48 protein-coding genes and 1 tRNA gene are annotated in these 47,321 nt (G+C 51.2%); 34 read left to right on the top strand and 15 right to left on the bottom strand.

Going from position 1 to position 47,321, the window contains the following annotated elements; genetic code table 11:
* Nucleotides 1-210 precede the first annotated feature (210 nt).
* The 9 genes from AUP42_RS14500 to AUP42_RS14465 are packed head-to-tail and all read left to right on the top strand — an operon-like array spanning nt 211 to nt 6,010.
* On the top strand, nt 211-576 hold the full coding sequence (locus AUP42_RS14500; RefSeq protein WP_062952326.1) for a TraK family protein: 366 nt from the start codon (nt 211-213) through the stop codon (nt 574-576).
* Nucleotides 573-809, top strand: coding sequence for a helix-turn-helix transcriptional regulator (locus AUP42_RS14495; protein ID WP_062952325.1), 237 nt, complete (start codon nt 573-575; stop codon nt 807-809). Before AUP42_RS14500 ends, AUP42_RS14495 begins: the two co-directional genes overlap by 4 nt.
* Nucleotides 796-1,539 carry a conjugal transfer protein TraL gene (locus AUP42_RS14490; protein WP_062952324.1) on the top strand — a complete coding sequence of 248 codons (744 nt, stop codon included), beginning with the start codon at nt 796-798 and terminating at the stop codon, nt 1,537-1,539. Before AUP42_RS14495 ends, AUP42_RS14490 begins: the two co-directional genes overlap by 14 nt.
* Nucleotides 1,539-1,979: a hypothetical protein gene (locus AUP42_RS14485; protein ID WP_062952323.1), complete on the top strand. Its 441-nt coding sequence runs from the start codon at nt 1,539-1,541 to the stop codon at nt 1,977-1,979. The genes AUP42_RS14490 and AUP42_RS14485 overlap by 1 nt, the downstream gene beginning before the upstream one ends.
* 18 nt (nt 1,980-1,997) lie before the next feature.
* Nucleotides 1,998-2,312, top strand: coding sequence for a TrbC/VirB2 family protein (locus tag AUP42_RS14480; RefSeq protein WP_062952322.1), 315 nt, complete (start codon nt 1,998-2,000; stop codon nt 2,310-2,312).
* Nucleotides 2,309-2,608: a hypothetical protein gene (locus AUP42_RS14475; RefSeq protein WP_062952321.1), complete on the top strand. Its 300-nt coding sequence runs from the start codon at nt 2,309-2,311 to the stop codon at nt 2,606-2,608. Before AUP42_RS14480 ends, AUP42_RS14475 begins: the two co-directional genes overlap by 4 nt.
* The gene (locus AUP42_RS14470) at nt 2,605-4,995 is read left to right on the top strand and encodes a VirB4 family type IV secretion system protein (protein WP_062952320.1); all 2,391 of its coding nucleotides are present in this window, start codon (nt 2,605-2,607) and stop codon (nt 4,993-4,995) included. The genes AUP42_RS14475 and AUP42_RS14470 overlap by 4 nt, the downstream gene beginning before the upstream one ends.
* Nucleotides 4,977-5,162 (top strand): hypothetical protein, encoded by a 186-nt coding sequence (locus tag AUP42_RS21410; RefSeq protein ID WP_156484631.1) that lies wholly within the window; start codon nt 4,977-4,979, stop codon nt 5,160-5,162. The genes AUP42_RS14470 and AUP42_RS21410 overlap by 19 nt, the downstream gene beginning before the upstream one ends.
* A complete protein-coding gene (locus tag AUP42_RS14465; RefSeq protein ID WP_062952319.1) occupies nt 5,159-6,010 on the top strand; it encodes a hypothetical protein in 852 nt (283 codons plus the stop codon). Before AUP42_RS21410 ends, AUP42_RS14465 begins: the two co-directional genes overlap by 4 nt.
* Before the next feature lie 5 nt (nt 6,011-6,015).
* Here AUP42_RS14465 and AUP42_RS14460 read toward each other — a convergent pair whose 3' ends face one another.
* Complete coding sequence (locus tag AUP42_RS14460; protein ID WP_156484630.1) at nt 6,016-6,390, bottom strand: hypothetical protein; 375 nt, start codon at nt 6,388-6,390, stop codon at nt 6,016-6,018.
* Nucleotides 6,391-6,472: 82 nt separating this feature from the next.
* On the opposite strand from AUP42_RS14460, the gene AUP42_RS14455 reads away from it, so the two are divergent.
* From AUP42_RS14455 to traI, 15 genes are all read left to right on the top strand, one after another.
* Nucleotides 6,473-7,606 carry a hypothetical protein gene (locus AUP42_RS14455; protein WP_062952317.1) on the top strand — a complete coding sequence of 378 codons (1,134 nt, stop codon included), beginning with the start codon at nt 6,473-6,475 and terminating at the stop codon, nt 7,604-7,606.
* Nucleotides 7,603-7,896: a hypothetical protein gene (locus AUP42_RS14450; RefSeq protein ID WP_062952316.1), complete on the top strand. Its 294-nt coding sequence runs from the start codon at nt 7,603-7,605 to the stop codon at nt 7,894-7,896. The genes AUP42_RS14455 and AUP42_RS14450 overlap by 4 nt, the downstream gene beginning before the upstream one ends.
* A gap of 163 nt (nt 7,897-8,059) precedes the next feature.
* Entirely contained in the window at nt 8,060-8,788 is a 729-nt protein-coding gene (locus AUP42_RS14440) for a type IV secretion system protein (protein ID WP_062952314.1), read from the top strand.
* Complete coding sequence (locus AUP42_RS14435; protein ID WP_062952313.1) at nt 8,785-9,867, top strand: TrbG/VirB9 family P-type conjugative transfer protein; 1,083 nt, start codon at nt 8,785-8,787, stop codon at nt 9,865-9,867. Before AUP42_RS14440 ends, AUP42_RS14435 begins: the two co-directional genes overlap by 4 nt.
* Entirely contained in the window at nt 9,864-10,955 is a 1,092-nt protein-coding gene (locus tag AUP42_RS14430; RefSeq protein ID WP_062952312.1) for a TrbI/VirB10 family protein, read from the top strand. Before AUP42_RS14435 ends, AUP42_RS14430 begins: the two co-directional genes overlap by 4 nt.
* A 4-nt stretch (nt 10,956-10,959) precedes the next feature.
* Nucleotides 10,960-13,167, top strand: coding sequence for a hypothetical protein (locus tag AUP42_RS14425; protein WP_062952311.1), 2,208 nt, complete (start codon nt 10,960-10,962; stop codon nt 13,165-13,167).
* A complete protein-coding gene (locus AUP42_RS14420) occupies nt 13,164-14,117 on the top strand; it encodes an ATPase, T2SS/T4P/T4SS family (protein ID WP_062952310.1) in 954 nt (317 codons plus the stop codon). The genes AUP42_RS14425 and AUP42_RS14420 overlap by 4 nt, the downstream gene beginning before the upstream one ends.
* On the top strand, nt 14,117-14,722 hold the full coding sequence (locus AUP42_RS14415) for a hypothetical protein (protein ID WP_062952309.1): 606 nt from the start codon (nt 14,117-14,119) through the stop codon (nt 14,720-14,722). The genes AUP42_RS14420 and AUP42_RS14415 overlap by 1 nt, the downstream gene beginning before the upstream one ends.
* Nucleotides 14,723-14,763: 41 nt before the next feature.
* Nucleotides 14,764-16,512 carry a type IV secretory system conjugative DNA transfer family protein gene (locus tag AUP42_RS14410; protein ID WP_231858301.1) on the top strand — a complete coding sequence of 583 codons (1,749 nt, stop codon included), beginning with the start codon at nt 14,764-14,766 and terminating at the stop codon, nt 16,510-16,512.
* On the top strand, nt 16,509-16,757 hold the full coding sequence (locus tag AUP42_RS14405) for a hypothetical protein (RefSeq protein ID WP_062952307.1): 249 nt from the start codon (nt 16,509-16,511) through the stop codon (nt 16,755-16,757). Before AUP42_RS14410 ends, AUP42_RS14405 begins: the two co-directional genes overlap by 4 nt.
* Nucleotides 16,750-18,909: a zincin-like metallopeptidase domain-containing protein gene (locus AUP42_RS14400; RefSeq protein ID WP_062952306.1), complete on the top strand. Its 2,160-nt coding sequence runs from the start codon at nt 16,750-16,752 to the stop codon at nt 18,907-18,909. The genes AUP42_RS14405 and AUP42_RS14400 overlap by 8 nt, the downstream gene beginning before the upstream one ends.
* Before the next feature lie 72 nt (nt 18,910-18,981).
* Nucleotides 18,982-19,272 (top strand): hypothetical protein, encoded by a 291-nt coding sequence (locus tag AUP42_RS14395; protein ID WP_062952305.1) that lies wholly within the window; start codon nt 18,982-18,984, stop codon nt 19,270-19,272.
* Complete coding sequence (locus AUP42_RS14390) at nt 19,259-20,248, top strand: hypothetical protein (RefSeq protein ID WP_062952304.1); 990 nt, start codon at nt 19,259-19,261, stop codon at nt 20,246-20,248. Before AUP42_RS14395 ends, AUP42_RS14390 begins: the two co-directional genes overlap by 14 nt.
* An 11-nt stretch (nt 20,249-20,259) precedes the next feature.
* Entirely contained in the window at nt 20,260-20,634 is a 375-nt protein-coding gene (locus AUP42_RS14385) for a plasmid mobilization protein (protein ID WP_062952303.1), read from the top strand.
* Nucleotides 20,631-21,746, top strand: a complete 1,116-nt coding sequence (gene traI / locus AUP42_RS14380; protein WP_062952302.1) for a TraI/MobA(P) family conjugative relaxase — start codon at nt 20,631-20,633, stop codon at nt 21,744-21,746. Before AUP42_RS14385 ends, traI begins: the two co-directional genes overlap by 4 nt.
* Nucleotides 21,747-22,087: 341 nt before the next feature.
* Here traI and AUP42_RS14375 read toward each other — a convergent pair whose 3' ends face one another.
* Nucleotides 22,088-23,455 (bottom strand): lipase family protein, encoded by a 1,368-nt coding sequence (locus AUP42_RS14375; protein ID WP_062952301.1) that lies wholly within the window; start codon nt 23,453-23,455, stop codon nt 22,088-22,090.
* Between the two features lie 141 nt (nt 23,456-23,596).
* Here AUP42_RS14375 and AUP42_RS14370 point away from each other — a divergent pair, with 141 nt between their 5' ends.
* The 3 genes from AUP42_RS14370 (at nt 23,597) to AUP42_RS14360 (ending at nt 25,499) form a co-directional block, all read left to right on the top strand.
* Nucleotides 23,597-24,256: a hypothetical protein gene (locus tag AUP42_RS14370; protein WP_062952300.1), complete on the top strand. Its 660-nt coding sequence runs from the start codon at nt 23,597-23,599 to the stop codon at nt 24,254-24,256.
* A 17-nt stretch (nt 24,257-24,273) separates the two neighbouring features.
* Entirely contained in the window at nt 24,274-24,597 is a 324-nt protein-coding gene (locus tag AUP42_RS14365; RefSeq protein ID WP_062952299.1) for a hypothetical protein, read from the top strand.
* A gap of 305 nt (nt 24,598-24,902) precedes the next feature.
* A complete protein-coding gene (locus AUP42_RS14360) occupies nt 24,903-25,499 on the top strand; it encodes a hypothetical protein (RefSeq protein WP_062952298.1) in 597 nt (198 codons plus the stop codon).
* Nucleotides 25,500-25,789: 290 nt separating this feature from the next.
* Here AUP42_RS14360 and AUP42_RS14355 read toward each other — a convergent pair whose 3' ends face one another.
* Entirely contained in the window at nt 25,790-26,746 is a 957-nt protein-coding gene (locus AUP42_RS14355; RefSeq protein ID WP_062952297.1) for a hypothetical protein, read from the bottom strand.
* Nucleotides 26,747-26,862: 116 nt separating this feature from the next.
* Nucleotides 26,863-27,261, bottom strand: coding sequence for a helix-turn-helix domain-containing protein (locus AUP42_RS14350; protein WP_231858300.1), 399 nt, complete (start codon nt 27,259-27,261; stop codon nt 26,863-26,865).
* Nucleotides 27,262-27,607: 346 nt separating this feature from the next.
* Between AUP42_RS14350 and AUP42_RS21405 the strand changes: the two genes are divergently transcribed.
* The 3 genes from AUP42_RS21405 to AUP42_RS14340 all read left to right on the top strand — a co-directional run bounded on the left by AUP42_RS21405 (nt 27,608) and on the right by AUP42_RS14340 (nt 30,881).
* A complete protein-coding gene (locus tag AUP42_RS21405; protein WP_114120819.1) occupies nt 27,608-27,787 on the top strand; it encodes a hypothetical protein in 180 nt (59 codons plus the stop codon).
* A gap of 477 nt (nt 27,788-28,264) precedes the next feature.
* The gene (locus tag AUP42_RS14345; protein WP_082824786.1) at nt 28,265-29,695 is read left to right on the top strand and encodes a DNA cytosine methyltransferase; all 1,431 of its coding nucleotides are present in this window, start codon (nt 28,265-28,267) and stop codon (nt 29,693-29,695) included.
* Complete coding sequence (locus AUP42_RS14340; RefSeq protein WP_062952296.1) at nt 29,688-30,881, top strand: MvaI/BcnI family restriction endonuclease; 1,194 nt, start codon at nt 29,688-29,690, stop codon at nt 30,879-30,881. The genes AUP42_RS14345 and AUP42_RS14340 overlap by 8 nt, the downstream gene beginning before the upstream one ends.
* A gap of 103 nt (nt 30,882-30,984) precedes the next feature.
* Here the strand turns inward: AUP42_RS14340 and AUP42_RS14335 are convergent, their stop codons facing one another.
* A complete protein-coding gene (locus AUP42_RS14335) occupies nt 30,985-31,557 on the bottom strand; it encodes a hypothetical protein (RefSeq protein ID WP_062952295.1) in 573 nt (190 codons plus the stop codon).
* Between the two features lie 625 nt (nt 31,558-32,182).
* Here AUP42_RS14335 and AUP42_RS14330 point away from each other — a divergent pair.
* Entirely contained in the window at nt 32,183-32,812 is a 630-nt protein-coding gene (locus AUP42_RS14330; protein WP_197468292.1) for a Bro-N domain-containing protein, read from the top strand.
* A 76-nt stretch (nt 32,813-32,888) separates the two neighbouring features.
* Nucleotides 32,889-34,514, top strand: coding sequence for a recombinase family protein (locus AUP42_RS14325; RefSeq protein ID WP_082824785.1), 1,626 nt, complete (start codon nt 32,889-32,891; stop codon nt 34,512-34,514).
* A gap of 108 nt (nt 34,515-34,622) precedes the next feature.
* Here the strand turns inward: AUP42_RS14325 and qatD are convergent, their stop codons facing one another.
* From qatD to AUP42_RS14300, 5 genes are all read right to left on the bottom strand, one after another.
* Entirely contained in the window at nt 34,623-35,384 is a 762-nt protein-coding gene (gene qatD / locus AUP42_RS14320; protein WP_062952292.1) for a Qat anti-phage system TatD family nuclease QatD, read from the bottom strand.
* Nucleotides 35,381-36,652: a Qat anti-phage system QueC-like protein QatC gene (gene qatC, locus AUP42_RS14315; protein ID WP_062952291.1), complete on the bottom strand. Its 1,272-nt coding sequence runs from the start codon at nt 36,650-36,652 to the stop codon at nt 35,381-35,383. Before qatC ends, qatD begins: the two co-directional genes overlap by 4 nt.
* Nucleotides 36,652-37,458 carry a Qat anti-phage system associated protein QatB gene (gene qatB / locus AUP42_RS14310; protein ID WP_331710665.1) on the bottom strand — a complete coding sequence of 269 codons (807 nt, stop codon included), beginning with the start codon at nt 37,456-37,458 and terminating at the stop codon, nt 36,652-36,654. Before qatB ends, qatC begins: the two co-directional genes overlap by 1 nt.
* Before the next feature lie 46 nt (nt 37,459-37,504).
* Complete coding sequence (locus AUP42_RS14305; protein WP_062952289.1) at nt 37,505-39,352, bottom strand: KAP family P-loop NTPase fold protein; 1,848 nt, start codon at nt 39,350-39,352, stop codon at nt 37,505-37,507.
* A 262-nt stretch (nt 39,353-39,614) separates the two neighbouring features.
* Nucleotides 39,615-39,866: a hypothetical protein gene (locus tag AUP42_RS14300; RefSeq protein ID WP_062952288.1), complete on the bottom strand. Its 252-nt coding sequence runs from the start codon at nt 39,864-39,866 to the stop codon at nt 39,615-39,617.
* Nucleotides 39,867-40,190: 324 nt separating this feature from the next.
* Here AUP42_RS14300 and AUP42_RS14295 point away from each other — a divergent pair, with 324 nt between their 5' ends.
* Nucleotides 40,191-42,398, top strand: coding sequence for a hypothetical protein (locus tag AUP42_RS14295; RefSeq protein WP_062952287.1), 2,208 nt, complete (start codon nt 40,191-40,193; stop codon nt 42,396-42,398).
* Between the two features lie 194 nt (nt 42,399-42,592).
* Here AUP42_RS14295 and AUP42_RS14290 read toward each other — a convergent pair whose 3' ends face one another.
* Nucleotides 42,593-42,835 (bottom strand): hypothetical protein, encoded by a 243-nt coding sequence (locus tag AUP42_RS14290; RefSeq protein ID WP_062952286.1) that lies wholly within the window; start codon nt 42,833-42,835, stop codon nt 42,593-42,595.
* A 454-nt stretch (nt 42,836-43,289) separates the two neighbouring features.
* On the opposite strand from AUP42_RS14290, the gene AUP42_RS14285 reads away from it, so the two are divergent.
* The gene (locus AUP42_RS14285; RefSeq protein WP_156484628.1) at nt 43,290-43,739 is read left to right on the top strand and encodes a hypothetical protein; all 450 of its coding nucleotides are present in this window, start codon (nt 43,290-43,292) and stop codon (nt 43,737-43,739) included.
* A 736-nt stretch (nt 43,740-44,475) separates the two neighbouring features.
* Here AUP42_RS14285 and AUP42_RS14280 read toward each other — a convergent pair.
* The 4 genes from AUP42_RS14280 to AUP42_RS14265 all read right to left on the bottom strand — a co-directional run bounded on the left by AUP42_RS14280 (nt 44,476) and on the right by AUP42_RS14265 (nt 47,310).
* Nucleotides 44,476-45,294: a hypothetical protein gene (locus AUP42_RS14280; RefSeq protein ID WP_062952284.1), complete on the bottom strand. Its 819-nt coding sequence runs from the start codon at nt 45,292-45,294 to the stop codon at nt 44,476-44,478.
* On the bottom strand, nt 45,291-45,617 hold the full coding sequence (locus AUP42_RS14275; RefSeq protein ID WP_156484627.1) for a hypothetical protein: 327 nt from the start codon (nt 45,615-45,617) through the stop codon (nt 45,291-45,293). Before AUP42_RS14275 ends, AUP42_RS14280 begins: the two co-directional genes overlap by 4 nt.
* A 334-nt stretch (nt 45,618-45,951) precedes the next feature.
* Nucleotides 45,952-46,956, bottom strand: coding sequence for a helix-turn-helix domain-containing protein (locus tag AUP42_RS14270; protein ID WP_062952282.1), 1,005 nt, complete (start codon nt 46,954-46,956; stop codon nt 45,952-45,954).
* Between the two features lie 277 nt (nt 46,957-47,233).
* Nucleotides 47,234-47,310: transfer RNA gene (locus tag AUP42_RS14265), tRNA-Met, on the bottom strand.
* Nucleotides 47,311-47,321: the final 11 nt, after the last annotated feature.

Here is a 47,321-nt window from a genome sequence, read left to right as displayed (position 1 = left end):
AGGAAGATCACAGGTTCTAATTCTGACCCAAGACTAAAACGACAAAACCCCGCCAATGGCGGGGTTTGATCGTTTGGTTGCGGGGGCACTCATTGTAACCCAATTCTCTCAATCAAGTCACAGACCTTGTCTGCGCCTTTGATACAGAATTGAGACCATACATTTCCGATCCTTGTCAAGTGGTTAACACCTGCGACAAGGAACGCGCTAATGCCAGCGGAATGGGGTCAGGCGAAGATCGAAATCCTTGCTCTGCGAGATGAAATTCTCGCTAAAATCGAGCAAGGCATTTTGATCCGAACAATCTACGAAGAACTGAGTACTTCGGGACGTGTCACCATGTCCCGCCGGTCTTTCTATGACCGGGTTAAACAACTGCGTTCCAATGCTTCAAAATCGTCAGCAAGCACTGCGGCAAAACAGTCTGTTCGCCCCAACAATCGGAACAGACAGACGCCAGTTGTCAACGCACATTCAATCCACACCAGCACACTGCCAACGCTCAAAGCCGAAGAGCAAATAGAATTTGATCGCACTTGGGACGGGGTCTCCTATGAAGAGGATGACACCCAATGAGCTCTTGGCAATCCGACTACCTCACCCTTCACACCCGCCTGCGGCAAGCCCGCGAGAGCCAAGACCTCACCCAAGCTGGTGCAGGTGAATGCATCGGCGTGTGCGAACGCACTTATCGAGATTTTGAGGCTGGCAGGACGGATCTGTCCGCAGCCCACGTGTTCCGCCTCGCCCATGTGCTGGGCATCAAAATTATCATTTCAGATGGAGTTATCGCCGATGGCGTTGATTAATCTTACCCTTCAGGGCAAGGGCGGGGTCGGCAAGTCGTTTGTCGCAAGCCTGCTCGCACAGCATTACCTCAAACGCGACACCCCGCTTCATTGCTATGACACCGATCCGGTCAACCAGACCTTTGCCGGATACAAGGCTTTCCCCGTCGAAACCATTCGCCTCGGCGAACGTCCTGACGAGATCAACCCGCGCTATTTCGATGCCCTGATCGAACAGATCATGACCGGCCCGGAAGATGGCGTTGTCGTGATCGATAACGGGGCCAGCACCTTCTTGCCGCTGCTTGGCTATATGGTCGAAGCACAGGCACTCCAAATGCTCGCCGATGCCGGTCATGAAGTTCGCCTCCATACCGTACTTACTGGTGGGCAGGCGCTTAATGACACGATGCAGGGTCTCCATCAGGTTTTGCAAAGCGTTCCCGATATTCCGGTCGTCGTCTGGCTTAATGAATATTTCGGGCGGATCGAACGCAAGAACGCATCGGGCGAAGTCGAGAGCTTCGAGCATTCCGGACTTTATAAAAAGAACAAGTCGCGCATTCACGCTCTGGTGCGTCTGCCCGAGGTTCGCAAAGAAACCTTTGGGCATGATATCGAGCAAATGATGCGTGCCCGCCTGACCTTTGATGAAGCAGGCAGCCATGCAGACTTTCCCTTGATGTCGCGCCAGCGCCTGATGATGACCTGGCGTAGCATTGGGGCCTCCATGGAACAGGCGGTGCTGTAATGGCCAGTGTTCTTGATGAGGCTCCGCCGCCGCCCCTGACCATGGACAGCATCGAAGAACTGCGCACCCATTTGTGGAAAGTTCATCAGGTCACCGTCGAGGACGGTGATCCGGTGCTGATGATTTACACCATCCACAAGGTCGTGCTCGACGAGCATCGTCGCCTGATTGATCAGCACAACCGGACCCTGTCGGGGATCATTCAGGCACAAGCAGAAACCTTCACCAACGATGTCACTGCCGCCATCGAGGACTTCAAGAATGAAGCCCTGACCGATGCCGTGCGGGAACGTCTGTCTGCCATGCAAGAAGCCGCCCGCCTTGCCGATACGGCTCAGGACCGCTTCCGCAAGATGGTCAAGCTGATCTCCATCCTCACCGCTCTCAATCTGGTCGCCGTCGTCTTCACGCTGGGCGTCCTCACCGTTTTGACGATCTGACGACAAGGAAAACAGAACATGGATAAACGCAACCTTCTCAAAATCGCAGTCATTGCTGGGCTTGCTACATTGGCCATGACCGAACCGGCCTTTGCCCAAAGTACTGCTGGTGGCAACTGGTGGGATCCGGTTGTCTCCTTCCTCGAACTTCTGGCCGAAGGCTTTGGCAAGATCTTTGCCATCGCACTGGGTCTTGGCCTAGTCGTCTATGGTGGCTGGGGGGCTTTCACCGGCAGGCTGGATCCGCAACGCGGCATCATGATGGTGATTGGTGGCATTCTGGTTACTGCAGGCCCTGCCATTGCCTCGGGTCTTCTGGGGGTTCTCAAATGAAAGCCGCCAGTGCTGTTCTCATTCAGGTCCAGCGCCAGATGACGCTGATCGGTTTGCCGATCCCGCTTCTGCTTGTTGCCGGTCTCGCTGGCGTTCTGGGTTTTGTCCTGCCCGTCGTATTCGACTTTCCTGTCCTGGTTATTCCGGGCGGGATCGTCGGCTTTGTCGGGGCATGGGTCTATCTCGTCAAACATCAGCGGATCGATCCGAACTATGACCGCGACCTTCTGGTGACCCCGATGTTCTGGGGCAGCCGCAAGGGTGAACGCCACCTGACCACGGGAGGGCGCAAATGATCTGGACCGATGTGATCACCACCGGTCTCGTGACCGGCATGGCCGGGGGACTGGTAGTTCCGGCAGGTCGTCGCTTATTGCTCGGCGATATCGAGCAAGACTGGCTTCAGGACGAGTTGGAGCTCGACGGGATCGATCCGGTAGACGAGGTCACCGTTCGCGGCAAGGATGGATCTCTTTCGCGTATCTGGCACCTGCAAGGGACCAGCTATGACGCCCGTATCGAGATCGAACAGCAGAGCTTGTTGCTCGGTCGCCAATCTCTTTTGCAAGAGCTTGGCAAAAGGTCGGTCACTGTTCGGCTTTTTGCTGTCAAACGCCAGCGCGAGATTACCGCTCACGCAAAGTGGCCCAATAGCGTGCTTGATGAAATCGGCACGGCAGAAGCACGACAATACAAATCAAGTTACTTCATCGACTGGTATCTGATGGCAACAGCTCAGGCCATGCAGCCCTTGCTGGATGCCGAAGAGAAGATCCCGGCCATTCTTTCGGAATATCGCCCGGAACTGCTTGCACGCTCTGATGACGACCAGCCTTGTTTGCTTTCCGGGTTTCTCAATGGATTGGTCAGCGGCGATTATCGCCGTGACCTTCCTGCAACCAGTCACAACCTGTCTGCGAACCTTCCGGCATCTGACCTTCATTGCGACAAGGTGACCGGCACCATCACCACACATGTTCCGGCCCGACAGTTCCACAAGGTCATTACGGTTACACTCTGGCCGGAAACGGTATCAGGTCATCTGATCGGCGAGATCCTCGCCCTGCAGGGTGATATCGAGATTTGCCAGATATGTGATCCCTGGGGCAGTGATCAGGCGATGCTGGTCAATAAACGCCGCATGGCCGGTGAATCAAACTCATGGTTTGGCAATCCGGCAGCAGCGGCAGAAGTCTCGACCCTGCTCGACCTTTTGGCCGAAGGCAAAACAGCCCTCTTTGCCACGCAGTTTCAGATCATTCCGCGCGCAGAAACCGAAGAAAAACTCACGGCCCTTATCCGCGAGATCACAGAAATCCTTGGCAACAAACGCATCGGCTATGCCGTGCAAACCAAAGGAGCACCGGTTTGCTGGTTTAACCGCTTGCCTGTCGTTTCCAAACGCAAGATCAGATTGCCGGGCAGTCAGTTTATGGCCCCGCTGGATCTGCGCGATCAGAACATCGCTGCCCTTTGGGCTTTACCGCATTCCGCAACCGGCATGTTGGCCAGCCAGTTCGGCCCGGCACCAGTACGCTGGTTTAAAACACCTACTGGCCAGTCCTACGCATTCCAGTTTCAGGTGGTCAACAAGCCGTTCTCGCTTGGCAATTTTCTTGTCTTTGCGCCGTCCGGGGTCGGCAAGTCCACCCTGATCATGCATCTCATGGGTGGCCTTGCGAAGTTTGAGAATGTGCGGTCCTACATCTTTGATTCCAAGGAAGGCACGCGCTTCATGGTCGAAGCCATGGGCGGTCTTTATCAAGCCTATGACGGCCTGTTGCTCAACCCGTTGGATGTTGGTGACGACACCCCGAAGAACCGCGAACGTGTTTACGCAATCCTCAAGTCACTTGCCGGGATTGATCTGGAAGATGGCGACATTGATGCGCTCAATCATGCCGTCGATCTGGCGTTCCAGATTGAACCACCACATCGCACGCTCAATGCCATTTATCCCTTTGCCTTTGCCCGTCGTTCTGCGCTTCGTCGCGCCTTTGCACAATGGGTGACGGACGACAAGGGCAATACAGGTCTTCGAAGCCACATCTTCAACGCGCCACATGACAGCCTTGGCGGCCTTCTGAACCAGTCGCACATGGTTGGCATCAATATGAACGAGGCACTGGCCGATCCGGCACTTGGCGGGCCGGTGGTTGGTCATATCTCTGAAGCCATCAGTAAATCGGTTGCCGGGCGCAATGGCGGCTTTGTGATCTTCATTGATGAGGCCGCCAAGCTTCTTTCCAACCCCGGCTTCCGCGATCTCGGAGCCGAAATGTATCGCGAATACCGCAAGCTTGGCGGTGCAGTTGGCATGGCGTTTCAGGACCCTGCGGGGCTCGGCAAAACCGGAGCAGCAGAAGCGATCATTGAAAACACCGCGACGATGATCTTCTTCCCGAACTCCAAGGTCACGGAAGAAAGCCTCAAGCCGTTCAATCTCAATGAAGAACAAAAGCTGTTTGTTCAGGGCCGCACTCGCGCGCGCAAGAAGAATGACCGGCGTGTTCTGATCATCAAACGTGACGAGGCCAGTGGCTTTGAGGAAAGCGCCATTCTCGATGTCGATCTGACACCGCTTGGCGATGCCGTGCGGTTCTATCGGTCCGGGCCGGATGCCAACAACGATCTGGCCACCATTCAAGCCAAATGGGGGGACGCATGGCAGAGCCATCTGTAACCCGAACCAATCACCCGGTCATGATGAAAGTACCTTTGGCCTCTATCGCCATTACCAGTCTCATCGGCGTCATCGGCCTGATTGGCATGTTGAACTGTCCAATCACCACCAGTGCGACCCTGATCCTTTTGCTTGTCGTCATTCTCCGTACGGGAGGTGCGTCATGAACAGGCGTCTGCGTTCAGTGGCTCTGGCCTTCGGGATTGTTCTGGCAACACCAGCAATCGCTTATGCCACCTATCCGGTGATTGATGTGTCGGCCATCGCCAAACTGGGCGAGCAGCTGAGCAAAATGCAAAAGCAGATCGATCAGCTCAAGCAGCACACAGAATGGCTGACCAAACTCAGTGCTCAGGCACAGGGCACGATTGATGCCATCGGGGCCGCCGGACAGATCGCGCTGCCCGTGCTCAATATGCAAAAGCTCACTAACCGGATCTTGCGTGACATCCAATGTCTGACACCGGATCTGTCTGGTCTGATGCCGGGCATGAATCTCGATGATCTCGACTTCTTCAGCATCTGCGAGGGTCGCAGCATCTATCGCAAATCGCTTTGGTTTGATCCAAACGATCCTTCGACCTGGACCTTCCCGGAGGGCAGTGAGTTTGAAGGGACCAACGGCGGATCCGGTTCAGGTAGTGGTGTCTGGGCGGATCCGGATCACCCAGTCAACAAAGCCAAATGGCAGGCCCAACAGCAAGCCCGCGCCATGGTCGAAGCCAGACGCGAAGAACTCTCCAAAGATGCGGTTACAACCGGGCTCGCACAGAGCGATTTGACTGTTCAAAGCACGGAAGAAGTCCAGCAGGCTATAGAAGAACTCGAAGCTGCCACCAATGGTGCGGCGGATATGAAGCGGCTTCTGATGGCAATTGCCAAATGGATGGCGATGTCAAATCGCCAGCAGGTTCAACAGCAGCAACTGATGGCCCAGTTGGTCAAAATCCAGTCGACCATGTTGCTGCAATACCTACCACCCCAGCAGCGTGAAGATGCGGAGGCGGCAGAATGAGTGCTCTAGTTTGCTGCCAAAAACGTGTTGTCGCGTTTCACATCATTCCCGGTACGCCAATCGGGAAGATCTCGGCACGAATGCGTGAAAACGTTTCGCTGCTCCATCGTCCAACAAGATCCGGCCTGTTTCCATTCGTTCCAAGCAAACGCTTTGTCCTTGTTGGTGACAGCCCGGTAGACGTGTTTCCAAACTTGGTAGACGCGGTCCAAGTCGTGGCCTCGCTTGATCAAATCACCGTCGGGATGTTTTGCCAAGCGCTGCAGAACCTCACCGCGCGGACCCGAAACGATAGCTTTATTCGCTTCATAGGCAGGCATGACTTTCGCCCATTCATCATCGAACTCAGCACCTGTCTGAAGTTCAGACCAAACAGACACTGCATACCCCCAATCCAAGTAATCGCTTTGCTGCGCAAATATCTGCGCACGCACTGGCGTACCAGTAAGAAAGACCAATGATATGAGCGCAACCGGTAGAACCGACGACATCACCTGCCTGACATGCGACGTGGTGACGGAGTATGTTGATCTGGCAAACAGTTTTACCCAGAACCTGAGCAGTGTGCTGCTCGAACCCATGTGGTTCATCTATCTCTCCGTCGTTGGTCTATGGATCGTTATTCATGGCGGCAAGATGATCATGGGAAAGGGCGATCTGATTGGATTCGCTCATGAATTTGCCTTCATTACTATAGCCGGTCTGCTGCTCGGCGGGCAAGGGCCCACTCTCGTAAATTCCATCTATCAGATGGCTTTATCAACGATGGGTAGTGCTGCCGGGGTGGTGCTATCTGCCGGGATGGAAGGTGGCATCGCAAGCGCCAAAATTCCTAGCGAAGCCTCTTCGCTGGGTGGTATGGCGCAGCTGGTCTATGTCGCCGAACAAGGCTTGATGAGCGTACTTCGCATCGCCTTTGAGATCTGGGCTTCGATTTCGCTCGGCAATCTGATGGCCGGGGTCTACGGCGTCCTGCTCGCCCTACCCTACATCATCCTGATCATTGTCTATTTCAGTCAGGTAGTGGTCAGCATCTTCCGCGTGATGATGTTCTCCGCCCTCTCTCCAATCCTGATGCTTGCCGTCGGGTTCGGTTGGGGACGGGGCATGGCGATCACGGGGGTTCGAACCGTCTTCGCCGCTTTTATGGTGCTGTTTGGCTCAACGCTGGCTCTGGCATTGTGTCTCTATGGCGCAGCGTCGCTTGATATCCAAAACACCGAGAATGTTCGTGAGATCACATCAATCGACAATCCGGGCCTGTGGGTTGCCATCGTTCTTGGCTGGATGGGCACAGCCTTTATGGCTGAGGCCACCGGCATGGCTAACTCGATTGCCGGATCCCAACTGACCAATCAGGCTGCCGCCGTCATTACAGCTGGCATGACCGCAACCGGCCTCTCCCTTGTCAATGCCGCCAAGAAATACGCACCGGGCGGTGCTTCTGCGGCACTTGATGCTGTTCTCTTGGGTGCGGGAGCCGCCCGCAATCCGGTTGGAGCAGCAGGAGCGGCAAAGGACAGCTTGGTCTCGGCCAAGAATGCCGTCATGGAACGCCTCAAGACACCGACCTTTGATCGGGGAGGCAAGCCATGAACCGGCTCAAGAAATTCCTGCGTGATGTCGTTCTGATCATCGCCGTTTTTCCCCTCGTTGCGCTCTGGCTACTGGTTCTGACCGGCATGTTTTCACCGGAAAGCCTGATCGTTTTTGTCATGGCCCTTCGCGAAGTCGATGCAGACCAGTTGGCCGGCCTGATGCGCAGTGCCGTTCATATCTGGATCGCCCTATCCATCGTCCTTGCCCTTGTCAGGCTTTTTCTTGGCTTGGGCGCTTCATCCTCCCCGACCGCCACCAAACAGAAAGGATCGCAGCCATGCGCCTGATCCCATTACGTCTCCTTCCAATGCTGTGCCTTGTCGTTCTCCTTTCGGGCTGCGTCTCCGTTTCAAGAGACCGAGAGATCCCCAAAGACGGGACCGGCACCGATGAAATGAAACTCAGCCCGTGCGTCTGCGATCCGGTCGAGTTCAATGGCGAGGGTTTCTCATGGCTTGGCTAGGGCGCATCGGCAAACGCGACAACGGTCGCAAGTCGATGGTCAAAGCGGCGTCAACGCATAAAACCACCGTCGCTGCAGATCCATTCAGCTTTCAGGCCAGCCATCGTAGGCTCGCCTGGATGCTGCGCCTGTCTGCCGGGACCAACATTGTGCTTGGCGCTGGCGTCGTCGTTCTGGTGCAAACCGTTGCGCATCTCGTACCGCTCAAGGAAACCGAGATTGCCCTGGTCCGGACCTATGGCCCGGATGATCGCACTTATGTTGTCGAACCTGTCAGCAAGAAGGTCGAAGGTTTTGAAGTCTTTCTTGAAGCCCAGGCCAAGCGTTTCGTTCTGATCACCAACGAGATTGATCCAGTCACACAACAAGAGCGCCAGCGCGAAGCATCCAGACTTTCTGATGCCAGCTTCTGGGAACGCTTCAAGCGCGAGCGGATCGATAGTGGCCTGATCACCGAGGCCCTTGAGAAAGGGATCGAGCGCGAAGTCCGGATCGTTTCCATCGATCCCATCGCCACCTTGTCGTCAGACCATAAATACGCGGTCGATTTCATCCAGATCGATCATCGGCGCGGCAGAGAGATCTCGCGCAAAGCCTTGCGCGCTTACCTGACGTTGGCCACCCGCCCGCAGAACGTCTCCGAAGCCGACAAATACACCAATCCCTTTGGCGTCACCGTGCTCGACATGGTGCTTAGAGAAAGAGGCGCGTCATGAAACGCCTGACCAATCTTGTTTTCCATCTCGTGCTGGGCAGCCTGATTTTGGCGGTCCTCATTCTTGGCTATCACCGCGCCAATGCTCAGACCGCAGCGCGCCCACCGATGCCGAACCAATCACAGCAGCCCTTTACCAGTGCGCAAACCATCCCACAACAATCCTCTCCGGCCATGCCGGTACCCGATAGTGTGGTTGATCAGGCGCGCGATCAGAATGAGGGTTACTTCAATGCGATGAGCCGCCCACGCACCAGCGGACAGGTTCAGGATGTTTGGGACCAGGCTGATCCCGAGGATGCGGTTTACAGCACAGAGCTGTGCGATGGCTGCACCTATAAAGTCCGCACCCGCGAGTTCATGGTCACGGTTGTTGAACTGCCACGCGGCGAGATCATCGAAGCCGTCGATCTGGGGGATGATGGCGGGTTCTCGGTCAAACCACGCGGTGAACGCCGTCTTGCAGTCCGCCCCAGCGGCTATGGCTACGATACGTCGCTGGTTGTCTATGGCAAGTCCGGTGCGGTCTATCCGTTCTATCTGCGTGCCGAGAGTTTCAATTCGGTCAATGTGCCCGATCTGATTGTGCGCATTGAAGGGGCCGTGCAGATTGATGGCGATCCGGCAGTTCCCGGCTTTGCCGGTGTTTTGGACGACAAAGGAAACCCGGCCCTTCCGGCGATGTCTGTTCCGGGGCAAAGCAATAAGTCTGCTGCCATCGACAGTGCGATTGTCGGACTGAGTGCCACCAACCCCGGCACACCTGCCGATGACTTTGTTGCACAATCCCCGTTCGACCCGAACGCCCTGCACGGCTGGGGGGACTATGATCTCTGGGGCGATGAAACACTCCGACCGGAAACGGTCTTTCGGGATGATCACTTCACCTATATCCGCTTTGGCAAACGCTGGAAGGATGTCGAACTGCCGACGGCCTATGTGGTGGTCGATGGCATTGATGAGTTGGTCAATACCCGCGTCCAGGGTGAGACCTACATCATTGAAAGCACCCGACCACTGATCACGCTTAAAAGCGGTCAAAGCTTCCTCTGCATTGAATATACCGGGGACGCAGCATGAGTGCATTTTGCGATGTCGCTCTGGTTCTTGGCCTGACCTTTGGTGGCGTGTGCGCTGAACCGGTGATCAATGAGCCGCCAACCTTGCCTGCTGATGATCCATCGGTCTGGGCACTTCCGGCACCGCCGCCGCCAGCACCCGCAGCTCCTGCCCCGGCGATGCCACCAATCATCATCAAGGAAGCCAAACCGGAACAAGAACCTGCTCCGGCACCCGCACCAGATCCTCAACCTGAACCGGTCTCCGAACCTCCCGCGCCAGATCCCTATCGCAGGGCATTGGAAGCCGCCTGGCAACATCGCGTTTCCCTGTCGTCAAACTGGGGCACTCCGGCATGGCAGTCTGATGAGATGCCCGGTTTTTCGCGCAACAATGCCCTGCCCGGCATGAGCGCACCTGCGGCCATGGATCCGCTCGACCTACCCGTCGGTGAAAACGACAAGGCGGATTATGAAGGGCCGCGCCGCACATCGACCTTACCGGTCGATAACAGCCGGATCATTACGGCAGATCGTTACATCACGGTCATTCTGGAAACCGGGATCAACAGCCAGGTCGGCGGTGACGCGACAGGCACCGTGATCGTCCAGTCGGCCCGCGATGTTTATGGCTATCACGGGCGCAATGTCCTGATCCCCAAAGGATCGCGCCTGATCTGCAATTACGACCCGCCCAAGGATATGGGCAGCTCACGCCTTTCGATTGCCTGCGAGCGGATCCTGATTGCCGGACATCGTGCCGAGATCCGCCAGCTTGCCTCCTCCATCGGCGACATTCAGGGCCGCCAAGGGGCCACTGGCGACGTGGAGCGCCGCTTCTGGGAGCGCTATGGCACCGCCTTCATGCTGACCGGCATTTCGACCGCCGTTCGCTATGCCGCGGCCTCAACAAAATCCGAGGACAGCGACGGCGAAGTCGCAACGGCGGCTTCCGAAAAAGCCGCCGAAGAGCTCTCGACCCGCTTTGGCGAAATCAGCGCCAGCGTCCTTGAAGAGACGCTCTCGCTGCAACCCATCATCACCATCCCGCAAGGCACCCGCCTTCAGATCCGTCCGGCAACGGACTGGTACATCGCAAATGTGGAGTAGAAGCATGAACAAACGAACGCTTTGGTGTTTGCTCCTGTCATCCTGTCTGGTGTCCCCGGCACTGGCTCAGTTGGCACAGCAAGAAACAACATCCTCTCAGGCCGAGCCCGGCATCGAGGAAATGGTGCGCAAGGTCAATATCGTCACCCGCGCCAAAACCCGCACCGCCGTCTCGGAAAACGAACCGATGGCGATTGATCTCGGTCTGGTCGATGTGCCCGGTGCGCCGCCCAAACTGACCGAGGGCGTAACGGCCAAGGCCTATGCCCGCTATGTCAATTACGAAGACAGCCTGATCGCGCAACTGGTTCTGACCGGTGTTGAGAAAGACGGCAGATCCGAACCGCTCGATTCAAACGATTTTGTCGCGCAGTTCGATATGGACAGCCCCGAGCTTGATCCGGCCTCGCCTGTCACCATCGAAGGCAATCAGGAAGCCCTGATTGCAGCCCTGCAGCGCTTGAATGATGTCGAAGAAGAGGACGACAAGGAAGAAAAGGAAACCGAAACCGCCGAAGCCGATACCGGTGCCTCCAACACTGTCGGATCGAACGCATCCAAGAATGCCGATGCGGCAGGTTATTCCACACCGGCGGCCCTTGATGTTGAGGAAGATAGAAGCGCACCGACCGTGCGTGTCACAACAGAAGGCTGCAACATTCGCGTTGACCTAGCCCAGCTTGTTGCGGTCCAGCAAAGCCGGGTGGAAACCACCGAAGACGGCAATGTGAGAGCAGGTGCCTGTGAGGATGGTGCAGATCGCTATCCGCTGGATCGCAGCTATTCAGTTTGCGGCGATACCGTCGATATGGAAACACGTCAGGCAACCGCACAATATCTGCTTTATTACACCGATGGTGGCGGCAACCGTCAGGAAGTCACCGATTGTCTGAAGGATGAAGACAAGGTCTTTGACATCACCGAGAAGACCTCGGCCTGCTCGGTCTATCTTGATTACAACGAAATGATGGCCGTCCCGCAGGCGTCCCTCGTGTATGTCAATGCCAGCAACAATGAAGTTCAGGTGAGAAGCTGCGAACCTTCAGAGGAACTGGCGGCTGTTCCACTCGTCTCGGTTATCGATGGCTGTTCGATCCGGCATGATTTTGCCGCTGGTCGCTCCTATCAGACCGGTCGCCATATCTATGAGCTGAACGGCACCACCTGGCAGGCAAATGCCTGCTCGGACAATGGCACGGAGTACCCGCACGAAACGGTTTACAAGAACGCTGCCGGTCAGGAAGTCTGCGCACCGATCATTGATCAGGCAGCAGGCACAGTCACCCGCCAAAGCCGCAAGCAGATCGTGGTCAACGGGGTTGAGCAATTCATCACCGAATGCAAACCCGACAGCACCAATATTGCCATCCAATCGACGATTGATGGCTGTGACAATCCTTCACTCTGGAACCATGATCTGGCGGCTGGCACCAGTTATGGTCGTGAGCGGTTTTATTATCTGCTGGATGGCGTTCCGCAATATGTCACGGAATGTCAGGACAGCGAGATTGCCTATCCACATCAGGTCGAGACCACCGGCTGGCAAAACCATGATGACCAGCTATTCGCCTATCGCCTGACTACGGTTTATATCGAAGGCACCCCAAGGGGGCGCTACAACATCAAGACCAGTGAAGTTCTGCCGGGTGAACCGCAGACCGCCTATATCTATTCAGGCGAAGCGCCTGCAACAAACGGCGAGCATTTTTATGAAGGCTGCACCCGTTTTGACGCTCGGGACTTGGTGCAATCCTATGACCGCCCGGACGGCTCGGTGCACAAAGTCGTCATTGGTGAAGCTGACCCACTCAGTCTTGGGAACAAATGCTACAATGAATTTACGTGGGCTGCTGTAACGCATGGACGGTTTGAAAACCCGGTTTCTTCGAACAAATCCAGTGGTCCATGTGGTGTGTTTGAAAACTATGCGCACGTTTATGACGCCGCTTATCACTGCACCAGTACAAGCTCTGTCGGAACACGCAAGACCATTCGTGAAGATGGTGAGGTTATCGGCACGGCCTCTAACACCTGCACGACGTACAATGCCTATTCCCCGGTCAAAGCCAAATATTACACTGGCGGATCAGATGCCGACGGAAGTTTCCAAGGCTATGTCCGCGTCGGATTTCCCTCTTCTGGCTGGTCTTACCCTTCTCACACAAATGGCGTGAAATCCGCCTGCCTTGGGAATTGGGGGTGGCTGCAATGAACGCCCTTTCCCCCAATCCGCTGTTTGAAAAGATCCTTGGGCCTCTCGCCAACTATTATGGCGATCTCTCCACCGTCGAAATCCGCATGAACCGCCCGCACCGCGTCGTTACCGAACGACGCGGGGAAGGCAAACGCGAGATCGAGGATCCTGCTCTTACACTGGCTGCCATCGAACGGATTGCCATCAGCCTCGCCAACCAGCGCGGCCTGAAGTTCAATCCCGATGACAGCCCAAAACTCTCCTGCATCCTGCCTGGCAATCATCGCTGCGAGATCCTCGTCGGGGCCTCGGTCCGATCACATCTGAGTCTCGCGATCCGCTGCAAGCATCCCTTCACCCCGTCCTGGCAACAGGCCGGGGTAACACCGGCGATCCGTGATTATCTGATCGAGAAGGTCGCCGCTGATGCCAACATGATCATCAGCGGGGCCACTAACACCGGCAAGACCACCCTGCTCAATATGTTACTGGCCACCATCGACCCGGCCCGGCGTGTGCTGGCCATCGAGGATACGCCAGAGCTGCATATCGAACAGTTCTGGGATGGCAATGGCCTGATTGCAGCCCGTGAAGCCGGAACGGGCAGCGGCATGGTCGGCTGGCGCGAGATCTATGATCATCTGATGCGGATCACACCGGATCATATCCTGTTTGGTGAGATCAGCACCCAGAATGCTTTTGCCGCACTGGCAGCACTCAATTCCGGTGTCACGGGCTTCATGTGCACCATCCACGCCGAAAGTCCCTGGCAAGCCATTCACCGCAAGTTCGATCAGAACATCGCCTGGGCGGGCGAAACCATGCCGCGCGTGCCGGAGTTTCTGGCCGAACTGGTCGATGTTGTCGTGCAGATCAAACGCAATGCCGATGGCTGGCGGCGGATCACCGATATCTGGGAACCGCGTAATGACCGCTATGTACTCAAGGATGGCAAGGAGTTGGTGTGATGAACCAGACTAAGAACAATCACTCAACCGAGATTTTGCAAGGTGATGATACCCCCAATGATCATTACGCACGGTGCAATCCCCCAACGGACCGGGTGCGCGAATATCCTGTAGCTGCGCACACCATAAAAAATGAGGCCAACCCCGACAGTCATAACAAGTCCCACGACCAAATAGAAACCGACAAGAAAATCCACCTTCGTATCTCCAGTTTGTATGCCCTCTACTGTGCCCTGATGTGTCTTTTTGCAGGGGTATGGGCACTCATTGTTTTCATCTCAGTCTATGCCGTCATCCGCGTGACGGCAACATGGCTTCCGAGACCGCAGCAAACCCTGCTCAAGGAGCATCCCGCCATTCTCAATGAGTTCATTGGTGCACGGGTGGCCATCGCATGTGTCGCAATGCTTCTGGGAGGACTTTCTACAGGCATAGCCCATGAACTTCCCCACCTGACCGACCTTTCAACCCTGATCAAAACCGCTGCGCAGGCAAGTGCCGGGTTCTGCGCCCTGATGTGTGCCACAGGCGATATTCAGGCAATTTTTCTGTCCTACAGAACCGCCCCAAACCCCGCCGACATATATGGAGGTCATATGTCATGACAGCTCTATATCGAATGTCTCTGACGATCATCCTGATTGCCATGATCACCGCCATTCTCTGGCAATGGCATCTCGCCGTCGGGTTTGACGCGCTGGATCTGCGCTGGTGGCAATGGTCCTTCGAAGCCGTCAAACATCCGGCAGGCCTTCCCGATGAAATGCTCCGTCCGGCCATCTGGACCGGGATCGCCGGACTGGTCTCCATGTTTGCCATGCTCGCCCTGGCAACGCGGGCCAATAACAGCACCCTTAAGGGCAACCGCAAGGGCGATGAACTGCACGGTTCCGCCCGCTGGGCAAAGCTCAAGGATCTCAAGAAAGCAAAACTGTTTCGCAAAGACGGTGTTGTCGTAGGTGGCTGGCCATCCTGGTTCGGCCGGATCCGCGAATTGCGCCATGACGGGCCGGAGCATGTCCTGGTCTGGGCTCCAACCCGTACAGGTAAGGGAGTGAGCCTCATTCTCCCCACCTTGCTCAGCTGGCGCGAAAGCATTCTTTGTCTTGATATCAAGGGCGAGAACTTTGCCAAGACCGGCGGCTGGCTTACCAGCATTGGGCACAGGGTCTTGCGTTTTGAACCATCCGCGACCAATGGTTCGGCCCGCTTCAACCCACTGGCTGAAGTCCGTGTTGATACCGAACAGGACATCGCCGACTGCCAGAACATCGCAGCCATGATCATCGATCCCGATGGCCAGGGCATGAAGGATTACTGGCGACAGGAAGGCTATGGCTGGCTTTCGGTCGTCTTGCTCCATGTCATCTATCGCGTGCGGCGAGATGAGCACCGCGCGGCCTGTTTTGATGATGTGAATACCTTTCTCTCGGGTATTACCGGCGACGGCGATGCGGAAGAAAGCGACGATAATTTCGAGCATATTCTTGCCGACATGGCCGCCTTTGATCATGGAAAGGCGCATGTGAACAAGGAAGTTCGGCGCGGGGCCAACAGCATGATGATCAAAGCCCCGCAGGAACGCTCCGGGGTTCATTCGACCGCTAAGACACAGCTCACCGTCTTTGCCGATCCGATCATCGCGCGGAATACCGCCACCAGCGACTTCCGCCTTCATGATCTGATGAGTGGCGATGCGCCAATGGCGCTGTTCCTTGTCGTTTCGCCTGCCGACAAAGACCGCCTGCGGCCTTTGCTGCGCATCATCCTCAATATGTTCATGCGGCGTATGACCGAACGTATGGAGTTTGGATCTGGCCAGACGGTCGCCGGGTACAAGCACCGCCTGCTTCTGATGCTCGATGAGTTCACCTCCATCGGCAAGCTGGAGATATTTGAAGAGTCTCTCGCCTTCATGGCGGGCTATGGCCTCAAGGCCATGATCATCGTCCAGAACACTGAACAGCTCTTCAAGCATTACGGGCGAGATGAGTCGATCATGGCCAACTGCAAGATCCGCATCGCCTTCACGCCCAACAAGCTCGAAACCGCCAAGCTGCTCTCGGACATGACCGGCAAGGCAACCATCGTGCAAAAGCGCCGATCACACTCTGGCCGCATGGGGGATCTCGGATCGGTCTCGGACAATCTCGCAGAAACCTCCCGCCCGCTGCTGACCCCTGATGAATGCATGCGCCTGCAGATCATTGATACCGAGGGCAAAAAACCAATCCCCGGTGATGCCTTGATCTTTGTCGCCGGTCTGCCGCCCATCCTTGGCCATCAAAAGCTCTATTTCCTGGATCGCGAGCTTTCGCGCCGTTCGCAAATGACGCCACCCAAGATGGCGCTCTCTTCCGACACACCTGCCTCTCTCAAAGGAACCAAACCATGAAGACACCGAACACGCCTGCCAAGGCCATTCCGGCCTCTGCAGCGCTGAATGACCAGAACTATCTCGAGCTGGCTTCTTCCATGATCAATGCCGAAAGCCTCACCGGCCCGGTGCCGGTCGATCCGGACATTGCCGATGCTATGGGCGCTTTTAGCGAAGACGCGCTTTCCGCTGATGATGCGCTCGACAGTCATTTTGACGGCATCGATCCAACCGCTGACGCGGAGGATTCGAACCATGGCTGAGAAGAAGAAAAGCTATCGCGATCAGGTGGTCGAGGAACTGCTTGGCCATATCGAAGCAGGCACCGCCCCATGGCAAAAACCATGGGAACCTGGAAAGGTCCGCATGGCCCCGTTCAATCCTGTTTCCGGCAAGGACTATCGTGGCATCAATGCGCTCTGGCTTGAAATACGCGGGCGCTCAGATCCGCGCTGGATGACCTACCGTCAGGCGAGCGCTCAGGACGCGCAAGTCCGCAAGGGCGAAAAAGGCACCATGATCGAATACTGGAAATGGTCCGAGCGCGAGAAGGTCTTGGATGACAACGGTAAGCCGGTTCTCGACGACAAGGGTGTCGCCAAAACCCGCGATGTGCGTCTTGACCGTCCCCGGGTGTTTCATGCGGTCGTATTCAATGCCGAACAGATCGATGGTCTGGCCCCCTATATCGCGCCAGAACCGACCTTTAGCCCGGTTGAGCGGGCCGAACAGATCCTCAAACAGGGCAATGTGCCGATCTTCCATGATCAGAATGACCGGGCCTTTTACCGGTCTTCGTCAGATGAGATCCATATGCCCCATCAGGCGGCTTTCAAAGGTCAGTATGAATATTACGCCACAGCCTTGCATGAGCTGGGCCATGCCACCGGTCATGGATCACGCATGGCGCGAGAGTTCGGGCCGTTTGGCTCGGAAGTTTACGCCAAGGAAGAGCTGCGCGCCGAGATCGCCAGCTACATGCTGACCACCGAGCTTGGCCTTGGCCATTATCCGGAACGGCACGCCGCCTATGTCGGCTCATGGATGAAAGCCATCAAGGAAGACCGCAATGCGTTGTTCGCGGCTGCGCGGGATGCAGAAAACATCCGCACCTGGATTATGGAGCCGGATCTGCGTCAAAACCTGATCCCGGTGAAAACCAAAGAAGAAACCAAAACCATCGCCCAAAACCCGGCTGTTGAACGACAGAAGGAAAATGCCATGAGTGATGAGATGTCACAGGCTCCGAATCAGGACGCCAAGACCGAGCGCAAACGCATCTATCTCAATGTGCCGTTCAGTGAAAAGGACGAGGCCAAGGCGCTCGGGGCAAAATGGGATCGTCGTGCCAAGGCCTGGTATGCGCGCGATGATATGGAGCTTGCGCCCTTCAAACGCTGGCAGGAAACCAAAGCCAAAACCCCTGAGCCCAGGATCAGCCCGGAACAGGAATTTGCTCAGGCGCTGAAGGAAAACGGCCTGCTTCTCGATGGGCCACCGACCATGGATGGCAAATGGCACCGGGTTGCGGTTGAAGGAGATCGCAAGGGCCAGAAAAGCGGCTCCTATCGTGGGTTCCTCGAAGGTCTCCCGGCAGGCAACATTACCAATTACAAATCCGGGCAGGATCCAGTCAAATGGGTAGCGACCGGTACGATGATCGATCCCAAGGAGCTGGAACAGGCCAGAGCCGAAGCTGCCGCACGCAAAGCAGCGCAGGAACAGGAACTGCGTGCGCAATATCGTGCCGTGGCCAAACGCGCTTACGGGATTTTCCAGAACGCTGAACCAGCGCCGAGCAATCACGCCTATTTGCAAAACAAACAGGTACCTGCAGGAGATCTGCGCATTGATCAATCCGGCAACCTGCTCATGCCGATGGCCGATGACAAGGGCTTTGTCGAGAACATCCAGACCATCCATCCCGATGGCACCAAGATGTTCCTCAAGGACGGCAAAAAGCGCGGCCTGATGCATGTGATCGAGGGCGATCCCAAAGGCCCGATGATCATCTCGGAGGGTTATTCCACCGGTCAAAGCCTGCATATGGCCAGTGGCCTGACGGTCGTCGTTGCACTTGATTCCGGCAATCTCGCACCTGTAGCTGAGGCCCTTCACAAGAAACATCCGGATCGCGCCCTCGTGATTGCCGCCGATGACGATCATGCCAAGCAGGTCAATGCCGGGATCAAGGGTGCTGAACGGGCCTCGGAATTGACCGGAGCGAAGATCCTGCGTCCGGATCTCAGTGATGACGAAAAAGCCAAAGGTCTGACCGACTTTAACGACATCCACCGGGAACGTGGTCTTGAGGCTTTGAAACGCCTTGTCACCGAACAGCTCGGCCTCAGTAAACCGAAAGCCAAAACCAGAACACGGGGACGCGAGCAGCAGACTGCCAGTTTGGCGGTCTAATCCCCGAATGCCAGTGGCGCAATGCACGCCACTGGCCCCCTTTTCTTTTGCCTTTTATCAGGAGAACGCCTCATGACCGAACAGCATGTGAAGGACATTTTTGAAAAGCGCGGCCAGCTTGAAGAGGCTCGCGACCTTGATTGCAGCGCATGCGGCCCGGCATTGGTCTTCGCCCTGCAGGCAGGCGAGAATACCGTCTCGCTTGATCTGCCGACCCTTCTGCAATGCCTCTACCTTGCCGAGCAGAAGGCATCTGTCCCCAAGCTGAGTGCCGAATGGTGGAACAGTGTCATAAACCATTATAACATTGGCTCTTCCATCCGTAAGACAGTTGCCGGGAGATCAGATAATGCACGTCTATAAATTGCAAGCTGGTGCGATTGAGGAGAAAGACATTGAGCGGACAGCCTTTGAACGCGATACAAGAAAACTTGACCCTTGGTATCAGGTTACCGGCGACAAGCAACATGAATATGCCGTATGCCCGGCCTGCGACAATCCGATCCAAATCATAGGTCTTTATGAAGAGCTTCCTCATACTGATCGCCCATATGGACGCCACTCAGAGAAGGAAATCTCAGGTTTCAGTTACTTTGAAGAGGCGAATTTTACTTGGTGTCCCTATGTGCGGGGAAACAAGAGTAAAGGCAGTAGCGAAAAACGTGGAAAAGACGGAATTAGCCTTCAGATACTTGGTATCGTCCTGACCCAGTTTGACCGGGTGATTTATATCATCCGCAAAGAGACCGGCATCTGGATCTCGCCCAAAATTGCACTCGCCATGCTGGAAAACTGGATCGAGGCGGAAGGCTACCGCTTCCATGATGCAACCTTACGCAACATCCCCTGGATGTTTGCCTATCGTTCCAAAGGGCTCTCGATCTTTGGACAACAGATCATCAAAGGACAAGACGAACTGCGTCAGGCGATCACCAAGTGCATTCCCCATGCCCGTTTTGATGAGAAAGGCCGGATCACAAAGGGCGATCAGTTTTATCAAGTGACCTGGTGCTTTGTTGATTACCGCCGCAAGACTGAAGATGGCAGCCTGATTGAGATGGTCGAGTTTGAAGTCTGCGATGGGGATCGCAATGTGGTCTTCGCCAAAACCATCACTTTTGATCCACGGTATTTTGCGAACCTGATCAATTACAGTAATCCCGACAAACGGGAGCCGGAGCTCATTGCAAAGGCTAAAGAGGTCTATGATCGCAAGTTCGATCCGGATTTTACGCGCAGGATCGTCAATCTGGTTGGTGGGTTTGATGCCTCCCTTCCCAAGAGTATCCGAGCCGAAATGATGCCAGATGGTTCTCCCACAGTATCTTCCGGGCAATAGCGGAAAAAGAAATGGCCACCGAACGTCACGTCATCAAAACCTATCTCAACGACGAAGAGAAAGCCCGCATCGATCAGCTTGCCCACCAGCTGCGGCTGTCACGCTCGGAACTGCTCAAACGGTTGTTGATGAATACCAAACTGCCCAGTGCCAGCGACTTTGCCGCATGGCAGGGCATTCGGGATCTGCTCAAGGTCAATGCCGATCAGGCCCGCTTGGGCAATCTGTTCAAGCTCGCGCTTGATGAGCCGCTTTCGGCAGATCTACTTAAGAAGTTCGACAGCCTGAACCGCGATATCGAGGCGAGCCAGACCGAGCTCAAAGCCGCCATTGGCGATATCCGGATGCAGCTTCAGCCTGGCAAGAACCTGCAGGGAAAATCATGATTGCCACCCGGATCGGCAAGAAATCTGGTGTGCCGGATAACTATACCCGTCTTGGCCAATATATCGCCGCTGCCGAGGAAAAAGGCGAAAAGCTGCATCAGTTCTGGATCCGCAATTGCGATGCCGGCACAAAGATCGAGGATCTTGATCTGGCCCTTCTGGAGATCGAAGCAGTTCGGCGGCAAAAGCCCGATATTGCCGACAAGACCTATCACCTTGTCGTTTCTTTTCGATCTGGCGAGCAGGACAAACTGAGCAAAGATGACCTTATGTCCATCGAGGCGGAATATGCCAAGGCACTTGGATACGAAGATCATCAGCGTGTGGCGGGAACGCATATCAACACCGATAATTTCCACATGCATATTGCCTTTAACAAGGTGCATCCGGAAACCCTCAAGGTCGTCACACCGCATCGCGATTTTAAGATTCTCGCCAAGGTCTCGCGCGAGATGGAGAAGGAATACGGTCTCGCCATTGATCCCGGCATGACTGATGGAAAGGCACGCAATCCTAACAAACTCTCACCAGCAGCGAGGGACTATGAAGCCCATACCTGGCAGGAATCGTTTCAGAGCCATGTATTGAAGCATCGTGAGGAAATACTGGAAGGTTTAGGGAAGGCCAAGAATTGGCAGGAAGCGCACCAGGTTCTGGCGGGATATGACATCAGTCTCAAGCTGCGTGGCAATGGTATGGTTTTGATGAGCCCGGATGGGCAGGCGATGAAGGCCAGCCAGTTGGATCGGTCGTGCAGCAAGAAGAAGCTTGAAGAGCGGTTTGGGGTGTTTGAGGCTCAGCAAGCCAAACCACGCACAAAAAGCAAACATCCCGTTACAGAAAAACGCCGTTACAAGCCTCGCCCTCTTGTTCGGCATAGCAATACACCTGCCCTATGGCGTCGTTATCTCAGTACGCGGAGAGTCTTCTCCTTACAGCCCAGCCCGACGGCTCGGGCCCTGCGAAACTGGAAGATGTTTCTGCTGATGGAGGCCTATCAAGACCCTCTAGCTATGGTTCTCGTCATGGCCCATCGAGAAATGATGAACATCTTAATATCTGAACCAACCAAAAACCGACCTCGTTCTCGCGTATCCCGAGAGCTCTCCTAACATTAAGCGCCACTTCACACTCTTAAGAAGAACAAGCACGGTTAGTCATCTCCCGCCTGTCGACTTAGCCACCCAAACGGCGAAGTCCTGTGAAGATTTTATAGTAGCGGTATTATTACTTTATTTTGCCCAATGCCCAGACACCCATACCCATTGTCGACGGTTATAGTCGTAGCGCCAATGCGCTTTGACCCAACGACTTTTTCCCAACGGCCTGACGGGTTTTATATTCTGGACACGATCCACCGGCTTTGGTGGTCGCGGGCGCCTAATCCTTGGCTTTTTCATGAATTTTCCCCTTACATGCTAAATGCATCAATCTCTAGTCCATTGCTCAATAATCAGAGAGATTTATCAGGGTGGTTACGGGCCAAATCCGAACTAGCTGTCCTTGGGAGAGAGCGAACATATGCCCAATAGGCGAGCTTGTTCACATAATGATCAATTGAATGATCTTCGACAGCAGCTCGGCCCATCGTAGCGATTGCGCGCTTTCCCCACCAAAACCAACGCAGGAGCTGCGGCGGATTGGAGCTAACAATTAGAGCAGGATAGACAACATTACCTGTATTTGACTCTATACTTTGAGGAGCACTATCCATATAGCGCATGTCTCCGTAGTGGCGGTAGCCCCTGAAGCGTTCCAAAAAGTCTGCAAATTTTGCTGTGTAAGGGATTATTGGTAAAGCGCGAAGCACAACAGTCGTGAAATCTACGAGAACAGCAGGAGGAACACGGGGAACAATGTCGGATGCGTTGACCACCCTGTAAACCGGAGGGCGTATGCTTTGACCAAATTGAAGATTACCGACGCGGGGACTACCAAAAGTATAGCACGCTGCAATTTTGTCGCTTGTTAAGCAGTAGGTTGCAACGATTGCAAGGGCACCACCCAAGCTATGGCCAGTAATGTAGACAGGCAGTGATTTGTTTTCTTCAGCATCCAGACAGGAAACAATGTCCTCTTTTATGTGGCGAAAAGCTTCCCAAAAACCGTTGTGAACTTTCACGGCAGGCCATAACTTTTGGGCTGCTGTCTTCTCTGAACTTTCTTCAATGAAGATACTTCCACCCGGACCACCCAAGCGCCCCAAAATCAGTGGAGTTGCGTGCAAATCAGATTTGAGGTCTTCCGGTTTTCTGGGTTCTGTGCCTCGAAAAACAAGTGCCAGAAATGGTGCTCGCCCTTCTGCTTTCAATTTTACAACGAAAGCCTGAGTGTCCGCCACAAATGGGATTCTCACTGAGAAAGTTTTGATGAGTTCGAATTGAAGTTCAGTGATTTGTTTCTTGAGAGCCTCTAGCTCGGAGGCTCGTTGGTCTGAGTTAGCAACCGAGGCCAGTATCTCCTTAAGCAAGTCAGCTCGGAACGTTACTGAAAGCTTCTTGGCCTTGTCCTGTTTCTTGCCGTCGTTTTCACCAGTAATAAGAGATAGAGCCGCATTCAAAGCAACATCAACTGGTGCAGCGTCTTCGAACCGTACATAGGCTAGTTTCGACAATATCGCCATTAACCAGGCGGTTCTGTCTGAATAGGCTGCTCGGTAGACAGGTGGCTCGAGCAAGTTTGGGTAAGGCACAATCCCATTCTGCTTCATCTTTGCATACCTTCTAGTTCCGACCGGATAAAAAGAGTCAAAAAAGTATGACCGACCGACATATGAGCTATCGCTCATATCCTTAATGATGTATATTGCATCGAAAGTCATTCAATTTTTAGAATAAATTTCGTAATAGGTTCCAGCTTTAGGCGAGAAGTCCTGCGCTGATACTCGCGCACAATTTGATACCGCAGTTTTCAATGGCTCAAAACCAGCTGTAGAACGGCGAAATCTGGGGAAAACCGACGAATGAAGAAGCACCTTAAATTTTTAGTGATTGTGGTTTTTCTTAATGGTTGTGCCGAAATTCCACCGGAAACTATGGAGCTCAGCGATACCGTTGGACGTGATCTCGGTACTTTGGAGGAAGCCAATCTTGCACTGGTCGACACTCTGTTTGAACGCATGGAACGGGACGTCGATCAGTTTATCGACACTCAATACCGGCCTGCCTATGTCAGGAAACTGGTAGAAGAGTTCGGGTTGGTCGATGAAATCAATCTCGCTTTATCGGAGCAACCAGACGCGGTTCTTATTGTTCTTGAAGAATTCGTCAGTGCTGCAGTGGAAGATGTTGACAATAAACGCAGCGAGTTGCTCGAGAAAATTCGCCAGCAACATAATGGAGTGCGCACAGAGGTTGAGAGGAGTTTCAATCAGGTCCGAACGGCACAATCCGTGATAGGTGCGCATCTTGCGTCTGTCATGAAGGTCCATGACATGCAGGATGATCTGCTTGAAAAAGCCGGTTTAGAGGATGCGCGTCACAAGATTGCGAGTGAAACTGCCGAGGTTTCTCGCAAGATCAGCCAATTAACTGACAAAGGTAGCGATTTTGAAGGGACCTGGGACGAAAAAGTCGCCGAGATGGATAAGTTAATCGCGCGTATTGAAGAAGAGTTGAAATAACCTGAAGGAAAAGACAAATGCCATATGATGTTGAAGCTATGCGCGCTCGTCTAAAGGCTGCGCGTAAACGTGCACGTGATGCTCTTGATGGTCAATTTTCAGCAATTTACTCGGAACTGCGCTCTCTAGACCCGGAGGAGATCAAGAACATTACTCCCGATGTGACAGATGAAGAGACCTACGAAGAACTCATTGAGCTCATTCAGGAAGCCACACAACAGAATCTCGACAATGCAGAGCTTGTTGATCGGATCAAGGATATGGGGACTGTCGCGATTGCGATTGCAGGCAAAGTTACCTCACTTTCAGGGCTGCCTGATTTCTCGCGGTTGATCCGATAAATCAGGTTTTAAAGCCTTAGTAATCTTCAGGTTTGTTCCCCAAGCGTAACTATTAAGTTCTTTCTTCTGCCAACCGATTTAAATTGATCCATTCGTGATCACGCTTTGCTTTGTAAAAATCAGGGAAGAAACCACAAATCCGAGTAAGAAACTCTTCAAGCATATAAGCGGACTTGCCTGATTTCATGATTCTAAAATAGTTTGGAATCCATATTCTTTAGAGAAATTGCACGATTTTGCGTGTGTTAAAAATTCAAAATCAGCCATATATGCTACCCACGAACATCTTGTTAGGAGAAAATGCAATGCTGTGGGAAAAAATATCGATATTCGCCTTCGGGGTTGTATTTATTTCTGTTTTATTGGCTGTTGCATTGTTTCTTCCAGAGCCAACTGATTTTCAATATACAATTATTCGCATTATATTGGCATTATCTGCTGCAGGAATTGCTGCATTAATCCCAGGGTTTATAGAGATTAAATACAAAAACATATGCAGAGCTGGAGGAGCTATGGCAGTTTTCCTCATCGTATATTTTAAATCTCCTGCATCTATTGTTACAAATGTACAACTTTCACCGACAGATCCTTTCAAAATTTTAGTTGTAAGAAATTCACCTCAACTTCAGATCGACACATTCACGTTTCCTATTTCAGATATTGAAAAGCGGAGTACACCAAAGGAATTTTTTGCGATCCTCTCTCAACTTCCTGCACCATCAATCGATCTCGAGAACTCTAAAGTATTCCGAGTTCGCGATGAGAAATTAATTACGGAAAGTACAGGAGGTCCTTTGGAGTCGAATAACGATGGGATTCTAATAGTTCCCAAGGCGGTATTGCAGGAATTTGAAAGCGATCACTTGGCATTCACATTCTTATTTAATGAAACTCATAAATAAATATTGCACGTCGCCCCACTCCATTCAGAAGATGATTCTCTCATTTATCAGAGCGACCATCATTGGATTATAGCAAAAAAGAATAATTTTTAATCATTATCCATACATAAAAAAGTATAATAATGATAAAATCAACACCAACCTCTCACACAAAGAAAACAGAGAATATATTTCTACAATGCTAAATTTTTATTTCTGAAATTTGAGTCACGACATCTTTCTAGAGGGAAGGTGCACTCTATAATCCCACTCTGGTCAGGATTAACTGAGAATTACCCTTGAGGGGCGTATTATTGGCCATCATCATCACCTAGATCGAGAGAGATTTCGAACAGCACAGGGTGATGATCCGAATAATATTGCCGAAAGGTATTGTGATCGTAGGGGTCTCCCGGAAAAGCCCCCAGCGTAGCATCCCAGTATGGCCGGGTAGCATTAATTAGATTGAGGACGGCAAAATTTGGAAGAAGCTCTGGAGAGTGTGCTGGGCGGTATAGAACATGATCGTAGGGCTTTGGGCCGTTGATATTTGTGTTTGTCGACAAACAGCTATCATTCAGCGAAATAAACCCCTCAGGAACCGCTGACGCAAGTTCTTCGCAGTCCTCGATATTCATGTCCCCGAGAATAATGAAGTCCTGTTCAGAGCTGTTTTGTGCGTTGATCCAGCTGGCAATGCTGTCGAGCTCATGCTTGCGACGACCGCTGTCGCGAGCACCAGGCATCAAATGCACCGAAATCAATACAAAATCAGGGCCATTCGGTGTTTTAAAGCCGGTTGCATAAGGGACGCGCTCATAATCAGGGTGATTGCTCCGATCTTCCGCCAGAAAACCACTCGGCAGTTCTGGATCAGGAGCCACCCGCTCAGGTTTGTAGAAAGTGATGAACCACTCTGTTCCTGTTCCGCCTGTGTGAATCCGATCGCCTGTTCCTGTGTCCTCTGGAGATAACACAAACGAAAACCCCTCTGCAGCCATAGCATCAGCGAACTCTTTGGCTTCGATATCTGCCTTATAAGAGGAGCCATCCGGATATGTGCCAGCGACTGGGGGCGCGACAAGTTCCTGAACCACCACCATGTCAAAGGGGGCGACGATTTTGGCCAATGCCACGTCGTCCCGCTTCTTGAATGAACCGAGAAACTGAATATTGAATGACGCAACGCTCAATGTTTCAGCGTGACTGATCGAGATATTGAGCAGTAGAGATAAAGAGAGAAGGCACGCTCCAACTAAGCATTTCATCTTCATATCCCCCAATGAAACGCAACCAAGAGATGTAGAATATCACACTATCTCGGCATGCGTTATTGGATAAGGATTGAAGCCGTGCCTAAAGCCCAAACCGTCAAATTAACGCGTTAAGATGTTGCGGTTGTTTTGTCGGCCTTGCGATCTGCGTAGTTTGACATTGATTTTAACAATTCGAAAAACCGATCACGCAACGCTTCATCCTCGATGCCGTAATAATATCGCACAAGCTCAAGCGTCTCACGCCGCTGCATAGGATCTTCGCGCGATATGATTGATTGAGTAATTGTTTTGCTGCGCTGGGCGATAGACTTTCCGACGAGATCAGGCGGAAGGTCATCATAGAAATAGCTGATCGGAACTTCGAGTGCTTCGGCGATATCGTATAACCGGGAGGCGCTGACCCGATTGGCGCCTCGCTCATACTTCTGAACCTGCTGAAAAGTGATACCGAGCAGTTTGGCAATTTGTGACTGCCCTAATCCCTTAAGCATGCGCAGTTCACGCAATCTTTTACCGACATGAAGATCAATCGGATGTGGTCCTGCGATCTTGGTTTTACGCCTTCCGTCACGCATCGTTTTGCGTGCGGTGCGAACATCTGGCTTTGTAACGGAAGACATTATTCGGTTGGTTCCGCAGGTGCTGTGAGAGCAAAATATGCATCAATTGTCATTATGAAACAAAAAGGAAACCGGGTCGATCATCGGTTTTCTCTCATGTATCGGCGTCGGTGTCTTCACCGGCCGGGTTCAATTACCAATCTGTTGAGATATCTCGAAATAAAGTGGCCTCAATTGGCCAGGTGCAAGGCCATATTTCTTGGGGAGTGGTTTGTTCCAATCCAGGGAGAATATGATGATGAACAAGCATCAGGAGTTGCGGACGCGCTTGATCAAGCTCGTCGAAGATTTTGAGATGGTCAAAACAGGCAACGAAGAATATCGCGAAACCTATCTCTATCTGAGTACGGCCAGCAAGGCATTCAGATCTTTGGATGACGTGGGCGCGGTCAGACCAGACAAGCGTTTATAACAATTTATTAGGTTAGGGCACGGGCATCTTCGGGGAATGGGGCATTGCTCCATTCCCATTTCTGATTCTGCAGAGCAAGTCAAAACGCTCCAGTATTAAGAGAAAAATTGGGAACCGCTTTCACCTTCGATTTGCGCAACTGGCGAATCTACTGTGTTTCAGACACACACGAATGGCTCATTCTTTCTTAGCTATTGACGGCCGCTTCATACAGCTCACCTCACCATATTTTTTACGAGACCAAATTATACTCAAATCGACCCATGAGATCATACAATCTGATTTATGTATTTTATGATTACTTCTTGTTAACCAAACTAGCTATAGCCGCCAATCCACAACACACCATAAGTTATTGTTTTTACATTAATTTTACATACAATCGTCGATAAAATAGACCACATCTATGTTTCACCTGGACAATGAGAACCTACATATGCTACCCATCAGACAAGGAATTACTGAGTAAAGAAAAAAATGTTAGAAAATCCCATCAAGCACGACACAACGCTTCCAGAAGCTTCGGGTGAGTTAAAGACCTCATACCGAAAACGCGTCTATTCAATGATCGATCTGTTCGCAGGATGCGGGGGCCTCTCTCTCGGCTTCGAAAAAGCTCAATTCACTCCAGTGTTTGTGAATGAACTTGATAAGGATGCTCTGGGCACCTACTTGCTGAATCGCCATCACGAGCTAGGCGGTGAGGACTTTGCAGAAAACTCCGCACTTAGGTGTCGCGACGCACACGAGCTAAAAGGTCGTCGTTTAGACCAACTCGTATCTGACCTTTCCAATATCCCTGAAATAGATTTTCGTTTCGACAAAAATGCCACCTCCGAAAGCGGGCAAGGCAGCACTCTTGATGTTCTTACTGGCGGCCCTCCTTGCCAAGGATACTCGGGAATTGGCATACGTCGGTCTTACGCTGTGGATCGTAAGGAAATTCCCTCAAATCGTCTTTATGGTCGCATGGCAGAAATCATTCGACGGGTTCGCCCCAGAATGTTCCTATTTGAGAATGTCAGGGGTTTATTGGTCGCCAAGTGGACACGTGACGGCTCAGAACTTATTTGGCCCGATGTGAAAGCCGAATTTAGGAAAATCCCCGGCTATGAAGTTCGCTGGTCACTCGTCTATGCCAAGGATTATGGGGTACCTCAATATAGACCAAGAGTGCTTCTCGTCGGAATTCGCAAGGATATTCTCGAGGCATGTGATTTCCTTAAACCAGACATCGATCCAGAAGACGCCATCGCTTGCGGCTTTTTACCTGCCGCCCAGAAAGGTACGTTCCCTCACTTAGCAGACCTACTTGGCGATCTTGTCGACCCCGAGGTTGCTAAAACTCTTAGGTCAAGCACATTCAAATCAGGAAAGTTTGAAACAACTGATTACCCTCACAAACCTCAAACATCTATTCAAGAAGAACTCCGCAGCCCCCCGAAATGGGACTTGAGCCGCCGCGTAACGTTAACCGAGCAGGAATACAGCAAGCATAAGTGGGAAGTTGTCGACAAATTCGACCACATGCTCAAGAATGAAGGCGAGATTCCTGATAAATACAAAACTCGGAAGTTCTCCCAGCGCGTTCTCAAGCCCTACTGGGGCAATGGGGAACCCAATATCACAGCCACTTCTCTACCCGATGACTATGTTCATTATAGCCAACCGCGCGTTCTTACGGTGCGAGAATGGGCTCGCTTACAGCTCTTTCCGGACTGGTATCGCTTCGCTGGAAAACGCACTACCGGAGGCATCCGCCGCGCCGGCAATCCGCTCGAGGGAAACTTCGACCGTGAAGTGCCGAAATACACACAAATTGGCAATGCCGTTCCGGTGGGTCTCGCAGAGAAGGTAGGTAGCCATTTCAGAATGATATTAGACAAGGCGCTCGGTAACGATGCTTGAGAAGAGTGATACGAGCCTAAGCGAAACTCTAAAGACCTTTAACAGTTTCAATCTGGATGTCGGATTGCTTGTTCCGACCGATACCGGAATGAAGAAATCCATCATGGATGCCACAGCGACAGTCCGTGAATACTTCATCGACACGGGCCTTCATGATTACGATAAACAAGCTCAGGGGCCGGATGCCAAGGTAACGAAGAAGGCGTTTTTCGTTTGGGCCGACCGTCTAGAAGAAACAACCGCCTCTCTTTACCGTCCCGTGACAAAGAAGGGCGATCCGCGTTTATGGTTTGGCCGTCTTGGTAAGTACTCGGCCCCATTCAATCTGCTTGCACTCATAGTGCGCGATGATGCGATCTACATCGTCAATTGCAGCCGAGCTGATATTCTCGCCTCTGCAGCTAATCCGGCGACACCACTTGGTTCGCTTGCTGCAAGTGCGCGTCCCGATGCAGACCCTGTTGTAGCCGAACTCTTAGACATGATCCGCGATGTTTCTGCGCGAGGCTTCATCCCGACGATGCGCTCAGGTGACACCGGGATCGGAATGACCCTCGAAACCCTTCTCGGTATTGCGGCAAACACAAGCAAAGCACCTGACTACAAGGGAATTGAGATCAAGGCCAAACGGCTCCGGAAAGGCAGAGCCAACCGGATCACACTCTTCTCGCAAGTGCCCGATTGGAAACTCAGCCCCATCGGATCAGCTTGGAACCTTCTTTCGACCTATGGTTACGAGCGTAACGGCAAGCTTCGCCTAAACCATGAAATGAATGCGACCAGTCCGAACTCAATCGGATTCATGCTCGAAATGGATGCAGCTAAGGACTGGCTAAAGCAGAACCACTGTGATGCTGCTACCTCTGTAACAAAACACGTCACCACATGGGAAATGGATAAGCTTAGGGCTCGCCTAAGCGAAAAGCACCCTCAGACTTTTTGGGTTAGTGCAAAGGTTCGCGGTGCCGGTGCAACAGAGGAATTTCATTACATTCAGGTCGAACATACAAAGGAGCCAAAAGTGCGAAATTTTGACGCTCTGATTGAAGGAGGCATCATTTCTGTAGACTACCTCATGTCACAAAAGGGCCCGAACCGCGTCCGCGATCACGGCTATCTTTTTAAGATGAACCCTTCCGATTTTGGCGCGCTTTTTCCACCATCCGAGGTCCATCTTCTCGTCTGAAGCAGGCGCGCGCAGAGCCCCCCTTATCGCTCACCTGAGTTACTTATATCACTCAGGTGAGCTTGTTGTTAGCTTTGCCCGCTTAATCAGCTTATGGGCAGAACTACCTCTTCCCCTCCATGAATATCTTCAGCATTTCCGTATTCGAGTATAGCTGCTCCATGCTGACATTAATGCATGCAGTCCAAAAAGTCGTACCGTTGCTCGGATCGGTCTCTCCAGCTTCCCATTTCTTCCCATCACGATCCAAGGTACCGATATCAATTCCGCCAACTAGGAACGCTGTTTTGAAACGACGAATATCTTCGTCTCCAAAAGAAGGATCGCGCAGCAATGAAATAAAATAATAGAAATCAGGCCTTTGGTGTTCGTGGTTATATAGCGGAACTGAATTATCATAGAAAATTTTCGGCTTTACTGTCCGATCCTTGGTCTTCAGATCCAGCGTAATACCGTTACCCACGATGTAGTCTAGATCTGTGTTTTCACGTCGATCTTCGAACGGGATGTTATTGCGAGAAAGGAAACTCTCGAACACCACCTCACCGATACTTCCTACAATGTTCGCCTGCAACTGGCGATGCGACCCCTCAAAAACGGGTAAGGATTCTGCCCTAGCAAGGGCTGCATCCAACATTTCCTCGTCCAAAGGGACTTCTCGATAAGTTGCTGTCATATACCAATCCTACTCTGCTTTGTTTGTAAAATATAACTGACGCAATCGTTCTGAATCCGAGAAAAGATACCAGTCAAGTCTCGAGTATTTTCTTGAATGTCACAGAACCACAAATGAAGCGGCACGATATATAATCCGTCGCCTTCTGTCATAGCGGCCCGCCCACAACATTAGCCAAGCTTGCAGACGAATCCCAGCCTTCAAGACTGTAAAATCTGGCGTCGTCAACCTTCTTAATAGACACAGTTTCTAAGAAGCATCCAAGATTGTTTCCTTACACATTGCACCTGCGAGTGAGTAATTGCCCCAAACCGATTACACAGCTTGATACGATGTCTACTGTTTTCGTTGAGCATGGCACCGCCATGCGAATAAGCAGGAAGCCCGTCCGGGCTGTTTGGTGGGCCCACCAAACCTATCCTGCCCCCACCACGACAGGTAAAAGTTGTGCCATCTCATGCACTATCATGCAATCTTTTGCATTTTCGTGCAATCTTATGCACTCTCATGCATTCTTATGCAATGCACTGTTATCACTACATTTTTTGAGAAACCTATTCTTACGAAAAGATGCGCTTTTACCCTTGCGCATTAGTCCTCCCGTCGAGTAATCAAAAGAATCCCGATGCTCTTCTACAACCAGAGCGGAATACGCATCATCGACAGGCAAGGGGCTGAAATGAGCGAAATCATTACCTTTAACTTCGATAACGTCGATTTTCGTGCCATCGAAATTGATGGCCAGATCTGGGCGGTAGGGACAGATGTCTGTAAAGCACTTGGCTATCGGGATGCGGAAAACGGTTTGCGAAACCTCGATGATGATGAAAAGGGTACACACATTGTGAGGACGGCTGGCGGTGATCAGAATTTGCTGATCATTAATGAAAGCGGTCTTTATTCACTGATCCTTCGAAGCAGAAAGCCTGAAGCAAAGCGTTTCAAAAAGTGGGTAACATCCGAGGTCCTGCCATCCATCCGGAAAACCGGCGCATATCATCATGCTGAGACGACACCGCCAGCCCAAGGCACAGACCAACAAGAACTGATAGAAGCACTTCGCGACAAAATCAGCCTGCTCGAAGAAAACCGTTCGCTGGTTAAAGGTCGAATGACCCACGACAAGTTCCAAGGCGTTGCCCGCCAGCTTTTCGAAAGAACCGATTTCGATGACGAAACCATTGCCGAGATCCTTGCTCCAGGTATCGGCACCTTCATGCCGGAATGGGTCAGTTGGCAGAGACGACGGCATTGAGCCCTTTCTAACCTCCTTCCTACCTAAACCGTCTTGTTCACCCATCATAAGAATATAACCAGAATACGAGGCTTCCTTGAGAGCTGGAATTTACGCCCGTCACTCGACCGACAAACAGGGGACGAGCTCCGAAGATCAGATCCACCGCTGTCAGGAATTCTGCCGTTTCAAGGGATATGATGTCGTTAAGGTCTATCGGGACGAGGCAATGTCCGGAGCGCACATCGAAAATCGCCCCGGCATCAATGCCTTGTTAATCGGTGCGCTTGATGGTCGGTTTGATGTTGTCATCGCAGAAGATCTAAGCCGCATCAGCCGTGATCAAGCTGACACAGCCAATTTCTTTAAAAAAATGATATTTCTCGGCGTCCCGGTCGAAACTGTCAGCGAGGGGCTGATCAACGAGCTGCATATCGGCTTTAAAAGCACCCTGAATGCGCTTTATCTCCGGGATCTGGCCGATAAAACACATCGGGGTGTTGTTGCCGCGGTTCTTCGTGGTGGCGTACCTGGCGGCAAACTCTATGGCTATGATCTGGTCCACGCACTTGATGAATCAGGTGAACCGATACGCGGCAAACGAACAATCAACCCACAGCAAGCCGCAATCGTGCGCGAGATTTTTGCCGCATATGACTCTGGCCAGAAGCTCAAACATATCTGTGAAGATCTGAACCGGCGCGGTATTGAAGCACCAAATGGCGGCAAATGGGCCCCAACCACGCTTGTCGGTTCTTTTGTCCGCCAGACCGGTCTGCTGCGTCAGACGCTTTATAACGGCACGATAACCTTCAACAAGATGCAGTATCGCAAACACCCGGAAACCGGCAGACGTGTCTCGATCATGCGCCCGGAAAGCGAATGGGTAACGGTGCCGGTCCCCGAACTGGCCATTATCGAGGAAAACTTGTTTGCCAGCGTGCAGCATTCACTTGATCAACGTTCAGCTCGACAGCGTGAGCGCAAACTCGCCCCGAAAGTCATGACCGAGGAGGAAAAGCGTGAAATCTCGATCAATCGGTCACGGGAATGGCGGCGAAGTCAAGCCATCACAAGCAAACGCGCGAATGCGGTCTTTGGCGGCAAGCTCTATTGCGGCAAGCATGACGAGCCGATTGTTGCGACCTATGCCCGGCACTATTCCTGCAAATCGAAAGGCTGCCCGAACCGGAGCCTCAATTATGACCAGATTAGCGCGTTCGTGATCAAAGCAATCAGCACGCTTGATCAGGACATGATCAAGGCACATTTCGACAATGCAGACATGGTAAAGAGGCGGTCCAAACTTGAAGGCGAGATCAAGCGACTGAGAAAAGAGCTTGGGGATATACGCACAGGCCTAAACAAGGTAATTGATGCTCTGGGGCCCGATGCTAGATCTCACGAAATCCGTGCATTTTTCGATGACAAGTCAGAACAGATCCATCGCACGAAACTCGATATTTCCCAATGTGAACGGCAACTGGCCGCCACATCACTCCCGAAAAGCATCGACCGTATTCTTGCTCGACACAACAAACTGATTGCCAAATTACGGGTCTGGTCCCGCGATCCGGAAGCGGTGATCCCGCTTCGGCAAATCATCAACAGACTGACCATTCACGCCACCTGGGATGAGATCGAGGAACGCTGGGATCGAAGATGCGAGGTGACGTTTGACTTTGCAGCGATCATCGCTGCCGACAAGCGACTTTCTTCCTGACTGTATAAGATTGCACCCGGCAGAATTCTGCCGGTTCATCACATGGACATTCTGACCTGAGCCCCAACGTTGCTCTGGGACCCAACGTTGGGGCTCAGAGCACTTTTATCACGGTGACGGGTTGGGGGCATCACCGGAATTTGCCAACTTTCCTATTATCCTCAAATTATTAGCTAGTTGCTCATTTACTTCAGAAACAGGACACTTCCAAACTTCCCCCAAAAAACTAACAGTTTCTTCGACCGCCCAAGGGAAAACTGCAGCACCCCGTATTTCAACAAATGGGCCATCTGACTCTGTTAGCAACCTTGATCTCGGCATAGATTTAATGAGCTCTTTTCCTTTTGCGCTTCGCAACATACCGGGGCCCACGCTAAACCAGCATCCAAAATCACTAGCCATCTTTAGTTCAGCTTTACTACCTGAAAACCAATGTAATACTGGCGTCCCAGCGTCTGGGAACTTTTTCAACTCCAACAACACATCGTTTGCCGCCCTACGGCTATGGAGAGACATTACTCGTCCTCCTGCCTTGCCACACATATCAAGTATCTTGCGAAAGACGCGCAACTGGTCAGGGTGGTGTTTTTTACTCTCAGGTCCTCCATCAAGCCCGATCTCGCCAATGTAGCGGACGTTATCGATCAGGCTCTCAAATAACTGGAGTTCAATTTTCCGTTCTTGAACAATTTGTGGATGCAATCCCAAAGCAGTTTGAATGCGGGGGCACGTTTGCGTAAGCTTAGCTGTTCCCCGCCACGCAGAAGGGGTCGTGGTGACAGAAAGAACATGTATTCCTCGACGTACGCATTCATCAATCACTCTTTTGGGGTCTGGATAAAGGTCGAGATGACAATGAAAATCTATCACTTCACACCGAAGGTCTTATGTAATTCAGATAGCTCACCTAACCCACGCTCGATTAGAGCTTGGACTTTTTCCAAATCTCTCATCTCTGGATAGGAGAGAGCTGCACCTAGCCAACTATCGAAACCATCATTTTCGACTTCAGCTAGCGCCATTGCCACGGCCCTAACATCATCAAAATTCGCATGTTCAGCATCATTTCTGGCCAAGTTTGCGTACACATAGTTCGTTTTGTCAGTGTAATTCGCCTTAAGAAAGGACGCTCGACGGATTTGGCAGGGAATACATCGCCCACAATGGGTATATTTAAACACTCTGTATCTACCACAGCTTACTGACCTAGAGGCGAGAGCCTCCAACATTTTTTGGTCCTTGCAAGAACTCATCATCTCGCCCTTGGTCGAAAACTCATATGGGTTTTCGATTTTCACTTTCACCCCTGCATCAACCAGCAAATTCCGAATTCTATTTAGGAACTCTGGGTGAGCGGTTCTTGTGCTCAAACTACCAATTCTTGTTCCTGTTAATGGAGGATTTATGGCTATAAACCCGTTCTCACACAAGAATAGAGGCACCTCTTCACCGTCCCGATATCTCCCCAAAGCAGTTGCCACAAGAATCCCAAACGCTAAAAATATTATAGATCTAGCGCGTTGAGATTGTTCACGCTTCCAAGGTGGCGTCGCATTGTGGTTTAGAGCGATATGACTAAGACCTTCTCCAATTGCTTGTGCAAAAGCGTCTTGGTTGTCCCCATCCCCCCTTACAACATTACTAACCGCGTAAAGTTTATGACCCTGTTTCGCCAAATCAATAGCGCCGATTAAACTATCTAATCCGCCCGAAAGCAGCACAACGGCATCTTCATTTGGTCGCACACTTTTGCGTGGTGGCGCGGGTTGAATCCCCCCTGACACAAAACTGAACTCCCAAAGGTCAGTTGTCAAAAAACTCAAAGCGCTCGATAGATCTTTTGATTTTGAGTTCCAAAACTCTGGGTCACCGACCGAAATTTGTAGCGAGAAAGTTCGCGTCCATCCGTCTGGGCTCTCTGACCGCAATCCAGCAGCATCCGCGGTCACCACCGACAACGCTATTGACAAAAAGTCCCACGCTTTCGGGGCTGCCACCAACCCCGCCTTCAGTATTTCTCGCTTTGCAGCCTCGCCCGCACTAGCATAATTAGGTTCCTTTGCCTGCCCATAAAGTGTCACATTCAGCGCATTTTCAACATAAGGAACAGTATCGTTTGGTGCACAAACCAACTTCATTATTCCCCCCCCTCGAAAACCTCATAAGTCGCTTGCAAAGCGTCTTTCACTACATTTACGATCTTGCCTGAAGTCAGCGAGTGCCCGTCATTTTTAAGCTTACGAAATGATGCAGCTACTACTTGCTTTACATAATCACGAGCCTGCTTAAGCAATTTTAGAGCGCTTGAAGCACTTGACGCCTTCTCTCGTATTGTTTTCCCTACATCTAAATCGAACCGTCGAAAAACATCAAAGGCGGTAAATCGCTCGATAGCGAATGATCTCTGATCGTCTGTTAAGTCAAGCAGGTCGGCTTCTGGGTAGTTTACCAGCAGCTCGCTTAATGCATCTCTTATTGAAGCCCTCTCCGCTTCAGCATCTTGAGTGCCGTCAACGGGTCTAACAGTTTCCACCAGCGCATCCATAATTTCGCTAGCAGTTCGTCCGCTTAGTAGTTTTGGATCAAGTGGGCTTCCAGCGCTTGTAATAGTACTTCCAGCAGCAAGTCCCGAGAGCACACCGCCGAGTGCAGCTGCAGTTTTCGCAGTACCGTTCATACGTGCCGCAGCCCCTTTTGAGCCACCGTATCCGGTCTTTGCGTAGTGATGTAAACTGCGTTTAAGATCTTTTTGGTCTCCGCCACCCTCCGCATATTTTTTCAAATTGCGGTTTGCACCTGTCCAACGATGGGGCGGCGCAATCTTCTCAGGCGGTTTATTCTCAGTGCCCTGCGATTCATCATCAGGTTTATCATCTGGCTGAGCACCATCATCAGGCGATGCAGCTTCATCATCCGGCAAATCATCTGCCCATGGCGGCACCATAGGCACGCCTTTTCCGGGCCCCGGGTTCGATTGTGAGGTCCCCATATTATTTCCCCTGTTGTTTGATAGCCTTTTTGACTGGTCCACTCACATTTGACGAAGACCATGAATCGAAAAGATCTCTAGACCACGGCATTCCGCTAAGTTTAGGAACAATATCTGGCTGTATCTGTGCGTGAGGACGGTCTTTCAGAAACGCGAGCAACCGTCCCCCTTGAACTGGATCTGCTTCCGATAAAGCCAAGCAAGCCTCAAGAATGCCAGGAACGCCCCACGATTGTTCCTGACGGGCCTTATCAAGCAATCGATCCATCATTATTGACATATCAACCCTAGGAATTTCTGTGAGCCGGTCTTTCATTGACGAAGCCATTTCAGGCGTTGTTAGCAACCCTTCGAGAAGATCTGCCGCGTCTGAGGACAATCTATCTTCCGGCGAAACAAATGGTGCATGTTCCCTGCCTACGTACAATGCACCACGTAGATCAAGGTTAGATAGAGCCGGTGGCAACCTCAGCCATTCCTCAACGAAAGGATCGTCCCAAGGAGCTTCCAGATCCAATTGTTTCCCGGCAGCAGCGTTCTGCTCCCAATCAGCAAGGAAGCTAACTTTTCCTCCATCACCTCGACCTGCTTCGGAGATCAATGAAGCATAAGCTTTTGAGTCCCCGAGACGCTCAAATAATAGTAACTTTGCAAGCACCGCTTCATCCACTCCGACACCTTGCGCCTTTGCTATTGTCATGCGGATAAATAGTGCATTCAAAAACCGTTTGATAAGGCGAGGATTTCCCGAAATCCCGCTTGCTCTCGCCATCAGAGGAGCTAGCCGCTCAGCTGTATCGAGGCGACTAATTAGTTCGCTAGGAAAGTCTTTTCCTAACGTCTCCAAGAATGCGCGATCTACCCGCTCGCCTTTCCATGACAAACTGAGCTGTCGAATTACCGCCTCTCGGATCTCTTCTTTATCTTTTGCATCCAAGTTACTATTCTCAACAAACAATAGAAGCAAATAAGATCGAACTTCTTGCACACCGAGCGCAGGAACTTGAATCGGGATTTGAATTAACTTGTCGAAGTAATTTGTTACCAAGACATTATCATTTACACCTTCAAAGTGTTTGCGTACCGCATGCTTAATCATTTCCGTATCTGCTGCGATCACAAATGCAGTTCTCTCAAGAAACAAAAATAATCGAATTGCTTCCAAAGTTGATATCGTTGTATCCGGCAAACAGCGGTCAAGATCATCGATAAGAACAACAAGCGTTACACCAAGCTCTTCAAGAATTTGTTCAAAATTGTCACGTAAAGCCTGAATTTCTTTTGGCGGGGAAACAGCTTCCTGAGGAGCCAACATGTCATTTGTAGCCGCTTGAAGCGCAGTAACCGTTCGAGTGGCTTCATTAACTACATCTTGTGTTACTCCGTCCGCAGCCACTCCCTTCGCTAAATTGATAGCATCACCAACCAAGCCCAATGGAGGTAACCCAAACGCCATAGCCGCTCCGCCGGCGGCGATTTTCGCAACTCTAAACCAGCGAACACGCTTAACCAGCTCAGCAACCCTGTCGGTTGCTGTTGTTCTTTTCTCAGCCTCTTCCGACAATTTGGACGCAATCACATCCATTAAGGCCGCTCTAGCATCGTCGTAACCTTGGTAAAGCCAAGCATTGAATTCAACGATAACGAATTCTTGCGAAGCAGGGGCCTGTGATCGTTTTGCAAGTGAACTTCTAATAAGCTGGATCATTGAGGATTTCCCCACTCCCCAAGCTCCAGAAACGCCAATTGAGATCGGTCGCCCAGCCGCTTGAACTATAATTTCCGCGACAGTTTCGGAGACGCCTGAAAAATTTAAGAAGTCTCGGCTAGTTTCGTTGTCTGCCCACATAAACCCCTCCCCATCGGTTCCACTCGGCACCTTACGATTGCTGAGCACCACCAATAGTAGCACCTAACCAAAACATGCACACCTACACGTAATGACAGGGTAATTGCTATGATGCTTCAACCGCTCGCTTCCACAATGCTTCCAGACGCAAAAATGCCTTAGCCAATTTTTCAGCTAAAGCATTTATATTATTGGTTTCTCGGGTAGGATTTGAACCGATGACCTCCAGGCTATCGGCCTGACGAGCTACCGGGCTGCGCCATCAGATGACATGAAGAACTTCAACAGTGCCATCATCATTGATGGAGACCAGTTCACATCGGCCATCCGGCCATTTGCGGACAATACTGCCTTCATGTGCAGGTTCGCAGTAAAATATCGGTCGTCCAGCCTCCAAATGGGCTTGGGCTGCGCGACCGTCATCATTGGCAAGCTGCTTTTCAAACTCCAGCCACAGCTTGCGGCTATCCGCCCCGCTAGCATTTGTCACCTGCTCGAATGTGATTTCCAGCATGAGATTTCCTTGCTTCACATCACCTGTATGTTTTTAAGACATACGTTCTTATACACCATCGACACTTCTTGAAAAAACGCAATATCGAACCCATCGAATTGTCGCGGTCTTTTTCACTAATTCAAGCCTTTGTCAGAGCAATTCTCTGCTGTCAGCGAGCGATCTCGCATTCTATGAAGTGCCGCTATGCTTGCGAACCGAACGTGAAATTAATCAAGAAATGGGCATCTACTCTAGTGCAGCAAGTGGCTTTCTTGCTTGCCATAGTGCGATAGAGTAGCATGCGATAAATATTTGAGGAAATTGAGACACCAAGGGGCCACAGTGACCGATAAGCTAAAAATCAACCTCCAGCATTGCTATGGAATTGGAAAGCTAGAGGCAGAGCTGGAGTTTAAGCATAAGGGCTACGCAATTTACGCTCCTAACGGCGTTATGAAGACTTCGTTCGCCAAAACAATGATGGACATATCGGAGGGAAAGAAACCCAGTGACCTTCACTTTCCTGATCGCGAACCCACATTTGAAATCACCTTGAACGACGAAATGCTCAAACGAGACGAAATTTTCGTTGTTAAATCTTACGATGATAAGTTTGCTTCAAATCAAGTGTCCACACTTCTCGCGAATGCCGAACTCCGGAAAAAATACGAAGAAATTCATCGGTCAATAGGTGAAGCAAAGAAGGCATTGGATAAAGTTCTGAAACACGTTTCCGGTTTTGGTGAGAAATCTCGTGAGAACATAGATCCGATTATCGAAGAATTGTTTGGTGGAGACTACTACGAAGCCCTAACTTCTATTGAGGAAGAGTTACGAGAAACTCAACCCTCGGAGCTTTCGAACGCAGATTACAAAATTCTCTATGATCCTAAAGTTCAGCAGTTTCTTTCCAGCGAAGATGTTGCGGAAGCGGTCGAAGAATTCGCAAAAAAGTACGATGAGATAACTGAAAAATCTCCAATTCTTAGGAGAAATTTTCAGTATCACAACATCTCCCAGATCCAACAAAATCTTGCCGCAAACAACTTCTTCAGCGCAGGACACAAAATCAGTCTTGCGGATAAAAACAATGACGACATGGAAGATGTTTCATCAGACCAAAATCTTCTCGAACGCATTACGGAAGAAAAACTTCGAATCCTGAGCAATGAAGAGGTGGGCAAGCGGTTTGATACATTCAACTCTAAACTGAAGAACAAAGAACTGCAGGCTTTTCGAGACTATATCACAGAAAACAAACATATTTTGCCTAGGCTTCACTCTCCTGAAGAACTCAAGCGTGATCTTTGGGTACAGTACCTTCTGCGTGCTACTGACGAATATCAGGCCCTAATTAAAGAATATAAAGCAGGCCAAAGTGAACTAGCCCAAATCATATCTGACGCTGAGCGTAGCAGAGGTGATTGGGACTCAGTGGTGGAAGACTTCAACCGTCGTTTTTTGTACCTGCCATTTGAGCTTACCGTACAGAATAAGGCAGATGCTATTCTAAAGGGCAGCGCTCCGTCTATCGGTTTCCTAATCCGAGATTCAGGAGAAGAAAGATTGTATGCTCCATCGGAAAAACAAGACCTACTTCGCGCTCTCAGCACAGGAGAAGGTCGGGCACTCTACATCTTGGATATCATGTATGAGGTTTATGTGCGATGGAAAGACCGTATCAAAACACTTTTCGTTTTTGACGATATTTCCGACTCGTTTGACTACAAGAACAAATTTGCGATCATCGACTTTTTGGAAGATGTCACCAAGTCAGAAGACAACAGTTTCTTGGCGATAGTTCTAACGCATAACTTTGATTTTCTGCGAACGATCGCTAGTAGACAAATTTGCCCTGCACACCAGTGTCGGCTGGCCTTCCGATCCGATAGCGGGATTAGCCTAGAGCAGTTCTCACGGACTGACATCCAAAGCCCATTTCTCAAATGGCAAGGAAGACTGTCAGAACCGTCAGTGTTGACCGCATACATTCCTTTCTTGCGAAATGTAATTGAATACTCAGTGGGCACCAAAAACGCTGCCGGAAACGACAACGAGGACTACCTGCAACTCACAAGGATGCTCCACTTCAAAGACGAGACTGAAACTCTTACTCTTCGCGACTACAAGACCGTGTTCGAACAAAATGTGCCACATGGCACATTCCCCGAAGTCAATTTGGATCAACCCATTCTAGAACACATATTTGCTAGTGCCGATGCGTGCGAGACCGTAGATGAAGGCATCAATCTCGAGCACAAAATAGCGCTTTCAATCGCAATCAGGGCTTGGGCTGAACGATATATGGTTACACACATTCGCTCCACGGAACCAGAGTACGATATCGCAAAGAAGCAGACTGGCGAGTTGTTCCAGAAATTCAAGGACTTGTTTAACAACCAAACAGACAGGATCGGGCTTCTTCGTCGTGTCAATCTAATCACGCCTGCAAACATACACATTAACGCCTTTATGTATGAGCCCATTCTCGACATGGGTATGGGAGAACTTGTCTCGTTGTATCAAGATGTAAAGAACGCCTTGAGATAAAGACATTTAACTACTCTGGGAACATTATCCGTTTTCAGCACAGATCTATTGTAAGATGCGGAATAGCAGTATGCAGGACTGCGTTTGCAGACCAAGGTTTTCTAAACTCTGTAGTTCCTTTCGCAACTAATAAATTGAGGTCGTCCAAGAGGCGGCCTCAATGATCTTAGCCGCTTTAAGCACATTCTGAATCATTACCTGAGGTACCCGCATCGTACTTTGCCATACTTGGCAGAACGTTTTGCGCACAATCTAACCAGCGACAAGTCGACACAATCGCGATATTCCGTTGCCTTGAGCTTCAGATCAATCTCGTGGATTTCCCGGATCACGCATTCCGGCCATGGCCATTCCAGACCGGCCAAAAGCGTAAACCGTCGCCGGATCGGCAAGACGATCTCACTTTCAAAACGCTGCCAGACACCAAGCGCACGCATGGTGTTCTTGACCGGAGTGGTGATATGATATCACCGGTATCAAACTCCTCGATGTCGTGGATCAGGGCATAACCGACAGCCGCGGGGGACGCCAGATCGCAAGCCTGCACGCAGTGCTGGGCAACGATAACATCACAGGCTCCGTTCCAGCGTCGAATGCGGGACAAGCCAGCCGCCTGATGACGAAACACCTCAAGCCGGACTTCAAACGGCACAGGAAAATGATCAGAGGACATCATCAGCTCACGCATGACACAGCTCCGATCTGCAAGCCCCGGCGCTCGGCAACAGGCTCAATGATGGCCATTGCAGCAAGCATGGTGAGTCGATTGTTGCAACCTATGCCCGACACTACTCGTGCAAAACGAAAGGCTGCCCGAACCGGAGCCTTAATTATGACGAGGTTATCGCCCTCGTCATTGAAGCCATCAGCACGCTTGATCGAAATATGATCATGACACATTTCGACAATTCAGACATGATCAAGAGGCGGTCCAAGCTTGAAGGCGAGATCAAACGACTGAGAGAAGAACTTGAGGCTATACGCACTGGTCTGAACAAGGTGATTGATGCTCTGGGGCCAGATGCCCGATCTCATGAAATCCGCGCATTCTTCGATGACAAGTCAGAACAGATCCATCGCACGAAACTCGAGATTTCCCGACATGAGCGGGAACTGGCCGATACATCTATCCCAAAAAGCATTGGCCGCATCCTCGCTCGCCACAACAAGCTGATTGCCAAATTACGGGTCTGGTCCCGAGATCCAGAAGCGGTGATCCCTCTTCGCCAAATCCTTGACAGGTTTACCATTCATGCCGCTTGGGATGATACCGAGGAATGCTGGAAGCGATCATGCGAAGTGACGTTTGACTTTGCGGCGATCATCGCTGCTGACAAATGACTTGCTTCCTAACTGCTTCAAAATTGCACCCGGCAGAGTTCTGCCGTTTCATCACATGGACATTCTTCGGTCGATCTTACGGAATACACGCGGAGTAGCTGCCTTGAGCCAGAAACCCAGTTGACTTGCGAATTTCGCTTATGCCCTTTCACACGGCATAAAAGCAACTTGCTGCCCTGGCTCGAAATATCGAAGATGCAATCCCTATCAGCCACACCAATGAAGTGGGGGAAGCATTGCAAGACCTCGTGGACAACAGCGGTTTACATCATCAGAGGATATATGGTGCCCTCCCGCTGCTACACGCTGCGCGATTCAAGCAATTGACAACGACGGATCATGCAATCCGACGTAAACACAATTTTTACCGCCCCATTCGATCTGGCAGCCTTGACCAGTTACAGCTCGCATTGCCCGGAAAGGGGCGTCTAGGAGTGCCTGATCAGGTGATTGCTGCGCAAGAAGTTACCTGACTATATCATCCTGTTCGGAAGATACCTTTTTCACGTCAACGCGCGTTGATAGAAGCCAAAGCTGTAGTATTCTGAATAGTTTTTCCAGCACAGGAAGAAAAAATTCGTCTCATAGGTTTCCTCCTTTGTGGTGGCAACTGCCGATCCGGCGAAATCCGTCAGTTCATGACACTTTCCCCGCAAAAATATTAACATTTTTATTTTATAAATAATAATATAAACTCGCCATCTTTTCTATTTCCATGTCAACCTGTAAGTATTTTTCAAATTCCGACTACATAACCAACATGATTATTGTACGTATCGAACCACAAAGCGTTACTCTCATCCACAAGAACAAAATGCCCAACTCTTTGTTTGCTCCATGCAAATAAAGGAAAAGAACGAGGCAAATTTAACCCGGAATTATCAACCGCGAACCCCATAATCTCCTTTTGTGAATTGTACCACAGGAAAACTTTCGATTTAGTTCGGACTAAAAATCCAATTTTAATGAAATTTTTGTTGTAAACGAATGGACCGCGCACACTGGTGTTGCGTGAAGGGTCAATCAAGTAGTTCCGTCTTGGATCGACTGAATAGTTTTTATTAGGGTCAATCTGCCAGTTACGGTGAGGGTCAATCTGCCAATTACGGTGAGGGTCTACTTGCCAATTGCGGCTCGGATCAATCTGCCAATTGCGGCTCGGATCAATCTGCCAGTTGCGGCGAGGGTCAATCTGCCAGTTCCGACTAGGGTCGACCTGCCAACTAGAAAATAATTTTTCAGCGTTATGGTGACCATCCCCATCTGACTGAGGACTTGACCCAGATAATGCTGTAGATAGATCAGCCACATCTATCACCAAAAAGATGTCGTCGCCTTTATCTTTGTCGATAATGCCGAAAAGACCTGCACTACCTTTTTTTAGAAATATCAGCCCCCCATCAAATTCGCTGAAACCATTTTCTTTCGCATCGTTAACCAATTGATCAAGATTTCTTGCCTCAATATTTGATATTAATTTTCCTAGATCAAACGTGACCTGCCCTGGCATTTCGGTGAGTTTTTGGGTTACGTTTGGATGCAAAAGACACTTCATTCAAGCGTCTCCTTAAATTCAGACACGGCTTTCTCGTAGTCGGAGGTATCGCCTTCACGAATTTTCTTTCGCGCTCGTTCTGCCAACTCCGGCAGACATTGACTTCTTAAGTAAGCCAGGCAGTACTCTTCGTTTGTGAAGTTGGAGATATCGTTTTCTTGCTCAACTGTATGGGTAGCATGCCAGTAGAGGATCCAAGACATCCCGACCAACGGCCAAAATGCGTAAGTCTTATAAAACGTCTTCCAAGCAATCCCTGCTGGTGTGCTGATTTCACTTACGAATAGCCCTGTGAGAACAGCAGTAAGAATGGCGGTACACACGGTGAACGCCGCTCGATATCTGGGAGTGTGAACGAGATTCCATCTTATGCGTTTTAGCATTTTGTACATTTTGATACTTGAGCTGATCTACTATGCACAAGGCGGATGTTTTGGACAAGCAAGAGTATCAGGCGCTCGTGTAAGGCTTCCTGAGCCAATAAACTCTCGAGCTTCTCGGCATCGAAGCCAAACCTTTCTTCAACTCATTATTAATAACTTTGTCCACTGGGATATCGAGTTGACGTGAAATAAGCTGAGGCGATTCACGCCGCCTGATGACGAAAGACCTCAAGCCGGACTTCAAACGGCACAGGAAAATGATCAGAGGACACCATCAGCTCACGTATGACACATCTCCGATCCCCAAGCCCCGACGAGCTGCAACGGTTTCAATGACCGGCATCAAATGATGGCGCGCCATGTCCTGAACGCAGCGGTTCCGGGCTTTTAAGTCAATTGTACTGCCCGTCAGGACCGCGCGGATCTGCGACAGCCAGAGACGCGGATTGCGACAACCGGGAATATCGGCCTGCGCCACAACCCGGCTTATCTCTCGCCATTCCGGCGGGTCGGAGGGATCGCAAAGATCAGGAATAGCATCCGCCTTCTCCTGCCCGGCGCATTCAGCAACCAGCCCATCAAGAATATCCAGCACACCAAGACGTGAAGGCCTTTTTTCCCGTCGTTTAACATCATCCAATGCGAGACGGACGCTATCAAACCCGGCACGTTCAATGGCCCGACTCACGCGCAAACAGGCATTGGCCAACGTCCAGGGCTCGGCACAAAGGTGCTGCCACTCTCTTGCCAGAATCAGACATTGATCATCGACAGAAGGCAGGATGACAGCCCCCGTGCCGCTTGTGGCATGGGCCTGTTCCCTCTCATCCATGTTATCATCTTTATCCGTGTTCTTATTGGAACCGGCACCCGGTGCCGGTTTAATACCGGAATCAGATTCCGGTTTGATGGAACCAGATTCCGGTTTGCCTCCCAGCCCGACCAGCTGATAGGCGTTGCGATTGCGCAACCGTCCGGCACACCGTACCAGACGCCGGATCAGACCAAGCTGTTCAAGACGTTTAAGAGCTTGTCGCACCTTGCGCTCTGATAACCCTGCTTCGCAGGCGATGGTTTCAATTTTGGGAAAGCAGTCCTGAGTTCGGTCATTGACGTGCGATGCCAGAACCACGGCAACGCAGATCTCCGAAGTACTGAGATCCTCGTGACCAAATATCTCATTCTGCACCCATTGCCAGCGGGCAACGGCAGATGTTCCAGCAGGTGCGGACTGTGCTGCACCCTTGCGGATGTCGGCGTATGTATGAAGGGATGTCATGCTTGGTATCGGCGGAGTTTTGCTTTCTCATTTGCACTTGACAAAGCGATCCCGTTACCTAAACTGGTTCTCAGATTTGCAAGCTGAGGCAGTTTAAGCCTTCTCAAGAACCCGCTGCGCCAACAGCGGGTTTTTTGCTGTCTAAATTCTTGAAAAGTCAGGAAAAAATAAAACTCGGAACTGCCGTCTCCTCTTTTTGAGGAGTGTCCCCGAACTTTTTCTCTTGTTTCGCGAATCCGTCGAGTCTATATCTCAAAACTCGACGGATCGGAAAGAGTGGTTGCGGGGGCAGGATTTGAACCTACGACCTTCAGGTTATGAGCCTGACGAGCTACCGGGCTGCTCCACCCCGCGTCAGGGTGTAA

This window comes from Thalassospira lucentensis (genome assembly GCF_001613805.1).
GTDB classification, from domain to species: Bacteria; Pseudomonadota; Alphaproteobacteria; order Rhodospirillales; family Thalassospiraceae; genus Thalassospira; species Thalassospira lucentensis_A.
This window is presented reverse-complemented; position numbering and strand designations above follow the sequence as displayed.

Bases quoted from the DNA above. Each gene is read 5' to 3' on its own strand.
- AUP42_RS14450 (WP_062952316.1), top strand. From the start codon at position 7,603: ATGAACCGGCTCAAGAAATTCCTGCGTGATGTCGTTCTGATCATCGCC.
- AUP42_RS14415 (WP_062952309.1), top strand. From the start codon at position 14,117: ATGAACCAGACTAAGAACAATCACTCAACCGAGATTTTGCAAGGTGAT.
- AUP42_RS14270 (WP_062952282.1), bottom strand. From the start codon at position 46,956: ATGACATCCCTTCATACATACGCCGACATCCGCAAGGGTGCAGCACAG.
- AUP42_RS14355 (WP_062952297.1), bottom strand. From the start codon at position 26,746: ATGAAATGCTTAGTTGGAGCGTGCCTTCTCTCTTTATCTCTACTGCTC.
- AUP42_RS14470 (WP_062952320.1), top strand. From the start codon at position 2,605: ATGATCTGGACCGATGTGATCACCACCGGTCTCGTGACCGGCATGGCC.
- traI (WP_062952302.1), top strand. From the start codon at position 20,631: ATGATTGCCACCCGGATCGGCAAGAAATCTGGTGTGCCGGATAACTAT.
- AUP42_RS14390 (WP_062952304.1), top strand. From the start codon at position 19,259: ATGCACGTCTATAAATTGCAAGCTGGTGCGATTGAGGAGAAAGACATT.
- AUP42_RS14360 (WP_062952298.1), top strand. From the start codon at position 24,903: ATGCTGTGGGAAAAAATATCGATATTCGCCTTCGGGGTTGTATTTATT.
- AUP42_RS14305 (WP_062952289.1), bottom strand. From the start codon at position 39,352: ATGTGGGCAGACAACGAAACTAGCCGAGACTTCTTAAATTTTTCAGGC.
- AUP42_RS14385 (WP_062952303.1), top strand. From the start codon at position 20,260: ATGGCCACCGAACGTCACGTCATCAAAACCTATCTCAACGACGAAGAG.
- AUP42_RS14465 (WP_062952319.1), top strand. From the start codon at position 5,159: ATGAACAGGCGTCTGCGTTCAGTGGCTCTGGCCTTCGGGATTGTTCTG.
- AUP42_RS14455 (WP_062952317.1), top strand. From the start codon at position 6,473: ATGAGCGCAACCGGTAGAACCGACGACATCACCTGCCTGACATGCGAC.
- AUP42_RS14420 (WP_062952310.1), top strand. From the start codon at position 13,164: ATGAACGCCCTTTCCCCCAATCCGCTGTTTGAAAAGATCCTTGGGCCT.
- AUP42_RS14285 (WP_156484628.1), top strand. From the start codon at position 43,290: ATGACACATTTCGACAATTCAGACATGATCAAGAGGCGGTCCAAGCTT.
- AUP42_RS14500 (WP_062952326.1), top strand. From the start codon at position 211: ATGCCAGCGGAATGGGGTCAGGCGAAGATCGAAATCCTTGCTCTGCGA.
- AUP42_RS21410 (WP_156484631.1), top strand. From the start codon at position 4,977: ATGGCAGAGCCATCTGTAACCCGAACCAATCACCCGGTCATGATGAAA.
- AUP42_RS14345 (WP_082824786.1), top strand. From the start codon at position 28,265: ATGTTAGAAAATCCCATCAAGCACGACACAACGCTTCCAGAAGCTTCG.
- AUP42_RS14335 (WP_062952295.1), bottom strand. From the start codon at position 31,557: ATGACAGCAACTTATCGAGAAGTCCCTTTGGACGAGGAAATGTTGGAT.
- AUP42_RS14410 (WP_231858301.1), top strand. From the start codon at position 14,764: ATGATCACCGCCATTCTCTGGCAATGGCATCTCGCCGTCGGGTTTGAC.
- AUP42_RS14490 (WP_062952324.1), top strand. From the start codon at position 796: ATGGCGTTGATTAATCTTACCCTTCAGGGCAAGGGCGGGGTCGGCAAG.
- AUP42_RS14440 (WP_062952314.1), top strand. From the start codon at position 8,060: ATGGCTTGGCTAGGGCGCATCGGCAAACGCGACAACGGTCGCAAGTCG.
- AUP42_RS14340 (WP_062952296.1), top strand. From the start codon at position 29,688: ATGCTTGAGAAGAGTGATACGAGCCTAAGCGAAACTCTAAAGACCTTT.
- AUP42_RS14370 (WP_062952300.1), top strand. From the start codon at position 23,597: ATGAAGAAGCACCTTAAATTTTTAGTGATTGTGGTTTTTCTTAATGGT.
- AUP42_RS14290 (WP_062952286.1), bottom strand. From the start codon at position 42,835: ATGCGTGCGCTTGGTGTCTGGCAGCGTTTTGAAAGTGAGATCGTCTTG.
- qatC (WP_062952291.1), bottom strand. From the start codon at position 36,652: ATGAAGTTGGTTTGTGCACCAAACGATACTGTTCCTTATGTTGAAAAT.
- AUP42_RS14475 (WP_062952321.1), top strand. From the start codon at position 2,309: ATGAAAGCCGCCAGTGCTGTTCTCATTCAGGTCCAGCGCCAGATGACG.
- AUP42_RS14365 (WP_062952299.1), top strand. From the start codon at position 24,274: ATGCCATATGATGTTGAAGCTATGCGCGCTCGTCTAAAGGCTGCGCGT.
- AUP42_RS14405 (WP_062952307.1), top strand. From the start codon at position 16,509: ATGAAGACACCGAACACGCCTGCCAAGGCCATTCCGGCCTCTGCAGCG.
- AUP42_RS14495 (WP_062952325.1), top strand. From the start codon at position 573: ATGAGCTCTTGGCAATCCGACTACCTCACCCTTCACACCCGCCTGCGG.
- qatB (WP_331710665.1), bottom strand. From the start codon at position 37,458: ATGGTGCCGCCATGGGCAGATGATTTGCCGGATGATGAAGCTGCATCG.
- AUP42_RS14330 (WP_197468292.1), top strand. From the start codon at position 32,183: ATGCTCTTCTACAACCAGAGCGGAATACGCATCATCGACAGGCAAGGG.
- AUP42_RS14400 (WP_062952306.1), top strand. From the start codon at position 16,750: ATGGCTGAGAAGAAGAAAAGCTATCGCGATCAGGTGGTCGAGGAACTG.
- AUP42_RS14280 (WP_062952284.1), bottom strand. From the start codon at position 45,294: ATGAAGTGTCTTTTGCATCCAAACGTAACCCAAAAACTCACCGAAATG.
- AUP42_RS14395 (WP_062952305.1), top strand. From the start codon at position 18,982: ATGACCGAACAGCATGTGAAGGACATTTTTGAAAAGCGCGGCCAGCTT.
- AUP42_RS14430 (WP_062952312.1), top strand. From the start codon at position 9,864: ATGAGTGCATTTTGCGATGTCGCTCTGGTTCTTGGCCTGACCTTTGGT.
- AUP42_RS14480 (WP_062952322.1), top strand. From the start codon at position 1,998: ATGGATAAACGCAACCTTCTCAAAATCGCAGTCATTGCTGGGCTTGCT.
- AUP42_RS14425 (WP_062952311.1), top strand. From the start codon at position 10,960: ATGAACAAACGAACGCTTTGGTGTTTGCTCCTGTCATCCTGTCTGGTG.
- AUP42_RS21405 (WP_114120819.1), top strand. From the start codon at position 27,608: ATGATGATGAACAAGCATCAGGAGTTGCGGACGCGCTTGATCAAGCTC.
- AUP42_RS14300 (WP_062952288.1), bottom strand. From the start codon at position 39,866: ATGCTGGAAATCACATTCGAGCAGGTGACAAATGCTAGCGGGGCGGAT.
- AUP42_RS14375 (WP_062952301.1), bottom strand. From the start codon at position 23,455: ATGACTTTCGATGCAATATACATCATTAAGGATATGAGCGATAGCTCA.
- AUP42_RS14435 (WP_062952313.1), top strand. From the start codon at position 8,785: ATGAAACGCCTGACCAATCTTGTTTTCCATCTCGTGCTGGGCAGCCTG.
- AUP42_RS14485 (WP_062952323.1), top strand. From the start codon at position 1,539: ATGGCCAGTGTTCTTGATGAGGCTCCGCCGCCGCCCCTGACCATGGAC.